This is a genomic window from Desulfosarcina sp., from assembly GCF_055467485.1.
Map to the genome: position 1 here is coordinate 1 of NZ_JBUOIV010000028.1, position 56,920 is coordinate 56,920.

Below are 56,920 nucleotides of genomic sequence, written 5' to 3' on the forward strand. Positions count from 1 at the left end.
TTTTCTGATAGGCGGTTATTTCCAGATACAATCCTGGCCCGTTTTTCGCTGTGAAATCAACTTATGGAAAGTGATTTGATTTAACAATAGCCAGATCGTACCACACGATTCCCGGCATGACAGGTAGCTGCTATGAAGCTTGAGGCGGGTTAGTACCCGATGAATTTGTATTTCAGGCTATCAGGAAGCAAATTCCAACAAGTCTGAGAAATTTTGACCTATCAGGAGAGGACTTTAACTAATTTCAAGATTTTGGAAAATGGATTGACCTCCGGTTCAACTATTAATCATGCAGGCCCGCCTGCCTCATCAACGGCAGCAGGTGGGCCAGGCTTTCCTTGCCGGCCGCCTCCGGCCGATCGGTGTAGGGGTAAAGCTCCAGGCTCATGTCATACTCGTAACCTGACCGCTTCATGGCGGTGAATACCGACGCAAAGTCGATGGCCCCCAGGCCGGCGATGAGATGATTGTGCTCGCGGGTGGGGGCGATGTCCTCGACGTGAATGTGGCCGACCCAGGGGAAAAGCTCTTCGAAGGCGGCGGCCGGGTCTTCACCGGCGCAGTAGAAGTGGCCGATGTCGAAGTTGATGCCGACGGCCGGTGCCTGGATCTCGGACACGAAGGGCTTGATCTCCGCGGTGCGCTCCATGAGCAGGTTCGGTTCGGGTTCGATGAGCAGCTGCACTCCCAGTTCCTGTGCTTTGGGGATGACCTGGTCCATTCCCTGGTGGAACAGCTGCAGGGCTTTTTTACGGGTCATGCCGTTGGGCAACGGTCCTCCCGGCGGCACCGAGATATTGCGGCATCCGATGCATGCGGCAATTTCCAGGCAGGCCAGGGTGTGGTCCACGCGGATCCGCCGGCGTTCGGCCTCCGGCTCGATCCAGGAGGGCAGGTAGGTGTCGCCCACCGCAAACAGCGTGAAGCTGTTCAGGTTGGTGGGCTTCAGTTTGTTCTGCTCCAGCGAGGTTTTCACCTTCGCCAGCGCGGCTTCGTCATATTCGGGCGGGTAAAGGTGGGGCTGGTCACACATGATCTCCACGCCGGCAAAGCCCAGTCCGGCGATCATGTCAAAGGAATCCAGCAGGGAATAGTTGACGAAGGCGTTGGTGCTGTAACCGAAAACCATGGGGGCGATCCTTTCTACCTGTTGATGGGGCTACCGGAGGGGCGCATACCCGCATAAAAATGATCCCCATGGCGGGCATGGCCCGCTTGGGATCGATCACGTTTCGCCCCATTCCAATTTCTTTCTATTGCGGCAACGTCGTCATCCGTCTCCGTGAGATTGTTCGGCGATGCGGGAGTCGATCCGGGATTCCAGGCTTGCCAGGGCGGCAAGCTGGTCTTCGAAGGTCAACGGCGCGCGCTCACCCACGGGCTTTTTGAAATAAAACCCAAGTTCGGGAACGGGGCCGGCGAATCCGGCGGCGTGGAGGGCGGCTGCCCAGCGGGCCAGGTCCAGGGCCATGGGGGCGGCCAGGATGGAGTCCCGGCCCTGCAAGTTAAGGCGCAGGCTCATGGGCATGCCGAAGATCCCCGTTATGTCGATGACGTCCCAGGCTTCCTTGGCATCACCACGGGGGGGATAGTAGTCGATGTGTACTTTGTGTGCTGACCGGCCGTAGCGTTCACCCACCGAATAGCCGAGGATATCGTCCAATAGACTGGTTTTATTGTTCAGCTTGCCGCAGGCATGGTCCGGGTCCATCAGATTCAGCCCGTCGGCGTTGCCCAGGATGTTGAGGCTGTACCAGCCGTCCACATACAGACCGCGCGCTTTCAGGGCCGAGGCCAGGACCACCTTGAAGTAGGTCTGGCCGGTCTTGCCGTCGCGCCCGGCGATGGGAACGCCCTTGGCCTCGGCAAGGCTGCAAATGGCGGGCAGTTCAACCGTGTTGGGGGTGAAGTTGACCACCGGGATGCCGGCGTCGATGGCCGCGATCATGTAGGCCAGGTCCGGCAGGATACCCGCAGCGGGTTGGCTGAGGAGTTGGTCGACAGCCGTGAATCGGGCCGGATCGGCGATGTCGCAGGTCGCCGGCAGCAGGTTGATCATTACGGGACGGGCATCCGGACAGCGCTCGCGACATTGCCGGATATCCGCCTGCAACTGCTTGACCTGGTCTGCAATAGAGAGCGACGCGTCGGGGGTATTGAAAACAGATAGATGCCCCAGACGGGATTCATAGGGTCGCCACATGCCCTCGGGCAGCACACCGTGACGGGCGATGGCACCGGTGATGTCATCTGCGGACAGGTCCCAACCGGCCATGGCGACGGAGGTACAGTCGCCTAAAAAGGGAAATTTGCCGGCGGTGGTGAGTCCGGGCAGTACCAGTTGGGGATTCTCCTGCATGGCGGCAACGGCCGCCGCCAGGGTGGTGCCGATGGCTCCTTTGGCCCCGGCCACCAGCAGTAACAGTTGAGGGCTTCGATCTGACGGTTTGTCCATGGATAGCGGTATCCCTTATTGACTGGCCTGCGGGCCGGAATTTTTAAACCGTCGTACCATAAAGGGAAGGTCTTCCAAAGTCAAGGCAGCGGGGCCATTTGGCGGATTCCGGAATAATGAGGCTCCACCGGGAAACAAGACGCGGATTGGCGGGCCATTCGTGCGGAGGAAAAGGGATGCCGGCATGCGTGGATGGCTCAGCCCCCTGCCAACATTTCCCGGAACGTTGCCATGTGTTTCTTTTCTTCTGAAATGATCTGTTCCAGTTGATCGGCGATGCCCGTGTCGTCGATGAAAGTTTTCAGAATGTCGTAAAAGGCGATGGTGTCGTCTTCAAATCCAATAAAAGTGCGGATCATTTTATCAGGAGTGTCGATGGTTTCGAAATCGACTTCCTGCAGGGAAAAGGCCTGACCCTTGACCACATCCTCCACCAGGGCCCGGCTCAAATCCGCTATCAGATGGTGATCCTCCCCTCGCGTCAATCGGTTCTTCAACTCGGTAAACCAGCGGGCGTGATCGTGCTCTTCCTGGGCGATCCATGTCAGCAGGGTTTTTAATTCATCATCCGATATATGCCGCCGGGCATCCAGGTAGGTTTTCTCACCGTTTTTTTCCAACCGTATGGCAATATCGAGAATATCCTGGGCGGTAAACATGGGAACACCTCACGTTCGCGTGGGTTTATATCGAGTCGAATGTAATCGATTCTTCGGAAACTATCAAGATGCAACGTCGGCAGGCGAGCGTTTCAGCACCCTGCCGTCTGTGCCCGGGTTGAACCGCTGTTAAAGGTCGGAGGATTTTTCGATATCGATGATTTGGCGGTCAAGATAGGGTTTGGTCTCATAGCGGGTGACATGCATCAGCTTTTTGGTAATCCGCCCCACTTTGGCGACCTGCTCGACGATTTTTTTTAGCTTTTGAACATGGGGGCCATTCTCGGGGCAGTCCATCATTACCAACTCCGCATAGCCGGTGATCGCCATGAGCGGCTGGTTCAAATCATGGCAGACGGCGCCGGCGAGTTCCAGCGCCCCCTGGAGGCGTTCGCTATTACGGGTGGTCTCCCGGAGGGCCGATTCGGCTTGCTTCCGATCGGTCAGATCGTCGAGAATAATCACACAACCGCTGAACTTTTCACTGACATCGAGCATTCGTTTGATCTTGATGGAGAGGTGTCGGCTGCCCATGGCCGTCTCCACCAACCTTTCCATCGTTTTTTCAGCCTTCCCGCTGGCGACGAACCGGTCAATTTCTTTGGAAAGCCATGCCACCGGCGGGTTGATTCGCGTGCTATCGTAATAATCGGCGCCCGGTACCGCGGCACCTCCGAAAAGGGTTGCCCAGGCGTGATTGGTGGTGTCGATGCGGCTGTTTCGATCGAGCACCGCCACCGGTGACTGAAAGCTTTCGAAGATGGTCAGGTATTTGTTTTTTTCGTTGGTGATCGTTCGGTTGGCCCGCTGGAGATCCGCCAGTTGATCATTTTGTTCCGGTGTGCTCCACGCGGAGACCAGACCGATTTCGATGCGGTCGAAAAACCGTTTCAAGGTGAGAGAAAAGCGACTTCCACTTGCCGGATCCGGTGCGTGCTGATCGATCAGGTCCATGTAGCTCTGGCGGTAGTATTTCATCAGCCCAAGGAACATGCCCAGACTGACCCCCCGTTCAAGGTGGCGTTTGGCCGCCAAAATACCGAAGCGGGCCAGGGGGTCGGCGGTGTATTCGCCATCCGGTTCCAGTTCCACATCGGGCATGCCTTTTTCCAGGGCGGCAAGTAAGGGGGCCGAGAGCCCGGCGATGGATTGCCGCCAGGCTTCCCGCAAGGTGGATGTATATTTGGTGTACCCCTGGCGTTTGGCGTAAAAAAGGATTCGGTCAATCAGCCAGTCTTCATTGTCGGCAATCATGGCATGAAGCGTCGCGGCATCTTTGTGGGAATGATTCGCCATGTCTCTGTTTCTCTATTTAAAGGCCCGGTGGCACGCCGTCATGGCTGATCGAATGTCTCGTACCTCGTGCTGAAAATCGGCCAGCCGGGCATCGTCCACAGCCCGCTTCATATTCTGCACGTGGTCCCGATAAACCGCCATCTCTTCGGGCCACTGCTCATGGGACAGGCTTTCGAAATCGGCGGAGTCGCTCAGATACTGCCCGACGATCAGGTTGTCCGGCAGGGTATCCTGGCCGGCGGCTCGGGTCAGGGCCTTGAATGATCGGCCCAACCGTTTTTTGACCGCCTTGAACCGGTCTTCCCAGTCTTTCACGGCCGCTTTTTGCGGTGGCGCATAATCCTCCACCGTCGACCACTTGAACTTGAGGCGGGTCTGCAGGCGTCCCTTCTTTTCGACGATCTTGATCTTGGCCGACACCGCTTCCGGGACCGGCCAGGAGCCGCTTGCGGTTTTAAACTTCCCGTTGCGCAGCTGGCGGGCCATGGCCTCCAGCTGGTCGGCCAGTTCCGCCGGGCTCATTTGCTTTTCCGTTTTATGTTCCATGGGCGTACGCTCCTTCGGCCGGATGGCCGGTCGACGCGTAATGGATGCCCGGAATCGGGCTGCTGACGATCAGAATAGATCAAATCCGGTCTGGTGTAAAGGCAGCGGCGACCGCTGCGGCAGCAACCGGTCAGGTCTTGATGGTGGTGGAAAACGGCCCCCCCCAGTCGGGTTTTCAGCCGGCCGGCGTGCTTTCAGCACCGGCTTTGAGCGCCCGGAGAGACGACTGCCGCCGATGGTTTTTCCCCTTCAGGCGATTTTCCAGAATGGCTTCGACATCGTGTGCGGAACAATATAGCCCATCGCGGCCGCATGTACCGAGACGGGCCTTGGAAAGGGCGAACCCGAGCATGATCAGATTCACGGATCGGGGGTCGTCGATTTCCCGGGCAACTCGGTCTGCATCCAGATAACATCGCGCCGCGGTCGCTTCGGTCACCATTGGCGCAGGTCCGTTGATCACCGCCCATCCCCCCGGCTTGAGATAGCCGCCGTGTTGGTCCAGGCTCTCTGCCTTGAGGGCGATCATGCCGTCGGCGTTTCCCGGGCTGATCAGCGGGCTGGCGAAGTCACCGATCTTGAGATGGGAGATCACCGTGCCGCCCCGTTGGGCCATGCCGTGGGTTTCGGAGGTGAAAACGGGCAGGCCTTTTTGGATGGCCGCTTCGGCCAGCAGCCGGGTGATGAACAACACGCCCTGTCCGCCGACGCCGCTGATTACGATCTGGTATGTTGGTGCTGCTTTCATGACTTTTCTCTTCATTCGGTTTTGGCGCGAAGACTGATGGTTTAAGCAGTCCTGTCCTTTTTTTGCCTGATCCCCAAACCCTAAACCGACCGACAGGGACCCGATACTCAGGCCCTTTGGATCGCCCCCTTGGGGCAGATGTCCAGACACACGCCGCACCCGTTGCATGCCAGGGCGTCCACGGCGGAGCGCTGGCCATCGTCCACGGCCACCAGTGCCGGGCATTCGAAATGCTGATGGCAGAAGCCGCAACCGTCGCAGTCCCCGGTTACCGTGACCTCGATCGGGTCGGCCGCCTTTCCCTGGCGTGCCAGGTCGATGATGCAGGGGTGGCGGGCGATGACCACCGCCGGCCCGTCGCTGCGGCTGAAGGCCACCGCCGCTTTGACCATGGCAATGAACCCGTTGGTATCATAGGGATCGCCGACTTCAAGAAATTTTACCCCACAGCCGTTGACCAGGGTTTCCATATCCACTTTGACCAGGGCTTCCCCTGTGGCGCTCTTGCCCGTTGCGGGGGTGGGTTGGCTGCCGGTCATGGCCGTGGTGCGGTTGTCCAGGATCACCAGCACCATGCCGACATTCTGGTTCACCGCGTCGACGAGGGCGGGCACACCGGCATGGAAAAAGGTGGAATCGCCGATGGTGGCCACGATATCGGGCCGCTTCTCCTGGTATTTGTAGGCATGGTAGAATCCGGCGGCCTGGCTGATGGCTGCGCCCATGCACAGCACCGTATCCACCGCCTTGAGATTGAGCCCCAGAGTATAGCAGCCGATGTCGCTGGTGTAGATGCCGCGCGGCGCCGCTTTCTTGATGGCAAAGAAGCTGGCCCGGTGGGGGCAGCCGGCACACAGGGTCGGTCGCCGGCCGGGCGCCTGGACCAGTGAGGGAATATTGGTTTTTACGCCGGCGAACGCGGCCAGCAGGGCGGTGATCGTTTCGGGCAGGAGTTCGCCCACCCGTGGAACCGCCCCGTTCAATTTGCCTTTGATGCGGCTGCGGTCGGCCAGCTGCATCTCGATGATTGCCGTGGTCTCCTCTAAAATCAGCACTTCGTCATAGGCCTCCTGCAGATGCCGGATGAAGGCCGTGTGCAGCGGAAATGGCTGGCGCACCTGATAAAACGGCAGGTCACCCCACAATTGAAGCGATTTGATGGCCTCTGCCGTGTAAGCGGCGGCCACGCCACAGGCGACCACGGCCCGCTGACCGCTGGCCGCCGGGTTGTGCCGAACGGGCTCGGTGGCCTCGTGGCCGGCGATCCGGGCCAGCTTCTCTTCCAACTCCAGGTGGAGCCGATAGCGGAATTTGGGTGTCGCCGCCCAACGCGTGGGATCTTTCTTGAAATCCGGTTTCACCTGCAATTGGCGGATGGTGCCGGGACGCACATCCTGGCGCGAGTGGCACACACGGGTGGTGGGCCGCAGCATCACCGGGGTGTTAAAGGTTTCGGAGAGGCCATAGGCCATGGTGACCATCTCCTTGGCCTGGCGTGGTGAATCCGGGTCCAGCACGGGAATTTTGGCCATCATGGCCATCATGCGGCTGTCCTGTTCGGTCTGGGACGAATGCGGGCCGGGGTCGTCGGCACTGATGATCACGAAACCGCCGGCCGTTCCCATGTAGGCCGCACTCATCAACGGATCCGACGCCACGTTCAGCCCGACCTGTTTCATGCTGACGGCCGTTCGCAGTCCGGCCTGGCAGCCGGCGTAGGCGATCTCGAAGGCCACCTTTTCGTTCACCGCCCATTGGATGTGCATGTTCAAGTCCAGCGATTTGCTGATCTCGGCCACCGAGGAGAGGATCTCCGAGGAGGGGGTACCCGGATAAGCGGTCGCCATGCCGCACCCGTTTTCAATCAGTCCGCGGGCAATGGCTTCATTACCCATCATGAGTACTTTTTTAACTGCCTGTTTCATACTTTCCTCACATCGATAATGAATTCCGTTGCCGCATGTCGGGGTGGATCATTTGGAAAGATACCATGCTGCTATTACACGTTAATGGATCAATTGTCGAGGGTGGTTGATGGGTGCCATCAGGTGATATGGCTTCGATTTTGCGGAGATCGTGTTGTCTTGCCGACGGATCGCTGATGTGCAGCCTCTGCCAAACCACATTGAGCCGCATTTCCCTACTTGACCTGTGCCCGCGGGTGACGTAGTCTGGGTCACTTTTAACTCAAGATCGTTTCTATGCGGAGGAACAGTGTCCGGTTTTCAGGACCTGCTGCAATTTGTATTTGCCGGTGTGACGAACGGTGCCATTTACGCGCTGATCGCCCTGGGGTTTTGCGTGGTCCACAACACCATCGGCATCGTCAATTTTGCCCAGGTGGATTTTGTCTCTTTGGGCGGCATGTTCCTGTTCACCGGCCTGTTCTGGAGCGGTCTGCCCATGGCGGTTGCCCTGCCCGGTGCCGTGGCCGGCGTCACCCTGGTGGGCATCCTTGTCGAACGCCTGGGCGTCCGGCCATCGCGTTCCAAGAATCACCTGGTACTGATTTTTCTCACCATCGGCATCTCGATCATCCTGCGCGGCGTCATGAAGCTGGTATGGGGAAAAAACCGCATGGCCGTCCCGCCGCTGGCCGGCGAGGAACCCCTGCGCATTGCCGGCGCCGCCATTTTGCCGCAGGCTGTGGCTATTTTGATCATTACCGCCCTGGCCATCGGCCTGCTGGTGTTTTTCTTTCGCGGTACCCGGCTGGGCCTGTGCATGCGCGCCGTGGCCTCCAACCAGACGGCGGCAATGGTGGTGGGCATTCCCGTGGGGCGGGTCAAGGCGGCCAGCTTTGCCTTGGCCGGCGGATTGGGCGGACTGGCCGGTGTGCTGGTGACTCCCATCACTACCCTGAGCTATGACGTGGGCGTTCTGCTGGGGCTCAAGGGCTTTGCCGCCGCCATTTTGGGCGGTTTCGGCTCATTTCCCGGCGCCGTGCTGGGGGGGGTGCTGCTGGGGCTGCTGGAATCCCTGTCGGCCGGATACTGGAGCAGCGCATACAAGGATGTAGCGGCATTCGTGGTGTTGCTGTTGGTTCTTTTTGTGCGACCAAAAGGACTCTTGGGGAGATGATGGGAAAGTGAAAAGAAAGAATTCAGCTTACAGAAACCGGAAGGAAGAGGATGTCGCTGCGCTTCGCTCTTTTGGATTCTGACTCCTGGCTTCTGCCTTCTCTAAGTGATTGTATGCTGATATTGATCAACGCTCTGTTGAACCGCCATGCTAACGATTAGAGACAACATTTTATACTTTATCTATCTGCACCGTACCGGCCTGACCGTTCTGGCCCTGTCCGTGCTGCTGCTGGTCTGGCCGATGATCGAAAGCAATCCTTACCACCTCGGCCTGTCCAACCTGATCGGCATCTACACCATGGTCGTGCTGGGGCTGAACCTGTTCATCGGCTATGCTGGTCAGATCAGCCTGGGCCATGCGGCCTTTTTCGCCATCGGTGCTTACGGGTCGGCCATTGGCACCACCACGTTGGGCGGCCCGGCCTGGCCGGTGATGATCGCCGTGTCCCTGATCGCCGCCGTCATCGCCCTGGCCGTGGGCGTGCCGGCGCTCAAGCTCAGCGGGCATTATCTGGCCATGGCCACCCTGGGATTCAATATCGTGGTCTACACCATCCTGGTCCAGTGGGATGCGGTCACCGGCGGGCCCAGCGGTTTCGCCGGAGTACCGTCCCTGGCCATCGGAACCGTGGTGTTCGACAACGAAATCCACTTTCATTACCTGGTGTGGACCTTTACCATACTGGCTCTGCTGCTGTGCCTCAACCTGGTACGCAGCGGCGTGGGCCGCGGCCTGGCCGCCCTGGCCGAGGATGAAATCGCAGCGTCGGCTTTAGGGGTGGACATCCGCAGCTCAAAAGTTAAGGTGTTCGTTCTCTCGGCGGTGCTGGCTTCCGTGGCCGGCAGCCTGTTCGCCCATTGCTACGCCTTCGTCAGCCCGGACTCGTTCGACATCTTCGTTTCAGTGGATTTCGTGATCATGGTGGTTGTGGGGGGGATGGGCTCCATCTGGGGAACCTTGTTCGGAACGGCGTTTATTACCCTGCTGCCCGAATGGATCGAGGCCTTGGAGACATACAAGGACATCCTCCACGGCCTGATTTTGGTAACCATTCTACTTTTTCTGCCTCAAGGGCTGGTCACGGGGATTGTGGATACGGTGAGAACGCACATTGCATTGAGAAGAGATGTTAGCGCTTAAAAAGGTGAGTAAATGGTTCGGCGGCCTGCCGGCCCTGCAAGATGTCTCCTTCGATATCCCCAGGGGGCGGATCACGGCGCTGATCGGCCCCAATGGCGCCGGGAAGTCCACCCTGATCAACTGTGTCAGTGGGGTGGACCGGGCCGGGGCCGGCGAAATCCTGCTGGAAGATCAGGCCATCCAAACACGGCCGGCCCACAACATCGCCGCCCTGGGCGTGGCGCGTACCTTCCAGAACCTCAAACTGTTTGCCCGGTTGAGCGTGCTGGACAATGTCCTGACAGGGCTGACGGTGAGGGCCGAGCGATCCTTCGCCCTTTCCATGCTGCGGCTGCCGGCTTTGCGCAACCAGGAGCGGCAGCTGCGCCTCAAGGCCCTGGAGGCCCTGGACGACTTCGGCCTGGCGGAAAGGGCTCATTGGCCGGCCGCAGCCCTCTCCTACGGGGAGAGGAAGCGGGTGGAGATGGCCCGGGCGTTCGTGGGCGATCCCCGGCTGGTGCTGTTGGACGAACCGGTGGCCGGGCTGAACACGGACGAAACGGCACAGATTGCGCGCCACATTCGACGGCAGCGCAACGCCGGCTACACGATGCTGCTGGTGGAGCACGACATGGAACTGGTAATGGACGTGGCCGACCAGGTGGTGGTCCTGGACAGCGGTCGCTGCATTGCTTGTGGAAAGCCGGAGGAGGTCCGCAGCAACCCCTTGGTTCTGGAGGCCTACCTGGGTCGCATGGAGGCCACGGCCTGATATGAGCGGATCCCCTTTGCTGGCCATCGAGCAGTTGACCGCCCATTACGGGGCCGCCCAGGCCCTGTTCGGTGTGGATTTGAGCATCGATCCGGGGGAGACCGTTGCCCTCGTGGGTGCCAACGGCGCCGGTAAATCGACCCTGTTGAAGTGCATCATGGGCCTCATCAAACCCTCGGCAGGGGAGGTGTGCCTGGCGGGTCGCCCTGTTACCGGCAACTCGCCGGTGCAGATGGTTCGCCAGGGCCTGGCGCTGACGCCTGAGGGGCGTGAGGTTTTCCCGCAGCTGACCGTGGCGGAAAACCTGCAGCTGGGTGCGGTTGCATTGAAGACCGGACGAAAGGAAGTCGCCCGGCGCATGCGGGCGGTATACGATCGCTTCGGCCGTTTGGCCGAGCGGCGCGACCAGGCGGCAGGGACCCTGTCCGGCGGCGAGCAGCAGATGCTGGCCATGGGCCGTGCGTTGATGGCCCGGCCCCGCCTGCTGCTGCTTGATGAACCCAGCCTGGGGCTGGCGCCCTTGATCACCGATGAGATATTTGCCATTGTTCACCAATTGGCCCGCTCCGGTGTGACCATCCTGCTGGTGGAACAAAACGCGGCCCGCGCGCTCTCGGCCTCCCACAAGGCCTTTTTGATGGCCGGCGGCCGCATCGTCCAGCAGGGAAGCAGTCAGGATCTGCTCGTCGACCCACGGCTGCGCGCCGCTTTTCTGGGTGCCGCCAGCCAAGAGAAACCCGCGGCCAGCCGGCTGGGTGCCGCCGGTCTGACCAACATCCGTTTGGAGAAACCCGACATGCATCACCACACATTCATGCCCGATTTTAGCGATGAACAGGACTTGGCCGCCCACCAGCTCAAGGGGTTGCAGTGGACCGTGCGCCATGCCTATGAAGGTTCCAGCTTTTACCGCCAGCGTCTGGAATCGGCCGGCGTCGATCCCGCGTCCATCCGGAGCCTGGACGATCTCAGGCGGATGCCCTTCACCACCGCCGACGATTTGCGCGAGTTCTATCCGTTTCCCCTGCGTGCGGTTCCCTTTGAGCAGATCGTGCGCATCCACGCCAGTTCAGGCACCACAGGCAAGCGTAAAATCATCGGCTACACCCAGAAAGACCTGGACGACTGGATTCACTTCTTTGCACGCTGCTACGAAATGGCCGGCGTCACCCCCCTGGACCGTGTCCAGATCGCCGTGGGCTATGGTATCTGGACGGCCGGTATGGGCTTCCAGCTGGGGTGCGAGAAGGTCGGCGCCATGGCCGTCCCGGTGGGGCCCGGCAACGTCGACATGCACCTGCAGTTCATGCAGGATGTCCGCTCGACGGTTTTCTGCAGCACCGCCTCCATGGCCCTGCTCATGGCTGAAGAGATCCATCGCCGCGGCATCGCCGATCGAATAAATATCCGCAAGATCATCTACGGCTCCGAGCGCAGCTCACGGTCCATGCGCCGCAAAATCTCCGAACTTTTCGGCGGTGCCGAGCTCTTCGACATCACCGGCCTCACCGAGCTTTACGGCCCCGGCACCGGCATCGAGTGCGCCGATCATGACTGCATCCACTACTGGGGCGACTATTACATCTTGGAAATCATCGACCCGGAAACCCTTCAGCCCCTGCCGGACGGTGAGTGGGGCGAAATGGTGGTCACCACCTTGAGCAAGGAAGCGGCGCCGCTGATCCGCTACCGCACCCGGGACATCACGCGCATCATTTCCGGCAGATGCACCTGCGGGTCGGTTATGCCCCGTCACTCGCGCATCAAGGGCCGCAGCGACGACACCATCAAATTCCGGGGCGTCAACATCTACCCCTCGACCATCGATACCATTCTCTCGGCGATTCCCGGGCTGGGCTCCGAATACCAGATCGTCCTGACCCGCGACGGGGCAACCGGCAAGGACTACATGAAGCTGGTCATCGAAAGGGGGCAGGCCGTGGATGCCGGCAGGACGGCGGAATTGGTTCACGAAACCGTCTACCAGATCAAAAGGCAGCTGATGGTATCCGTCGACGTCGAGCTGGCGGACTATTGCCAGCTGCCCCGCACCGAGCGCAAGAGCCAGCGGGTGTTTGATACAAGAATCACGGACGAAATCGTCTGATGTATGTTCCTAAATGGCATCTTGTGGTCCAGATCGGCGTTCTCACATGTTTCAGATCCTCGACGTAGCGCTGCTACGCCTCCGGTCTGAAACATGCTGCGGCCTTGATCTGAACCGCAACCTACCCTTTATGAACACACATCGGTTCAGCTTGAATCAAAACTATCAATATAGAGGAACGGACCTATTTCAAGGAAGAGGATTGTCGGCAAACAACGCCACAAAAACTGAATCACAGAGAAGGAGGAGAAGATGAAACGGATAAATCGATTGGCGGCCGTGGTCGTCGCGACCATGCTGGTGGTTGCCGGTAGCAGCGCTGCAGCCCAAGAACCTATCAAAATCGGGGCATTTTTCGACCTGTCCGGTCCGGCGGCTTTCATCGGTACGCCCACCAAGCTGGTGGCCGACATGGTGGTGGACAAGATCAACAAGGAGGGCGGCGTCAACGGCCAGCCCATCGAGCTGATCGTCGGCGACACCGAGGGGGATCCGGCCAAGGCCGTCAACATTGCCAAGAAGTTCATCTACAAGGACAAGGTGGCCGCCATTATCGGGCCCACACGAACCGGTACCGGCATGGCGGTCAAGAAGATCATCCATGAGGGCAAGATTCCGGCTTTCATGACCGTAGGCGGCGACCCGGTGATCATGGGGGGAGAGAAGCTGGGCCCCTTCGACTGGGTGTTCAAGTCGCCCCAGCGGTCCTCGGTGGCCGTCAAGCGACTCTACATGTACCTCAAAGAAAAGGGGCTTACCAAGATCGCCCTGCTGACCGCCTCCGACGGGTTCGGCAAGGACGGCGTGCGCTGGCTGACCAAGCTGGCCCCCGATTTCGGCATCGAGGTGGTGGCCCAAGAGGCCTTCGGCCCCAAAGACACCGACATGACCGCCCAGTTGACCAATGCCAAGAACGCCGGGCCCCAGGCCCTGGTGGTCTGGACCATCGGCCCGGCCGGATCCATCGTTTCGAAGAACAAATCCCAGCTGGGCATCGACCTGCCCCTGTTCCAGTGCCACGGCCTGCCCGATCCCAAGTACATCGAACTGGCCGGCAAGGCCTCAGAGGGTGACCGCATGCCGGCCACGAAATTGATGGTGGTGGATGCGCTGCCCGACAGCGATCCCCAGAAGCCGGTCATCAATGAATTCATCCGGCTCTACACGGATGGTTACGGTTACGACAAGCAGTTTCCGATCAATACGCATTCCGGTTATGCCTGGGATGCCATCATGATTGTCGCCAACGCCATGAAAAAGGCCGGCACCCAGGCCGGCGACCTGCGCGCAGCCATCGAACAGACCAACGGCTATGTGGGCGTCTCCGGCGTCTACAACCTCACCCCGGAGGATCACAATGGCCTGGATGTGGACTCCATGGTGATCGTGCAGGTCAAGGGCGGCAAATTCGTCATGGCGGATTAGTGCCCGGCCGGAACCGGTTTTTTCGCACCCTGCCAATAGTCGGTGCCGAGTTTCAACGCCCATAGCTGATAGCGGATGCCTGGGGGTTGACGCTCGGCACCATCAAGGCCTTGAACCGCGATCCCGTTATCGTAACACCGTCCATATGACGTTTTAACGACCGTTCACCCAATTTTGGTTAAAGTGAGTTTTCATGTCTGAAGAAAAAAGACGCTCCGATCGCATATTCTCCGATATGCCTGCGGAAATTACCGTGGCCGATACCCGCTATACCGTTCAGCAGATCCTCAATCTCAGCGTGGGCGGCTGCCTGTTGGAGGTCGAGGACAGTTTGCCGGTAGGGGCTGAATGCACAGTAACCATCCTGATTGACGGAACCCCGCAGGGCTTGCACGTTGATGCGGATGGCGAGATCGTTCGCAGCGATGCAGAAACCGTCGGCATCAAGTTTACACAAATGGGTCCGGACAGCCGCTTTCATCTGCAGAACATCGTCAGGTACAGCCTGCCGATTCTGAAATGTAATCCTGCTGGCCGGTCCCGCCCCTGAAGGCTTTTTCCCGTTTGGATCTCTCCGGGCGGGACGCCTGCCCAACCGGTCAGGCTGCCCCGCCAATGGGATCCGCCTCCCTTCTCCGCGGCTCGTAGAATCAACCGACGCGGTTGCGATCCGTCAGGCGGGTCGAGTCTCTTTTTTCAGGTGCAGCTCAAACCGTTCCACCAGCAGGGAGCAGGCCAGGCAGATGACGAAGTAGATCGCCAGGATCGTAATCCATACCTCGAAGGTGAGAAAGGTGGCGGCCATGAGTTCCATGCCCTGGAAGGTCAGTTCCTGGATGGAGATCACCGAGACGATGGCCGAATCCTTGATCGTGGAGATGAACTGGCCGGCCAGGGGCGGCATCACCCGGCGCAGGGCCTGGGGGAAAATGATATGGCGCAACTGCTGGGTGCGGGTGAAGCCCAGTCCGGACGATGCCTCCCACTGGCCCTTGTCGATGGATTGGATGCCGGCCCGGATGATTTCGGTGATGTATGCCCCTTCGTAAACCGCCAGGGCCACGGTGCCGGAGATGAAAATGGGCACCCGGGCGGGCTCGGCAACGAGCAGCCGTAAGATGCCGGACAGCGGGCCGGTGTCCAGGAATGTCGCCCGGCTGATGCCGATGGCGGGCAGGAGGCGGTCCCCGATAAAATAGTAGAAGATAAAGATCCACACCAGCACCGGGATGTTGCGGATCAGCTCCACGTACCCGCTTCCGATCATGCGGCGGTAGCGGCTGCAACTGGTCCTGAACAGCCCCATGACGGTGCCGATGATCAGGGCCAGTATCGTGGCCCAGACGCTCAGGCGCAGGGTAACCAGCACCCCCTGGAGGATCAGGCCGGGCACCCAGCGGCCGCTGGGTGCATCCAGGCGCAGCAGGTATTGGGGAACGGCCTGCCAATTCCATCTGTACTGGACCTGCACGGTGGCCTGGTAGAGCAGCCACACCCCTGCGGCCCCGACCCCGGCCAGCAGGATCAGGTCCGTGGCGGTGATTCTGATTTTCTTAACGATCACTGAATCTGAGATTCCCAGTCTTTGGTTTCAAACCAGTAGGTTTTGCGTTCTTTCAGCCAGCCCTCGGCATTTACGTAGCCTATCCAGTTATTGAAATAGTTCAAGGTGTCCACATCACCCTTCCGCACGGCAAACCCGATGGGTTCCCGGGTAAACGTGCCGTCAATGGGCAGAAAGAGCTTGTCCGGGTACTTGATGGCCTGGAAGGCGGGTGTGGGGGCCGAACCGACCACGGCATGTACGCGTCCGTTGATCACTTCCTGGTAAGCCTGGGCCTCGTCGTCGAACATGCGGATTTCCGCGTTGGGCAGGTATTTTTTGGTGGCGGTGACCGCGGTGGAGCCCAGGCGGGCCGCAATAACGATACCGGGTTTGTTGAATGCCTCGATGCCCGTCATGCCGGCGGCCATCTTCTTGCTGGCAACCATGGACATGCCCGTAAAATCATAGGGGTCGGTGAAATTGACTTTCAGGTTGCGGCTGGGCAGAATGCCCATGCCGCCGATAATGACGTCGAATTTACCGGTGAGCAGCGCCGGGATGATACCGGACCATTTGGTGGGAACGAATTCGACCTTGACGCCCATGTCTTCGGCGAGGCGGGTGGCCACGTCGATTTCGAAACCGATCAGTTTGCCGGTTTTGTCTTTCATGGCCCAGGGCACGAAAGTGGACATGCCCACCCGCAGCGCCCCGCGCTGGATGACCTGCTCCACGACACTGTCCTGGCTGTCGGCGGCCATCGCGCCAGGTATGCCGGTCAGGGCGACAACCAGGATGGCCAGTATGATCATACGGGTCATACGTGTCACGATTCTCATGAATAGTCTCCTTTCTTTGATTAAAATGATATTCAGGGTCACACCGAACCCTCTCAACCTGCCAGGGCCAGCCGTTTTTCCATGGCCTGGGTGGCCAGCGACAAGGACAGGGTCAACATCAAGTAGATGGCCGCGATGGTAAACCACAGCTCAAAGACCAGGTACGTCTCGGCAATGATCTCCTGGCCCTTCATGGTCAGGTCGTAAATGGCGATGGTGCTCACCAGGGCCGAGTCTTTGATCAAGGAGACGGCCTGGCTCACCAGCGGCGGGGTCATGTGCCGAAGGGCCTGGGGCAGTACCACATGCCGGTAAGTGCGGTACCGGCCCAGTCCAATGCTTTTGGACGCTTCCCATTGGCCTTGGGGAACGGCCAGGATGCCGGCGCGGATAATTTCCGAGGCATATGCGCCTTCGAACAGGCTCAATGCCAGGACCGCCGATGCAAAACGGCTCAGATCCACCATGGGTGAAAAAACGAAGTAGATGAAAAACAGCTGCACCAGCAAGGGGGTATTGCGGATCAGCTCCAGGTAGCCCCTGGCGATGGCTCGTGCGGCAAAAGACCCGGATAGACGGCAGACCGCCGTAATCAGGCCCAGCAGGCTGGAGAGCACCAGCGAGACGGCCGACACCCTGAGCGTCACCACTAACCCCTCGAGCAGGGGGCCGGCCAGAAAATGGCCTTCCGCGAAGCTATACAGATACCGGGGTACCCGGTACCACTGCCAGTTGTACCCCAGCCCCGCACCACCTGCATAGACGAACCAGAGCAGCAGGCCGGCGGTGGCCAGCACCCGAAACCAGTCGAAGGCGAGTCTCTTCCAACTCGGTCGGGAACTGCCGTCCGGAATAAGGTAATTACAAGCGTCCATGGAAGAATGAAAAACTCAATGCATCGAACGGGTGATGTCTGGTGGCAGTCAACGACTGCCTTTCGGCTTTTGTCTCTTCTCACCAGCCCATACCTGGCAGTGTGAGCTGGTTTGAAATAATTTGCCCAATAACATGTGCCATTTTGCGCAAAATGCAAGTTTTTGTGGCTGACGGGTTATGATTAAATGCCAATAACGTAATACCTGTCAGTGTCTTGAAGAATCTGTTTCATGTATTATTTTTTATTGGGACAATAGTGTATCGTTTTAAGGCGTGCGAACATCAAAGCTGTCAATGACGCCAGGCGTTTTCCAACGATGCCACGTTCAGCACAGTGCTGGATGGTCATTAACTATGCGATAATCTAAAATATTTTTATTTAGCTACGATCAATTCAGCCTGTGGGCGGTTTTGGCATGTTTTTGGCTCTATTCTAGCCGAACAGATTCAGAATAACAACCGTTAATCCAACCGGCCGGACGCCGGAGCAATAAACCTTCAGGAGTGCCGACATGATGAATCTTGAGGAAATCAAACGTAACCCGGAATTGGTTAATTCCATCGACTGGGAAATGACCCCGGAGGAGGCCGTTCGCCTTTATCTGGAATGGGGCAACAACTGGGCCCGTGGAAATTACGTGATCCGTTCGAAGGATGATGTATCCCACTATTTCGTGGTCAATACCTGGAAAGATGAACCGGTGATCTACTTTATCCGCAGGAATAGTGACGAAGCGGTGGAACTGGCAAAGATAAAGATGCCCGGAGACCTTAAAAAACGTTACCTGCATTCCCAGGGCAGGCATAAAGGCGTATGGGCGATTGAGGGTGAGGTCAAGTCCTGGCTCAAGCAAAAGCTCGATGTGCATTGACAAGGGGTGTTGAAGACGTAAGGAGTTCAGGAAGGACGACTCATCATTGACCGTAGGCGGGATTTCTGTGGGATCTAAACGACCCCATTGCGCCGAACTTAGTTCTGGCTAGCCAAACGCAAGCGTTTCCCATCATTCTGCTTGGCCGTTGGCAACCGGTGCAGGCTTCTGAGACCGGTGTTCTTTTATGGGCACCGGTCTTTTTGCATGGTTGCATCTGCATATACTGCCCGCTGGCCCGGAAAACATCGACCATGAATCCAGAGGCCTCGATTGGGCGGACGATCTTTTTCAGGTCGCTTTGGATGTCAATCGAAGGCGCTGCCCGGTTTGAGTCCCAACGGTTTGAGAATTTTCGCCAGCGGACAGAATCCGGTGAAGCTGGACTGCAGCAGGTTGGCACCGACAAAAGCGGTGAACCACAGCCAGTAGATGCTGTGAACCTGAGACAGAAGCAGGGAAATCAGGATCATGGATCCGGCAAAGGCGAGAATCATTCGGTCAATGTTCATTTAACACCTCCTGAAGCGGGTTTGATAATTGGTCGTTATGGGCTATAGAGTGCTGTTGGCACTGAATTGTTACAATTTATTTAAAGACCACTGTTCAGCGGAGTCAGTCGGATCCGGTACCAAAAAAACCAATGGCATGTTAGTTGCTTTTTTAGTATGTTCGTGCGCATCCACAGATTTAATTGCGAACCGGCTTTTCCGCAAGCAAAAGATAGTAACCGTATATTTAGTTCCGTTCCATCGATTATCATTTTCTGAATCAGGGGGGGTAACATGAATTTCAATTCCTTCGAAGAGATCCTCGATTTCGCCATTGAAAGGGAAATACAGGCGGTCAGTTTTTACCAGAAACTGGTCGACAGGGAAACCTTTCCGGCATCCAAACAGACCCTGGCCGAGTTCGTCGAGGAGGAGAGAAAGCACCAAATCCTTTTAGAGGAGTTCAAGAAGGGCAATCGGTCCGTGGTGGAGTATGACTACGTGTGGATTCCGGATATCAAACGTAGCGATTACATCGTGGACATGAAGTACGAGCCGGGAATGGATTTTGCCGAAATTCTCCGGCTGGCCATGAAGCGCGAGGAAAAAGCCCTGCGACTATACAACGCACTGGCCACCAAAACCGACGATGCGGACTGCATCAAGCTTTTCAAAATGCTGGCCCAGGAAGAGGCCAAGCATAAACAGACGTTCGAAACCCTTTACGACGATCACATGGCCCAGTTGGGAGATTGATGGCAAGGCGCCTTATCGTAGACTGCTGCCGTGTGCCTTCGGCCATACTGAAATGGATGCCTTCCGGACGGACGGCCCGCGTTTCGGAGGGGTGAGATGCGTGATTATATTTCTCCGTTCAACCCCATGACCCAGGCCCTGCTGGCCACCTTGTTTACCTGGGGAGTAACGTCTTTAGGCGCCGCTATCGTCGTGTTCACCAAACGGGTCAGTCCGCTGCTGATGGACACCTCCCTGGGGTTTGCCGGCGGTGTGATGATTGCCGCCAGCTATTGGTCCCTGCTGGCCCCGGCCATCGAGATGGCCGGGGAGGCCGGCATGATCCCGTGGCTGCCGGCAGCCGTCGGTTTTCTGGGCGGCGCCCTGTTCATGCGACTGGTGGACATGCTGCTGCCTCACCTGCATCTGGGGCTTCCCACCAGCGAAGCCGAGGGGCCGAAGACCTCCTGGCAGCGGTCGACGCTGCTGGTAACGGCTATCACGCTGCACAACATTCCGGAGGGGCTGGCGGTCGGCGTTGCTTTCGGTGCTGCGGCGTCCGGCTTGGGATCGGCTACCGTGGGGGCCGCCGTGGCCCTGGCCATCGGCATCGGCCTGCAGAATTTTCCCGAGGGCATGGCGGTGTCGCTTCCACTGAGACGGGAAGGCATGTCCCGGGGCAAAGCCCTTTGGTATGGGCAGTTATCCGGTATGGTGGAACCGGTGGCCGGCGTGTTGGGGGCGGCGGCGGTCATGTTCTTCTACCCGATCCTTCCCTATGCCCTCTCCTTTGCCGCCGGGGCCATGATTTTCGTGGTGATCGAAGAGGTGATCCCCGAATCCCAGCGGGGCAACAATGGAGACATCGCCAGCATTGGCACCGTGCTGGGCTTCACCACCATGATGATTCTGGATGTGGCCCTGGGGTGAATGACGCATCCATGCCGTATGATTTGTAACCCGCCGGTGGATCGGCGATGACACCTATACAGGAGTGATTATGCTGCCTCAAATCAAAAATATTCTCTATGCCACCGACCTGTCTGAAAATGCACGCTACGCTTACAATTACGCCGCCAGCCTGGGTCAGCAGTACGGGGCGCGAATCACCATTCTGCATGTCATCGAAAGGCTTACCGCGGAAACCTTTCTGCAGATCCATGGATATGTGGGTGAGGAGAAATGGAAAAAGCTTCAGGAGGAAAAGCAGGCCGACTTCATATCGACCATAAAGGGCCGACTGAGCAATTTCTGCGATGAAATCAGTAACGAGGTGGATGCCTGTACCTTTCAGGTGGACAAGATCATCGTCAAGGAGGGCATCGCCGCCGACGAGATCCTTCATCAGGCCGATCTGAATGATGCGGACCTCATCATCATGGGCACCCGGGGCTTCGGCATGTTCAAGGAAGCGCTCATGGGCGGCACGGCCCGTCGGGTCGTGAGAAGAAGCGCCATCCCGGTGATGGTGGTCAGGCTGCCCGAAAAAACATAGCTTCCAGATCCTTGCGGTGTTCCAACAAGAGCGCCATATAGTCGGCTTCCAGGCGGATCATCGGCCGGTCATTCTTGCGCATCCATTCGCTGAGCCAGGCAAAGCGTATGGCCAGCATCAGGTTTGGCAGGGCGTCCCAGCTTTCGTCGGAAAAGATGGTCGATCGTCTCAGCCGGCTGACCAGCCGGTGCACGAAAGGACCGCCCAGGCTCTGCGGATCCTCCATCCCCAGGCATCCCAGCAGGTTGGCCAGATCGTAAATTTCAGGTTTCACGCCACAAAACTCCCAGTCGATGACTGCACGAATGGACCGGGCCCCCCATATGATGTTGATGGGATGCACGTCTCCGTGGCAAAAACCCATGGGAAGCCGTTCGACAACGGGAAACAGGCGTTTTTCCAGGTGCGCCATAAATGGCCGATAGCGGTCGGCAATTTCCGGGGCCCGGCCGGACAGCGTGGTAAACAGATCCAGGGTGTAGGCGGTGATGGAAAACGACGACGGATCCAAAGCCAGTGGGGCTTGCCTGCTGGCGCGGATCAACCGGATAAGAAAATCGGCGGCCGCATCGCCCCGCCAGCCGTCCATGGCATAGGCGGGCCGGTCCAGAACGACGCCGCTCACATAAGGGCTCAACTGCCACAACCCGTGGTTGATCAGATGGACGAATTCGCCGCTGGCATCCGGCAGGTAAGCGGCAACCTGCTGCATGCCCCGGTCGGACAACTGCTGAAGGATTTCGGCTATCCGACGTTTGACACCGTAAACCTTCGAGGGGATCCGCTCCAATACAAACAGCCGTCCATCGCCGCTCTCCACCACGCTTCGCCATGCGGTGCGCTCCGGACTGCCGGCAAGGGAGAGGTCCGCACGCAGGCGCACGAAGGCGATGTCCCATTTTCGGGATATCGCCGATAGCAGGTCTGGTTGGCTGAGCTGAGTTTTCACGACGGTTCGATCGGTCGGACTGGCTGGGGTCGAGGATCAGTCAGGGGGTGTCTGACAGGCTTCGGGGTCTGTCCGGCAGGAGGTCTCACGGCTTTTTTCAGCCAGGCGAACCCGGCGCCGGGCCTGGGCCTGGCGGTTGCGCCGCCGATCTTCATCGGTTTCCAGGATCAGCGGGGGAACCGGCCGGGGGCGGAACCGGTCGTCCAGAGCCACAAAGGTCAGGTATGCCGATGCCGTATGCCGGATTTCGCCGGTTTTCAGGTCTTCGGTCTCCACCCGTACGCCGATTTCCATTGACGTGCTGCCCACCAGGTTCAAGCTGGCCTTGAGGCTGAGCAGGTTGCCGATGAAGGCCGGGTTGTGAAAGTCCAGGCGGTCGATCGAAGCGGTGACCACATTGCAGCGGGTATGCCGCAGGGCCACCACCCCGGCGGCGTCATCGATGTGCTTCATGACCACGCCGCCGTGGACGATGCCTGCCGGGTTGGTGTCCTGAGGAAGCATCATGTGGCACATGGTCACCCGGCTGTATGCCGCTGTTTTGGCTGGGAGCGGAGCCCCGGTCTTCGAACACCCGGTCATTATTTTTTCCAGTAGGGATCGATGATATCTTCGAATACGGCCAAGGCCGCCTCGGAACCGTAGCCCGCGGCGGTGACGATTTGTTTGAAGCCCCCGGTCACGTCTCCGGCAGCGTAGATGCCCGGGATATTCGTGCGGAAGTGGTCTTGCTTGATGAAACCGTCTTGGGTGAGTTCCAGGCCCACCTTTTTGGCCAGATCAACGGCCGGATCGTAGCCGATGGCCATGAATACCCCGTCGGCGGATTGGGGCCCCGTCTGTCCGGTAGCGTTGTTGAACAGGACCACTTCCGAAACCCGATTCTCGCCGCGGATCTCCTTGACCTCGGTGTTGAACAGGATCGGGATCTGGTTGTCGATCAACTGTTTGACCAGAACATCCTGGGCCTTGAGGCGGTCTCGCCGGTGGACCAATGTTACGTCCACCCCCACGTTTTTGAGGTACAGGGCCTCGGTTGCCGCGCTGTTGCCGCCGCCGACCAAGAAGACCCGTTTGCCCTTGAACAATTGCCCGTCACAGGTGGCGCAGTAGCTGACCCCACGGCCGGAGAAACGTTGCTCTCCCGGAACGCCCAGGTGCCGATGGGAGGCGCCGGTGGAAAAAAGCACGGCCTGGGTCTTGAACTTCCTGCGCGATGTCTGGACAAGGTGCGGTTCGCCGGGAATGATGTCCACGACCTCTTCTCCGGGAAAGATCTGCACGTATTCCAGGGCATGGGTGACCATGATGTCCACCAGGGTCTTGCCGCCCACCTCCTTCATGCCGGGATAGTTTTCCACCACCGGGGTCAGGGCCACCTGTCCGCCCAGGACGCCCTTTTCCACCACCACGGATTTCAGGCCGCTGCGGGCCGCGTAGATACCGGCAGTGAGGCCGGCCGGACCGCCGCCGATGATCACCAATTGGCATTCCACCTCTTCAGCATCGCTTTCGGGGATGAAAATGGTCTGCTGCGCCATCTTGTCCAGGGAGGCCATGAACAGCTCTTCGGTCTGGGCGCCCAGGGCGGTGAGTACGTCGTTGGCAAAGGTCTGGGGAACCGAGTGGGCGCCATAACGGTCGGCCAGCTCGGCGTTGGCCTGAATGTCGATGATTTCCAGGGAAACCACTTCCGGCCTCGCCACGGCCGCCTTGAGGGCGTTCAATGCCTGCTGGGGGCAGTAGGGGCACGACGCGCTGACGAAGACCTTTACCTGGCGAGGCTGTTCGATCTTTTTAAGTACGGCCATGGCCGCCTCGCTCAGGTCGGTTTTACCGGTGCCGATGCGCAGCAGGACTTCCAGGAAGATGCGGCCTTCCTCGCCCAATGGTGCACCCAGCCAGCGGACGTTGTAACGTTCCGGGTCGAAGACCAGGGTGGGCGAATGGTCGATGCCCATCTTTCTGGCCTTCTCATGGGTCAGGTCGAATTCCCGCAGTACGATCTTGTCGGTCAATTGTCTGAAAAAACGCAGGGCCTGCCGGGCCGCATCGTTGAAGACGTCGTTTTTCCCCACCTGGGTAAACAGGAAGACCGGTATTTCATGCTTGAGGCCGCTGAGGATTCTGGACAGCTCCATCTGGACCTGGCGCATTTGCGCTTCGTCAATATCGTGTGCCTGATTCATTGCATTATTCTCCTTATCATCCCAATTCGCTTTCAATCGCTAGTCGTGTCGGTTGCCATGCCGGACAGCTATTGTTTTGAAGGCAAGATGGAATCAGTCCTTGAAGACCAGCTTGCCGCCATACCATCCGGCCGTGCTCGCCGCTCCCAGCATAATAAGGTTGATCATGAAAAAGGCAACCCGGGAGGGGTGGGGGGTGGTGACCACTGACGGGTTGACCAGCAGCCAGATGAAAAGAAACCAGGCGGCGACCGTGACGATGATGCCGCAGGCGATCTTGACGATAAAAATGTCGGTGATGGCGCCGTTGAATCGGTTCTGCCAGTCGACCCATCCCAAAAACAGGACCAGCGGCATGGAGAGGGCGACCACACCCAGGTTGTAAGTGGCCGCGGTGGCCATCCCTTTGACGCTGAACAGGGCCGAGAGGACAAGGAAAAGGATGGTGACGGGCAGCAGGCCATTGGGAATATGGACCGAAATGGGGTGCCCGTGGTATTCGGTCAGCAGGTCGAAAATCCGGCGATAGCGTGAATCCCTGAACGGCGACACCGGCTCGGGTCTTGCCGCTGTGGCAGCTGCAGCCGGTGCGGCGCGTCCCGGAGCATCCGCCGCCGGCTGGGTGTCGGGAGCTGCGGGCGGGGCCGGCTTCGGTGCCGGTGCCGACGGTTCGGTGACTTCGATGAACTGGCTTTTTGGGGCTCCGCAGACCGGGCATTTCTCAGGGGGTTCATCGCCGGTGTGAATGTAGCCGCAGATCAAGCATTTCCATTTTTTCATCTTCTTTGTCGAGCCTCGTGAAAGGGTTGCGTAGCTATAGGGGAAATTATCGCTCATCCATGGGTACGAAGGCGCATTCGTCGGGTCCGCAGTAGTCGCCGATATAGTCGGACTCCGGCCGGTACAGGGTGGGTTTGGCCGCGGCTCCGCCGAACTGCTCCTCGATTACATGCGCCGTCCATCCGGCAATGCGTGAGACGGCAAAAATGGGAGAAAACAGATCCACGGCGATGCCCATATAGTAGTACAGTGACGCACTGTAGAAATCGACGTTGACGAAAATATCCCTACCTTTTTTCTTTTTGAAGGCGGCCTTGCCCTTGACCTCCAGGGCCTTGGACAGGTCGTACCAGCGGGTGTCGCCGGCCCGCTTTCCGAGGGTCAGGGACATGGGTTCGAGGATTCGCGCCCGGGGGTCGTCCACCTGATAGACGGCATGGCCAAGTCCCATGATCACGCCGCCGGTGTCGAGGATGTTGGTGACATAATCGTCGACCTTGTCCACCTCGCCGATCTCCAGCAGCATCTGCATCACCCGCGTGTTGGCTCCGCCGTGAAGGGGGCCGGAGAGCGAGCCGACGGCGGCGGCCACCGCCGCGTAAATATGGGCTTTGGTTGAGGCCACTTCCCGAGCGGCAAAGGTGGAGGCATTGAAGGAGTGTTCGGCGTGCAGCACCAGCGCGGTGTCCATGAAGCCGGCCAGTTCGTCATCGGGCACCTCGCCGTTCAGCATGTACATGAAGTTGGCTGCCTGGCTCAGGCGGGGGTCAGGGGCGACGGGGTCCTTGCCGTTACGAATCCGGTCCCAGGCCGCCACGATGGTGGCGAACCTGGCGATCAGGCGAACGGCCATGCGGGTGCTGCTGTCGATGTCTGTATTACGGATGTCCGGGTCATAGGTGGCCATCATGGGGACGGTGGCCTGGAGCACATCCATGGGCAGCGCGTCTTTGGGCATGGCTTTCATGGCGGTGAGAATTGCATCCGGCACGGCGCGCTGCTCGGCGATCTGTTGCCTGAAGCCCGCCAGGGCCTCCTTGTCGGGGAGCCGCTCGAACAGCAGCAGGTAGACCACTTCCTCGAATGAAATTTTCCCGGCCAGGTCCTTGACCCGGTATCCGCGGTAGACCAGTTTTCCTTCGGCACCCTTGACATCGCTGATTTTCGTACTGGCGATGGTTACACCCCTTAATCCTGTATTGAGAACTGGTTTGCACGCTTCCATAGGCCACCTCTTTTATGGTCTGGAGTAAAAGATCAATTGTTGCGTTATGTCAGGCCGGATATCCGACCCAGAAGATTCAAATTGCATGCCAGGCGGCGATGCCGGTCGTTATCTGCGGATCTCGCCCGCGCGCGTTTCCTTTCCCGGTGGGGGCGGCGGGTGCTGAAGGCGTTTCCGCTGGCTGTGGGCATCCGCTCTATATACCGGTATTGTCTCATGATTCGTGTGACACAGGTCTGTATCATAATACAACCGTCTGGAATAAAGAGGATATCGCGTGTTCCGGATCCGGACTAACTGGCCGCTTGCTGCAGACTTTGCTGCCTGGAGCAGTGGGGGCACAGTCCGGTAAATTCCAGATTGTGGCCAATGATCTCATAAACGGTGGTGCCGTAGAGATCATCTTCCAGTTCGTTGAGCGGTGCAATGGGCGCATCGTCAACGCGGCCACAGCCTACGCAGCGGATATGGTAGTGTTTTTTGGGTATGCCGTCGTACCGTTTCATGGCGCCGGAGAGCTCGAGACGTTGGATTTCGCCTAATTCGCAAAGCACATCGAGGTTTCGATATACGGTTCCTAAACTGATCCGGGGCAGTCGTTTGCGGACCCGCTCGTAAATTTCATCGGCGGCGGGATGGTTGTTATTTCTGCGGATCTCTTCCAGGATGACCCGCCGCTGTTGCGTCATCCTCGTTTTTTTATCGATTTCCACGCCCATGATCTCCGGAAAAAGGTCTGATCTTTTCCTAAGATGAAATCGAGCATATGTCAAGGGGAGCCGTCGCCCGTTGCAGCCCGATCACCGCTGGCCACTGGACTTTCCGATTCAGGTCCGGGAAGGATTCACGGCTTGCAGATCCGTGCAATACATGTCAGAATAAGCGTTCAATGCCCAGTCAGACCCGGCCGACGATCGAAAGGTGCCAACGTGCACCGGAATCATGTTTCCATGGTATGAATGTTGCTGACGGTTATGGGCGAACGAATGGGACCGATCGGCGGTCCGGGTGGGTTAAAGACGGATCCGTTTCCTGATCCTGAAACGATGACATCCCGTTTGCCGGCGTGGCCGGACGATTTTTTCGGTTCAACTTGCACCCCGCGTGCCACAACCAAGGTCAACCGATGAATGCCATACACCTGAAAAAGGGGTTTTCGATCCGGATTGCCGGAGCCCCGGAACGGCACCTGCACCGGCTGGACACGCCACAGCATGTGGGCATGGTTCCCGAACAGATCCCTTTTATCAAACCCCGGCTGCTGGTGGAGGAGGGCGATTCGGTCTCTATCGGTACTCCCCTGTTCGAAGACAAGCGCAATCCACGTATTCGTTTTCTTTCGCCCGGCGGTGGCCGGGTGAAGCGCATCACTTTCGGGCCGCGGCGGATCATTCGGCAGATTATGATTGCGCTGGAAAAGGACGAACCGTGTGAAGCCTTTGATGTGCCGACGGTCGAGCAACTGGACGTAATCGAGCGGCAGGCCTTGGTGGACACCCTGCTCGCCGGCGGGATGTGGCCCTTTTTCAAGTCACTGCCATTCATGGATCTGGCTGACCCCGACACCGTTCCACCGTCCATTATCGTGCGGCTGGGAAACGACGAGCCCTTTGGACCGGACCCGGTGGTCTACCTTAAAAACAGGGAAGATCGTTTTGGTCTCGGCATGGCGGTGCTCAACAAGCTTTGCGACCGGGTGGTGGTCAACCTGACCGGTGACGAATCGGTTTTGTCGGCCCTGCCCGACCAGGCCGTGATTCAGCGGTATACCGGGTGCTATCCGGCGGGCAACCCCGGCGTTCAGCTTTACTGCATCCGCACCGGCCCGGAGCAGAACCGGGCGTGGTTCATCGATGGTCAGGATGTGATTCTGATGGGCGACTTTTTGCGCACCGGCCGCTATCCCGTGCAACGCGTCATGACGGTGGGCGGGAGTCTTGCACCCGCCGCCAGACATGTTTCGACGCGGGCCGGTGTACCGTTGCGGCTGCTGTGCAATGGCGGCCCTGCCGGCCAGCCGGCTGCCCGAACCATCGTGGGGGGCGTGTTCACCGGGTTCACCGCCAGCCCCGACGGGTTCATGGGCTTTTACCAGAACGCACTGAATCTTATCGATGACGGCGAGCGCGAAGAGCCCTTCGGTTTCATTCGCCCGGGCGCCAACAAGCCCAGCTACTCCACGGCCTTTCTGTCCGCATTCCGCCGCCGGCCTTTTCCGATGGATTGCGGGCAGCACGGGGAGGTGCGGGCCTGCGTCAACTGCGGCACCTGTGCCACGATCTGCCCGGTGGACATCCTGCCCCAGTTCACCATGAAGTGCCTGGTGGCCGACGAGGTGGAAGAGGCCCTCGCCCACGGCCTGCTCGATTGTGCCGAATGCGGGCTGTGCACCTATGCCTGCCCTTCCAAGATTCAATTGCGCGAGGTGTTTCAAGCCGCCAAGGCCAGGTATTACAAGGAGATTTCCTGACCCCCGGGAGCCTTCGGCGAAGATGACACGTTGCCAGAGAATGGAAAATGATGAAAGCGCTCAAACGTTTATTCAACGCCACCCGGCCTCATTTTGAATCCGGCGGCCGCCTGGAGAAACTACACCCCCTGTTCGATGCCATTGAAACGGTGGCCTTCACCCCTTCCCTGACCACGCGCTCCGACACCCATGTGCGCGACAGCCTGGACCTGAAGCGGTTCATGACCTTCGTTATCATCGCTCTCATGCCGCCCTTCTTCTACGGCATCTATAACACCGGTTCCCAGAGCCTCCTTGCGTCCGGGTCGAATCCGGGTTTCGTTCCAGCGATGGTGCAAGGTGCCTGGGTGGTCCTGCCCATGCTGCTGGTCTCCTATGCCGTGGGGCTGTTTTGGGAAGTCCTGTTTGCTTCGATCCGCAAGCACAATATCAGCGAGGGCTTTCTGGTGACCGGTCTGCTGTTTCCCATGACCCTGCCGCCGACCACACCCCTGTGGCAGGTGGCCGTGGGCATCTCCTTTGGCGTGGTGATCGGCAAGGAGATTTTCGGCGGCACGGGCAGGAACATTCTCAACCCGGCCTTGACGGCCCGGGCGTTCATCTTTTTCGCCTACCCGGCCAACATGTCCGGCGACCGGGTCTGGACCCTGGTTCGGCAAAGCGGCCAGCAGGCAGTGGATGCGGTAACGGCGGCCACCCCGCTGGCCCTTCTGCCCCTGGCGACCGCCGGTGAGTCGGCTTCCCGCATTCTGGGTGAGGCCGGCTATACCTTCCAGCGGCTCCTTATCGGCAACATTCCCGGCAGCATAGGCGAGACGTCGGCCCTCATGTGCCTGCTCGGCGCCGTTTTCCTGGTGCTGACCGGGGTCGGCAATTACCGGATCATGCTCGGCGGCGCGCTCGGCGTGCTGGCCGTGGCTTATCCCGGCTACCTGATCTACCTCTCGTCCGGCGGGCAGGCGGCCACCATGTTCTCCGTGCATCCGACCTGGCATCTGGTCATGGGCAGTTTTGCCTTCGGCATCGTCTACATGGCAACCGATCCGGTATCCGGACCGGGCATGAACCTCTCCCGGTGGATATACGGATTTGCCATCGGTGCACTGACCGTGATGATCCGGGTCTTCAACCCGGCCTACCCGGAAGGGGTGATGCTGGCCATCTTGTTCATGAATCTCTTTGCCCCGCTGATGGACCATTTCGTGATCAAGGCGCGGCTGAGAAAAAGGGTGCCCAATGTCTGATCAACTCAAATCCGTTGCCTTTACCGTTGCGATCGCCCTGGTGTGCAGCCTGCTGCTCACCGGTGCCGCCACCGGCCTCAAGGAACGGAAAATGCGCAATGTGGCCGTCGACCGGCAGAAAAACATTTTGAAGTCCGTGGGGCTCCTCGGTGCCGACCAGCAGGCCAGTGTCGCCCAGATCGAGCGGCTCTATGCAGACACGATCCGCTGCTATGCCATGGACGGCGCCGGCCGCATCGTCGGGGGCGGCCCGGAGGCCCTGCCGGTCTGCTTTTACGTTAAGGAAGACCATCCGGCCGCTTACATCCTCCCGGTGGACTCCCGCGGCCTGTGGGGCAGAATCCGTGGTTACATGGCCATCGAAAAAGACGGCAAGACCGTGGCCGGCTTTTCCGTTTACAGCCACAACGAAACTCCCGGACTGGGCGGTGAGATCGAAAAACCCTGGTTCCAGGAAAACTTCGTGGGCAAGCGGATCGTGGACGAGGCGGGAGAACTTGCCGGCGTGGGTATCGCCAAGGGCAAGGTGACCGACAGCATCACTGCAGACCGGCAGGCCAACTATGTGGACGGGATTTCCGGTGCCACACTTACCGGCAAGTTCCTCACTGGTGGCCTTAAACAGGTTCTTTTGGATTACGAGCCCCTGTCCGAACGGTTCCGTTCCGGTCCGGTCTCTCTGCCGGCGGGCAGCTGACCGGATAACCGGCAAGCCGATAAGCTGTTGAGCCAAAATGGTTTTTCGTCCTTTTTTGCTCAACAGCTCAACAGATCAAATCACAACAGATGAGACCAATAACCGCCAACAAGTGACGCCATTGCCATGAAAATAACCCAGTCACCGACCTTCAGGGCCTTTTCCGAACCGCTGGCCAAGAACAACCCGGTTTTCATCCAGAGTCTGGGTATCTGCTCGGCCCTGGCCGTTACCGTTCAGCTGAACACCGCCATCGTCATGGCCCTGGCCATGACCTTCGTCACGGCTTTCTCCAGCCTGACCATCTCGGCCATGCGCAACGTGATCCCCCGGAATGTGCGCATGATCGTGGAGCTGTCCGTGATCGCGTCGCTGGTGATCTTGGCAGACGAGGTGCTGCGGGCCTATTTTTACGACATCAGCAAACAGCTTTCCGTGTTTGTCGGGCTGATCATCACCAACTGCATCGTCATGGGCAGGGCGGAGACCTACGCCCTTGGCAACCCGCCGGTTCAGTCGTTTATGGACGGGCTGGGCAACGGCGCCGGCTATGGATTGGTACTGGTGACCGTGGCCTTCATCCGGGAGTTGCTGGGCGCCGGCAAACTCTTCGGCTTTTCCGTGGTTCCCCGGGTTTTTTACGAACACGGATACATGAATATGGGGTTCATGCAGTTGGCGCCGGCAGCCTTCATTATCATCGGGTTGCTGGTGTGGCTGCAAAAGAGTCTGATGAAGAAATAATTTGAACGGCCGCATACGGCCGGGGAACGACGAAAATGGAAAACCTGATCGGATTGTTTCTCAATTCGGTATTCGTGGGCAACATCCTGCTCTCTTATTTTTTGGGGATGTGCTCTTTTGTGGCGGTATCCAAGAACATGGACACGGCGATCGGCCTGGGTTTTGCCGTGGTGTTCGTGCTCTCCATCACCGCGCCGGTGAACTGGCTGGTCTTCCAGTACCTGCTGTCACCCGGGGCGCTGCGCTGGGCCGGCCTGGCATCCGTCGATCTGAGTTTCTTGAAATTCATCACCTTCATTGCCGTGATCGCCGCCATCGTGCAGATGGTGGAGATGGTGATCGACCGCTTTTCGCCGACGCTGTACATGGCGCTGGGGGTTTTCCTGCCGCTGATCGCGGTCAACTGCGCGATTTTAGGGGCGTCGCTGTTTATGGTGGAGCGCGAGTACACATTCATCGAAACGGTGGTTTTCGGGTTCGGTTCCGGGGTGGGCTGGCTCATGGCCATCGTCTCCATGGCCGCCATCCGAATCAAGATGCGCTACGCCAACGTACCCGAAGGCCTGGACGGGTTCGGCATCACCATGATCATGACCGGGCTGATGGCCATGGGGTTTATGCTGTTTTCGGGAATCACCCTATGAGGGGTGCGACTTGATCCAAGATTTTCCAACCGGCTCTTAAAGAAGGAGAGACCGTTGATATACCTTGTAGGAAGCACTGTTTTCGTCTCGGTGATTTTAGTGCTTGTGGCACTTCTGCTCTTGGTCGAGGGAAAGGTCGTCCAGAAGGGCAGCAACCGGGTTGTCATCAACGACGACGAGAAAAAAGGCATCGATGCGCCGTCAGGCAGGACACTGCTGTCCGCCCTGTCGGCCAACGGCATTTTTATCCCTTCCGGCTGCGGAGGGGGCGGGGCCTGCGGCATGTGCAAGTGCAAGGTGGAGGAGGGTTCGCGTGGTCCGCTTCCCACCGAACTGGCTCATCTGTCCCGCAAGGAGAGAAAGGACGACATTCGCCTGGCCTGCCAGTTGAAGGTCAAAGAGGATCTGAAGATCCGTATTCCCGATGAAATCCTGTCTGTAAAAAAATATACCGCCACGGTAGTTTCCAACGAGAACGTGGCCACCTTCATCAAGGATCTGATATTGGAAATGGACGATGATGAACAGCTGAAATTCACGGCCGGCGCCTACATACAGATCGATATCCCGGAATACGAGATCCCGTTTGAGCACTTCCGCATCCGGGTGGCCGAGCGGTTCCGGCCCGACTGGGACCGATTCAACCTGTGGGGACTGCGGGGCAGGAATCTGGCACCGGTCTTCAGGGCCTATTCGCTGGCCAATCCGCCCACAGAAGCCACCCGGCTGCGTTTCACCATCCGCATCGCCACGCCACCGCCGGGAGCCAAGAACCTCCCGCCGGGGACCGGCTCCACATTCATCTTCAACCTTCAACCCGGGGACAAGGTGACCCTGAGCGGACCGTTCGGCGAGTTTGCCGTCAAGGAGACCGACAGGGAGATGTGCTTTGTGGGCGGCGGCGCCGGCATGGCACCCCTGCGCAGCCAGATCCTGGACCAGCTGCTGCGGGTGAAAACCGACCGCAGACTGTCATTCTGGTATGGCGCCCGCTCCAAGCTGGAATTGTTCTTCGATGAGGAGTTCAAGGGACTGGCCGACACTCACCCCAATTTTTCCTATCACGTGGCCCTGTCAAACCCCATGCCCGAAGACAAGTGGGAGGGAATGACCGGATTTATCCACCAACGCCTGCATGACACCTATCTGGCCACGCACAAGGATCCCACGGAAATCGAGTATTACATGTGCGGGCCGCCCATGATGGTCCAGGCCGTGGAGGAGATGCTGGACAGCCTGGGGGTGGAGCCGGAGATGATCGCCTACGACAAGTTCTCCTGATTAAAAGACCATTTTTTCGGGAGGCCGGCGTTCGGGCACGTATTCCTGCTCGATCTTTCCCTCATTCCATTCTTTCGACACGTAAAGGTTGCAGTAACAGGAGCCAAATTCGGACACATCAGGCTGCCGGTAGTCGCAGGGGCAGATGATGTCCCGGTCGCTGTCCCGGTTGCCGGAGGCCAGCCTGCACGGACAGACCATGTAGCCGTAGCGCGCCTTGTTCACGAGCAGGGCCTCCACCAGTTCCATGACCCGCTCGTGATCGTTGCTGAAGTAGTAGCCTTTGGGCTCGTGGATCTTCTTCAGTTTTTCGTAAAGTTCACTGGCATCCATCACAGTCCCAGCGCCTCCTTGATTTTGTCTTCCTTGTAGCCGACGATGACATTGTCACCGATGATTACCGTGGGAAATGAACACCTGGGGTTGAATTTCTTCACATCCGCAAGAATGGCCTTGCGTTCATCCCCGTCCAATAGATCGACGTCCACGAATTCGTATTTAACGGTGCATTCATCCAAAAACCGTTTGGTGGATTTGCAGTGGCTGCATGTGCTCAGTGAAAACACCTTCACAGGTTTGTCGGGCATGATCTTATCCTTTCCATGAAAAAAAAGGGGCGCGGGTATGCGTTCTTTCCCGGCCCTGTCAACCGGGGGCACGTCCGAAACGACGGGCAGCGATCTTAAGCCGTTGTATCCCGGACGATCCCCACAAGCGGGGGTGAGCGTCCTTACATTAAAGGTCCGCCGTAAGTCGGTCAAGGAAAATCAATCAGAGCGGGATACAATCCGGTCATCGGTCCAGGCAATAGGCATCGTGAGATGGAATGCCGCTGGCCAGATTCGATCCATGTGGAGGGACAAATAACCGGGGCTCAACTCGGCGCCTTTGCACACGATGGTCAGATCCCTCAATAGGATGAGCGCCAGATCCGGGGCAAATTCACGGCATCAAAGATACGACTACGATTCAGCTGGTTGAATGGCTTTTTTAGGGATTACAGGGATCATTGGCAAAATACCGATAAAACGCGAAACAGTTCTTGACAGGGGGCTCATTTTTATTTAATTGAATTAGTAATCATTCCTAATAAGGATATAACCATGCGAATTGTGCTTCCACGTCCGCTCACGACAACTTGAATTCAACTTCTGAAACATTTCCGGACAACCCATGCCAACAAGGGCGTTTGAAATAACTCCAATCATATAACCCACACGAAATCTTTCCACGAAGGAGGGAACATGGTCGAAAAGAAAATTGGTAAGACAGAAAAAGAATTTGAAATCAAGGACGTTACCACCTGCGAGGCCACTCAACAGATGCTGTTGAAGGCCCGGATTGACGGTGTCGAGACCCACTTTGACCGGGCGGTCAACATGAAGGCCTGCCCCATCGGTGCCGATTCGGCCTGCTGCAAGCACTGCTTCATGGGCCCTTGCCGAATGAACGCCAAGGATCCCTACGGCAAGGTGGGGGTATGCGGAGCTACCATCGACACCATCCAGGCGCGCAACTTCGGTCGCATGGTCGCCACGGGCACCGCGTGCCACAACGACCACGGCATGGCCATGCTGAACATCTTCCGCGATGTGGTCCAGGGCAAGATCAAGGACTACCGCATCAAGGATGTCGGCAAACTCGAATCGATTTCCAAAGAGATCGGCATCGAGACCGAAGGCCGCAGCATCGAGGATATTGCCATGGACCTGTACCATGAGCTGGAAAAAACCTACACCCAGGTGGAGGGAGAAATCCCCTTTGCCAAGCGCGTCCCGCCCAAAACCCTGGAAATGTGGCGCAAGCACGGCATCGTCCCGCGCGGCGCCATGCGCGAGATCATGGAGATGCTCAGCCGCACCCACATCGGTATGGATCAGGATCCCGAGAACCTCATCAAGCAGATCAGCCGAACGGCCCTGGTCGATGGTTGGGGGGGATCCATGGTCGCCACCGAGATCAGCGACATCCTCTTCGGAACCCCGTCGCCGGTCAGCGTTGAAGTCAACATGGGCGTGCTCAAAGAAGACCAGGTCAACATCATCGTACACGGCCATGAACCCAACCTGTTCGAATCCATGCTGGGCTCGGTCAACGCGCCTTCGCTGATTGAGTCCGCCAAGGAAGCCGGTGCAAAGGGCATCAATCTGGTGGGTATGTGCTGCTCCGGTGCGGAAGTGCTTTCGCGACACGGCATTCCCCATGCCGGCAACTTCTCCTCCACCGAGCCGGTTATCGTGACAGGCGCCGTGGATGCCATGGCCGTCGACGTCCAGTGCATCCAGCAGGGCCTGGTCAAGGTGGCCGAGTGCTACGAAACCGAGTTGTTCACCACCAACCCGCGCTGCCACCTGGAGGGCGCCGCCCACATCGAGTTGGATGAGCATAATCCCCAGGCCTGTACGGATGAGATCGTCATCAGGGCCATCAGCCGATTTAAAAACCGCAAGTTTCCCGTCGAAATTCCCAAAAAAGTGGGTGTCGGTGTGCACGGCTTCTCCCACGAGTATATCAACTACATGCTGGGCGGATCCTTCCGGGCATCCTATACGCCGCTCAACGAGAACATCATCAACGGCCGTATCCGCGGCGTGGCCGGTGTGGTGGGCTGCACCAACCCCCGTGTAAAGCAGGATTATGTGCATGTGGAGCTGGTCAAGGAACTGATCAAGAACGACGTGCTGGTGGTACAGACGGGCTGCTCTCAGATCGCGCTGGCCAAAGCCGGTTTGACCTCTCCCGAGGCCGCGGTCCTTGCCGGTGATGGTCTTCGCGAGGTCTGCGAAACCGTGGGCATGCCGCCGGTATTGGGTTTGGGCTCCTGCGTGGACAACACCCGCATTCTCATCGCCTGTTCCGAAATGGTAAAAACCGGAGGGCTCGGCGACAGCATCGCCGATCTGCCGGTGGCCGGCGCCGCTCCTGAGTACATGAGCGAGAAGGCCATTGCCATCGGCCAGTACTTTGTGGCCTCCGGTGTGTATACCGTGTTCGGCGTCACTTTCCCGGTCACCAAGGGCACCAAGTTCGAGAAGCTGCTCTTCGAAGGGCTGGAGGAGATGGGCATGGGCAAGTGGGGCTTTAATCCCGACCCCCATGAGATGGCCAAAATGATGATTGCCCACATCGACAAGAAGCGCAAAGCCCTGGGGATCGACAAGGCCAGGGATCGCGTACTCATGGATATGTCCGATCGCAGAAGCATCGATGCCGCCTGACGGTCACTCTGATCTGAGATAAAAAGAAGGGGCTCGTTGTCGAGCCCCTTCTTTCATTATGAATCAGGGGTGCTTGCAGATTCAACCCAAGACGGCGACTACTCGTCAGTCAACACCTGGGGATGGTCACCCAGAAACCGGTATAAGGTGGCCCGTCCGACGCCCAGGACTTTAGCGGCCCGGGCCTTGTTCCCGCCGGTCTTCGTCAGCGCCGCCTTCACCATGACCGCGTCCAGCTTCCGCAGCGGTCCCCGTTTGGGCTTTTCGAAAATGATGTCCCTCAACTCCAGGGGCAGGTCTTCCGGCCGGATCACTTTGCCCTTACAGCGGACAATGGCGAACTGGACGGCGTTTTGAAGCTCCCGCACATTGCCTGGCCAGGCATAATCCATGAGCATGTTCATGGCTTCCTGAGCGATGCGCACCGGCCGCTGTCCATGAATGATCGGCGCTTTGGACAGGAAGTGTTCCACCAGCAAAGGGATGTCGGCTTTGCGTTCGCGGATGGGAGGGATGTGGATGGGGATGACGTTGAGGCGGTAGAACAGGTCTTCCCGGAAACCACCTTTTTTTACCTCTTTCTTAAGATCCTTGTTGGTGGCGCTGATTACACGAACATCCACCGATACGGTTTTTTCCCCGCCGACTTTCTCAATGGTTCCTTCCTGGAGGAAGCGCAGCAGTTTCACCTGAAGCAACTTGGGCAGTTCGGCAATTTCATCGAGCAGGATGGTGCCTTTGTGGGCCAGTTCGAAACGACCTTTCTTTTCGCGGATGGCGCCGGAAAAGGCTCCTTTGACGTGGCCGAACAGCTCGCTTTCGATCAGGCCCTCGGGCAGGGCGCCGCAGTTGATCGGCACAAACGGGTTGCCGACGCGCAGGCTTTCATCGTGAATGGCGTTGGCCACGAGTTCTTTGCCGGTACCGGTTTCGCCGAAGATGTGGACAGGGTAGTCGTAGCTGGAGACATCCTTGATTTGCCGAAACACGTCGACCATTTTATTATCGCAGCCGATGATGTTGCAAAATCCGTTCATTTCTCTGGCTTTAACTCTAAGTTCAAAAAGATCGGTGACATCCCGGAAGGTGGCCAGCACGCCGACTTCCCGATCATTTTTGTCGCGCATCATGGTGGCCGTCATTTCCAGCCGACGCGGTTCTCCTGCCCGGGTGAGGATGTTAACCGGATACTCGGCCGTGTCGGCAAAGACGGGCTGGTCTCCACAAAAGGAACATCGGCTGCCGCAAAAGGGCCCGCCGAGGGCTTCGTGGCAATCCCTGCCGAGGACATCTTCCCGAAGATATCCGGTAATTTCTTCGGCCTTTCTGTTGAAGTAGAAAATGCGCCGTTCCAGATCATGGGCGATGATGCCATCTTTCATATTGTCCAGGATCCGTTCCAGGTTCTTCCGGTTGGACAATATGTTGTCGATGGTCAGCGCGCTCATTTTCACTCTATATTCAGTTTAAGAATTGGGATGCTGGAAATCGAGGTGGTGCCCGCCCACGATCGGGCTGCCTGCATTAAGCGAGCGTAAGATAGCATCAATGGTCGAAATGTTCAATCGAAATGGAATCGTCCAACATGCCCCATCCGGTGGGGTAAGGCCGCTCAATTATGAAGGAATCAACATGCAGCATGCGATCTCCTATGGTCTGCAATGCCGTTGAACCCCAAATGAAGAACTGTGTCCAGGTTAGAATCTAATGAGGCAAGGGTTATCCAAGGGGCAGGCATTCCATATCCAGTTCCGAACGGATGCCTAAACGGGTCAGGGAGAAGTCGAACCGAACGGGATCCTCGGCACAGAAGGTTTTGAATCCGTCGGTGACCTCGAGAGCGGTGCGCCTGTCGGCCTGATGTCGATGGGTGAAACCGAGGCGGCGTCCGATACGGTGCATGTGGGTATCCAGAGGAACCACCAGCTCGGAAGGGGCCACACAACGCCAACCGCCGGGGTCCACCCGATCCTCGCGGACCATCCATCGCAGATAGAGGTGCAGGCGTTTGCAGGCGCTGGTCTTGCCGGGATCCGGCAGCAGGTGACCGGGGCTGCGGCGGCCGCGGGTCAACTGGTCGAATAGATGGTTCAGGGCCGGAAACAGATTTTCCCGGTTCGGTGTCAGGCCGGCGGCAAAGCCGTTCTCCAGGCTGCCGAACTGGCGGACCACCCGGCCTGCGCCATACAGCAGGGCCGCCAGCCGGTCGCCGTCGGCAAAGCGGTGCCGGAAACCGGAGAAGGTCTGTGACATGGTTTTAAATGGGCTGCGGGTAGCGAACCGGCGGGGGGACGGCCCCATCTTTTCTAATACCGCCGCCACGCTTTTCAGGATCTGAACCACCCGGCCATAGGCCAGGCAGGCTGCCACCAAGCCAACCATCTCCCGTTCCTGCACATCCTCCCATGCGTAGAGAAATTCCAGGGGGTCGGGGTGGACATAGGCCCGTTGATGATATTGCCGATAGATCCGATCCAGCGTGTCCGCCACGGCCTGTCGGTTTACGTGGGTTGTCAGTCGGTCCATTTTTCGGCGAATGCGTCGATATCCGCATCGCCCAGCAGCTGGGCAAAGCGCTGACCGCGCGTGCTGCGAGATTTGTAGAATGCCAGGAAGTCTTCGATCATGCGAACCACCGTTTGTGCATCGTGAATTCCCGGCAGTTCCCTGGCCAGCCGGGGATGGCGGCCCAGCTTGCCGCCGATCAGCACGCGGTAGCCCTTTTTACCCCATTCCAGTGTGCCGGTGGGGCAGGCGGCCACGCAGCTGCCGCAGTGGACACAGCGCGAAAAGTCGATGGCACGGGCTTCCCCGTTTTCCGCCAGCACCACCGCATCTTCCTTGCAGGCCTCGGTGCAGGCACCGCAGGCGCTGCAGGGGATCTTCGTGAAGCCGGGTGTGGCGGCGCCCAGGATACCCACATCCTTGATCTGGGGCTGGGAACAGGCATTGGGGCAGTCGGCGATGCTGATGCGAAATTCGTGGTGGAATTTCAGGTCGCCCGGCACCCGTGACTTCAAAAACCCCAACAGGTCGGCATCCACCAGAACCCGTTCGATCTTCTCCACCAGCACCTCGCTGGCCATGGCCCGGTGGGGGCATCCGCCGCTGCCAAAACAGGCATCCAACTGGTAGCCTTTGACTTCGTTGCTCATTTTATTGAGAAACCGGGCCTGGGTGGTTTTGACATCGGCAAGGCTCACGCTGGTTTTACCGGCATCGGCAGCCTCTTTCTCCACCCGGGCGCGAACCTTCTTGCGAACGAAAAAAGGCACTTTTTTCAGCGCCGCTTCGGCGTCGTCAGTCCATTGCATGGCTGATGCTTTCCTTCCTGCGGTCCATCGTGTCCAACATGTCGGTTTACATTCATCGCCTCGCTCCATCTCCCATTGCCATACCCCTTTTCAAGGATGGATACGCTGACTGAAATCAAAAGATAACCCCTGATACGCGAGATGAAAGGGCAAACCGAAAAATGCGCTCCGGGTCCCCCGCGGCAGGCGGCCTACGCGGCCAGCCAGTAGACTTTGCACATGAAGGGTTTCAGCGCGCGGGTGCCGCCGCCGTGGCGAATGATTTTGAGCGCTTGCCGTGGCTCGGTGACGGCGGAGCCGGCCAGCATGTCAATCGGCAGACCGGCAAACGCTTTCGGCACCATGGGGGTCGATGGGCCCAGCAGCACGGTTTTCAGCGCCGGTCCGGCATGACAGAGGATGGTTTCCGCGGAGTTGTCGATGATGCTGGTGGCCGTGATCAGCAGGACATCGGCCCAGCCGCCGAGCTGGCCGTAAAAGGCATTTTTGTTCCCCATTCCTTTGGCATCGTCGATGACCGACAAGTGAACGCCCATCTCCTCGAACAGGCGGACCAGCGGTGGAAAATAGCCAACCATGGCGACATGGGCACCGGAACGGATGCCGAAGCGATCCAGAAGGACTGCATTACCGGGATCTTCGGGCATTGACAATGCCTGGCCGTGGTTCAGGGCGTTGATCGGCGCCAGGGCCATGGTACGGGCCATGGGAAACGCCTCCATGATCAACTGCAACAGGTCGCTGGCCGCGCACCCTTCGAAGTCGACAATATCGACATTTCCGTTGCACGAGCCGTTCAGGGCCATCCCGGTGGCGGCGATGCCGATCCCATCGTCCGAGGTGGTCACCGCCGTTTATCCGATGCCGATATAGACATGGTCGACCGTAATCCTGCCTGCGGCAGCTGAAAGCGACTCAAGCAGTTTCCGGTTTAGGTTCATTGCTTCCCTTTTACCGGCTGTCGTCCATGTCGCCCCGCCCGCTTTTCGATTGCGCGTGCGGCGACATGTCCGGAGACCATTGAATAACCCGGGTGTCAGCGTTACCTATAATTGCCAACGTTGATCCAAGTCAATGCTCGGGTGTCACCAACCGGGTTAACCTTTTCTTCGCCGGGTGCCGGCTGTCCCCGGGTCATTACAAGGTGCTCGCAGATATGTCCAGTATTTCATTTTACGCTTTTTAAACCGTCGTTTTTCTGTCAAAATAGCCGCTCGGCGCAAAGGGCCACTTTACATTGCCCGTTGCGGTAGTTAAATTTATTACCTTTTAAAGCCGGTTGTTGTGCAAAATCATCGTTGCCCATCATGAGGAGTGTTTTTTGAAGAACGCGAACCCACTCTGGAAATTTTTCTGTTCGGTCAAGCTGACCATTGTCCTGCTGCTCTCTCTGGCGATTACATCGATCATCGGCACCGTTATTCCCCAGAATGAAAATCCGGATGCCTATCTGCATGCCTACGGGGCCTTTCGCTACCAACTCCTCAGCACCCTGGGCATATTCGATATGTACCACTCGTGGTGGTTCCAGGGCCTGCTTTTGCTTTTGACCGTTAACATCATGGTCTGTTCCATCGACCGGCTCAGCGGCAGCTGGAAGCTTATTTTTACCCGGAATCCCAAGGTCCGCCCCGAACGGTTCACCAACCGATCGGACGCCCGGACGCTGACCGACAAGCGGGGTGCCGAGGAACTGGTTCGCGCCTACGAGCCGATCGTTGCGCGCCGATACGCCCATTGCAGGGTTATCCGCTCGAGTGATGGGGCGGTGATTTACGGTGAAAAGGGCCGACTGTCCCGCCTTGGCGTTTATATCGTTCACCTGAGCGTGATCTTATTGATCATCGGCGGCCTGACGGGCTCTTTTTTCGGCTTCGAGGGGTATGTCAATATTGCCGAGGGCGAAGCCACGGATACCATCCGCATCCGCAACACGGGCCAGATTCACCGCCTGGACTTTCAGATCCGTTGCGATGACTTCAGCCTGACGCTTTACGAAACCGGAGCACCCAAGGAATACCGGTCCGCCTTGACTATTCTGGAGGGCGGCCAGCCGGTGAAACAAAAGGACATCATCGTCAACGATCCCTTGCGTTATCGGGGCATCAATATATTCCAGTCCAGCTATGGCAAGCTTCAACCCGAGAAGATGCCCCGGCCGGAGCCGCCGGTTGCCGGGCCGGCGGAGGCCTATACCCTCAATTTCACCAGCCGCGCCTCGGGGATGAGCTATGCCGTGTCGGCCAAGGTGGGCGCCCCCGTCGATATCCCCGAAGGGTTGGGCAAGTTCGTCGTCCTATCTTACGAGGCCGCAGCCGCCTTTCGCGGGATGGACGTCGGGGCGGCCCTGAAAGGCATCCTGACCCCACCGGAGGGGGAACCGGTGGCGGTGCTGCTTCCCCTGAAATTTGCCAACTTCGACAAGATGCGCGGTGGCGATGTGATGATCGCCGTGGCCAATCAGCCGCAGGAGGCATTCACCCCCCAGCAGCCCACCGAAGAGAGGTATTTCACAGGCCTTCAGGTGACTAACGATCCCGGCGTGTGGATGGTCTATACCGGGTTCATCCTGATGCTCGCCGGCTGCTTCGTGGCCTTTTATCTGTCTCACCAGCAGGTGTGCATTGTGATCGAACCGCTTCGCAAAAACAGCCGGGTGACCGTGGCCGGCACGGCCAACCGGAACAAGCTGGCCATGAAGAAGACTATCGATAAGCTTTTTACGGCCATGACCGGGAGTTGACCCCATTGGCCGCCCATGGCCTTTTGATTGAAAAAGGAGTTCAAGATTGCCCATGAGCAGTTCATCGCTACTCTCCATTTCGACCTTTGTTTTCGCCCTGGCCGCGATTTTGTACATGGCGGCGCTGATTTTCAAGCAACCCCGGTTGACGCTGCCGGCGCGCTGGACCGTGGTGGCCGCGGTGGTGACGACCACGGCGGGAATCCTGCTTCGCTGGGTGGAGTCCTACCAGATGGGCATCGGGCATGCGCCGTTGTCCAACCTATACGAATCCCTGGTATTCTTTGCCTGGACCGCAGGGCTGATTTATCTTTTCGTGGAGTTTAAATACAAAAATGCGCTGATCGGTGCCTTTGTGACCCCTATCGCTTTTCTGGCCATGGCCTACGCGTCCATGTCGCCCAATATCAGCGACCGCATCCAGCCGCTGGTGCCAGCGCTGAAAAGCAACTGGCTCATTGCCCACGTGGCCACCTGCTTTTTCGGCTACGCCGCATTTGCCATCGCCTTCGGGATCAGCATCATGTACCTGATCAAGGCGAGGAATCCTGAAAAAATCGAAGGCATTATCGGGCATCTACCCAAATTGGACGTCCTGGATGAACTGACCCATCGGATGGTGCTGTTCGGCTTTCTCTTTCTCACCGGCGGGATTATCACCGGTGCCGTATGGGCCAATTCGGCCTGGGGCAGTTACTGGTCCTGGGACCCCAAGGAAACCTGGTCCCTGATCACCTGGTTTGTCTACGCGACCCTGCTGCACGCGCGCCTTATGCGCGGCTGGGAGGGCAGGCAGATCGCCTATTTGTCGATTCTGGGATTTGCGGCAGTGCTGTTCACCTATTTCGGCGTCAATCTGCTGCCGGGGCTGCACAGCTATGGAAAAGTATAGTGCGTTTCTACTTAGAGATGGCAACTGGCGGCCCAAGCCGGCGTTTCCGAAAACGCTGCGGCCTTGGCCTGAACCCCAATCTCCCAACTCTGAATAGAAACGATTGGTGAAGGGAAGGCGTTGGTATGGCCATAGAGATGGACGAGTTGGACAAAACGATTCTCAATCGCATTCAGACACGATTCCCACTGACCCCACGGCCCTTCGAATCGATAGCCCGGGAACTGGGCACGACGGAGGCCGATGTGTTGGCGAGGGTGTCCCGGCTCAAGGAAACGGGCATTATACGGCGGATCGGCGGGAATTTCGTGCCGGGCAAGGTGGGATTTGTGAGCACCTTGTGTACGGCCCAGGTGCCCGAAGAGAAGGTGGAGTTGTTCGCCCGGACAGTCAATACCTTTTCCGGGGTAACCCACAATTATCTCCGGGAAAATTCATTCAACGTATGGTTTACGTTCATCGCGCCTTCCATGGATGTGATCCGGGACAATCTGGCCCGGATCGCCGAAAAAACAGGTGTCAAGCGGATTCTCAACCTTCCTGCCACCCATGTCTTCAAGATCAAAGCGAAATTTGATCTTTAGCGGTTTTCACCATGCCGCCCTGAACCCGCTCAACCTGACTGATCCGTTGAAGGATCGAAACCATGGACCGCCGTCGGGTGCGCGGCAAGCAATCGTCGCGCAGGATTATTCCTGATATTGGTTTGCCTGCCTGCCACCTCCAGCGATGCCCGTTCCGGTGCGGTGCCGGTGGATGGAATGCGGCCGTCGGATCAACGGACAAGCGGGATCAACGATTATTTCTTGTCGAGGCCTTTTAGAATGCCTCGAATCTTGGAGGAGAGGTCGGCGATCTGGTAGGGCTTCTGGATGATTGAACTGGGCTGCATGTCGCCGAATTGGCCGGTCACCTGGTCGACGGCCAGGCCGCTGGCAATTATTATCGGCAAGTCGGGGCTCATCTCCCGCAACCGCTTGAACGTCGTCTGGCCGTCCATCCCGGGCATGGTCAGGTCCAGCACGACACAGCCGATGGATTTCCGATGCTGGTCGAATCGAGCCAGGGCCTCCTCACCGCTTTCCGCGGTAATGACCTCATTGCCCAGTCGCATTAAAATGGCCTTTCCGACTTCGAGCACCATCTTTTCGTCATCGACCAGAAGCACCTTGTGGCCGGTCATTGAATTGCCGCAGGCATCCGTATTCATGGTTGCGCCCTCATTCGAATTTCCAATCGCCGCATCGTCTGTGTCGACGGATGAAGAGACATTTGCTTGTCGAGTTGCATGGGAATCTTTTAAAAGGTTGAATTATACTTATTATAATAGAGTAAAAAGTAAAGGATATCAAACCTAATTTTCATCCTGCCGGCATCGGTGCGTTGGGGTTGTTCTTATCTTCGTGCCTATTTTTCGCTCCATTTAGGAGCGTATTTGAACCACCGCAATGAAAAAATGCAGCCGGCCCTTTTCAGTAGAACTGCGACAGCGAGGCCATTTTGCGTCGCTTGCGGCGGCGGGTTGGCGAGCGAACCATAAATCGATATTCATCCTTATGGTCAAAGGAGAAAAAGATGGGCGACAGTGAAGCATACGATGTGGTGATTGTGGGTGCCGGACCGGCCGGACTTCAGGCGGCCATCCATGCTTCCCGAAAAAAAGTGTCGGTGTTGGTGCTGGGCAAGGAAAACAAGAGCAGCCTGTTCAGGGCCCATGTGGAAAATATGTGCTGCCTGTTCAACGCCACCGGCCAGACCATGCTGGAGACCGGGCGACGGCAGGCGGAAAATTTCGGCAGCCGGTTTCTCGATGCGGATATTCTTAGAATTACACCGGCGGGAGACCGGTTTGCACTCGATACCGAAAGCGGGACCCAACTGACATGCAAGGCCCTGGTCCTGGCCACCGGAACCGCCCGGAATAAGCTGCGGGTCAAGGGGGAGAAGGAACTGGTCGGCAAGGGGGTCAGCTATTGCGTGGATTGTGATGGGAATTTTTACCGGGGCGAGGAGGTGGCCGTAGTGGGTGGTGAGAGCGCTGCCGCCGATGGCGCGTTGACCCTGGCTGAGATTGCCGGCACCGTTCACCTGATTTGCGATGACCTGAAAGTTTCCGATGCCCTGCTCGACAAACTGGAAAACAGCCGCGTGGTGGTCCACCGGGGTGCCAGGATCCGTGAGATCGCCGGTGAGGAGCAGGTCAACGCCCTGGTCCTCGATGACGGCACCACCTTGTCCGCCACCGGTGTTTTTATCGAACTGGGAGCCAAGGGGCTCATGGAACTGGCCACCTCCTTAGGCGTGGCGCTGGATGACGACATGCGCTTCATCCGGACCGACAAGGGGCAGCGCACCAGCGTACCGGGCATCTTTGCCGCCGGTGATATCTGTGGGCCGCCCTGGCAGGTGGCCAAGGCCGTGGGCGAGGGTTGCGTGGCCGGCCTCAATGCCGCCGATTATGCCAAGAAGCTCAAGGGCTGAGGTGAAGCTCAGACGTTCTAAGGCTTATTCTTTATGCAATTCCAGCGCATAGGGTACCCGGTGATTCAGCCGGATGGTGCTGAGATCGATGGAGACGTCATACACGATGATCTCGACGCCATGCCGGGCTGCCTGGCGCAGCTTTCTGCCGTATTCGGGATCGATGTGGTCGGCAGGGGCAAACCGATGGGCATCCATGCGCTGGATCAGAAAAAACATGGCACACCGGCAACCCGAGGCCACCAGTTGCTGCAGTTCCATCAAATGCTTCTGGCCCCGCAGGGTCACGGCATCGGGAAAAGTGGCCACCCCGTCGGTCACCAGGGTGCAGTTCTTGACCTCCACGTAACAGGGGCGGCGGTCCGGTGAGTCCAGCCGGATGTCTATCCGCGAGTGGCTACCCGCCCTGACTTCCCGCCGGACTGTTGCATACCCGCTCAGTTCCGCCACATCGCCCGATGCAATGGCATGGGCGGTCAGGCGATTGGGTACTTGGGTGTTGACGCCCACCAGCGAGCCGGGCATGTGGATCAATTCCCAGGTGTACCTTAGCTTGCGTTTGGGGTTGTCGTGAAAGGAGAGGTAGACCGGGCGGCCGGGCTGGCAGCAGGCTTTCATGCTCCCCGAGTTGGGACAGTGGGCGGTAACGGTTTCACCGTTTTCCAGCCGGACATCCGCCAGAAAACGTTTGTAGCGGCGGATCAGGGTACCGGGAATCAATTCCGGCCAGGGGATGATTCCCTTCTTGGCGGGGTTCCTGGTCTGCGCCATGGATCGCCTTTCGGTTGCTTTGGTTTGCCGGACCACTGAATCGCTTCCATCCAGAAACGGGTTCTCCTTTTCGCAGCCCGGGTCGGCGAAAACGTATTCCAGAAGGATGTGGCTGATATCCGGAGGATTAACCCGTTCGCCCCATGCGGATTCCGGGAAAAAGGTCCGTTGATGGGCAGGCACTACATAGCAGAAGGCCAGCCGATTGACCATCACCCATTGACAGAACCCGTTTATGTGGGTTAGGGGGTTCATGTTAACGTTGCCAACATAGCCGGTTTTCCATGGCCGGGATAACATCCGCACAGAAGGGCAGGTGCGGTAATGACGAGATGTGAGGAGGGCTATCCATGCTGTTCAATCCAAAAAAAGCACGGTTCGACCACTTGGACCCGCGATCCAGGGAAATCATGCAGAAAACCATCGATTTCTTTGAGACCAAGGGAAAGAAAAAACTCAAGCAGGACGATCACGAGCGGGTCTGGTACGACGATTTTCTCGGGTTCATCAAAAAGGAGCGTATCTTCTCCAGCCTGCTGACACCGGCCCCTTACGGCGGGGAGGATTGCCGGTGGGACACCTTTCGCAATATGGATTTCAACGAGATCCTCGGTTTTTACAGCCTGGCCTACTGGTACACCTGGCAGGTCAGCATTCTGGGGCTGGGGCCCATCTGGATGGGTAACAACGAAGCCGTCAAGCAAAAGACGGCCCGGCTGCTGGAAGAGGGCGGGATTTTCGCCTTCGGGCTCTCGGAAAAAGAGCATGGGGCGGACCTGTATGCCAGCGACATGGCCCTGACGCCCTTAGGGGACGGCCAGTACCGGGCCGATGGTAGCAAATACTACATCGGCAACGGCAACGAAGCGGCACTGGTCTCCACGTTCGCCAAGAATTCGGAAACCGACGAATATGTCTTCTTCGCCGTGGATTCCAAACATGAGAATTACGAATGCGTCCAGAATGTGGTCAACTCACAGATGTACGTCTCCGAGTATGCCCTGCACGGCTACCCCCTGACCGACGACGACATCCTCACCACGGGCAGCGAGGCCTGGGACTCCTCCCTGAACACGATCAACGTGGGCAAGTATAACCTGGGCTGGGCCTCCATCGGCATCTGCACCCACGCCTTCTACGAGGCCATCGACCACGCGGCCGGGCGCGTCCTGTTCAAGCACCATGTGACCGATTTCCCCCATATTCGCCAGCTCTTCGTGGACGCCTACACCCGGCTGTGCGCCATGCGCATGTTTGCCGCGCGGGCGTCGGATTACCTGCGCAGCGCCTCGGCCGACGACCGGCGGTATCTGCTTTACAACCCCATGGTGAAGATGAAGGTGACCACCCAGGGGGAAGAGGTGATCAACCTGCTGTGGGATGTAATTGCGGCCAAGGGTTTTGAGAAGGACACCTACTTTGAGATGGCGGCCCGGGACATCCGCGCCCTGCCCAAGTTGGAGGGCACCGTCCATGTGAACATGGCCCTGATCGTGAAGTTCCTGGCCAATTACTTTTTCAACCCGGGACAGTTCCCGGCGATCGGAAAAATCGATGCCGCCGTCAACGACGATTTCCTGTTCAACCAGGGACCCACCCGGGGCCTGGGCAAAATCCAGTTCCACGACTACCGGCTTGCCTACGACAGCCTGGACCTCCCCAACATCGGGATATTCAAGGATCAGATCGGCCTGCTGGTAGAGCTGCTGGCCACCGCCGCCCCGGACAAGGAGCAGATCAAGGACATCGATTTCCTGCTCAACCTGGGAGAGCTGTTCACCCTGGTGGCCTACGGTCAGCTGCTCATCGAAAAGGCCGGGATCGACGCGGTGGAAGACGACCTGATGGACCAGATTTTCGACTACATGATCAGAGATTTCTCCAAGTTCGCCCTTCAGCTTTACAGCAAGACCGGCAGCACGGCCAGGCAGATGGAGATTTGCCTGCGCATGATCAAAAAGCCGACGGTCAACCCGCAGCGCTTCAACCGGATCTGGGAGAATCATGTTTACGCGCTCAAAGGGACCTATCGCATGAACGACTAAGAATATCGAGGATTTCGTTTTTGGTGTAGAGACGGCCCGTGCCGATGCCCGGGCACTGGTTGCGGATATCATGCCAGCGGGCTTCGGCGCGCAGGTTGGCGAACCAGAAGGGAAAGGTTCTGCACTGGTTGGGCCGGACGGGATAGATCCGGCAGCCGTCTTCAAAGAACCGGCAGCGGCCGTCATCGGCTTCCCGGATAAGCTGTTCGTTATTCCAAGAGCAGAGAAAAGCGTCGTCAAATGCCGATGCCGACATACCTAAAAAAGCGGTGATGTCGGCGATTTCCTGTTCGTTGACCCGCACGACGCCGGGATCGCCGGTACAGCAGGCGCCGCAGCGCCGGCAGGCAAATCGAATCCCCGCATCGAAGAAATACGAACGCTGATCCAGACGGTTCATGCGTCGGGCCATCCTTCATTTAAGGTTTCCTTTGGCATATCAGATTCACACCGTGGGAGACAGGATAATCACCGGTGATAAAGGGATCAGTGGTTCGTCGGCTATCCAATGAGCGTCGGTGGGACCTGTTGTCGGGGTAAAAAAAGCGCCGGGCGGATGACACCCGGCGCATGCTTGGTTTAAGACGGATTGCTACTGGTTCGGGCAGTTTCCCGGCCCGTATCCCATTCCCTGACCCATTCCATGGCCCATGCCATGGCGGCCCATACCCCGGCCGTCCATCATCCATCCGCTTCCGGCATCCGGATCGATCTTGCGCATGGCCATGATGTGGTTCAGGTGTTTCTGGTCCAGACTCGCCTGCAGGTCGGAAACCTCCTTCTGCAGGGCCGAGGCCTTGTTCATGTCCGGCTGGCGTTTGGCCATCTCTGCTTTCAGTTCCAGCCGCTTGGCATAAAGATCCTGCCGTTCGATCTTGGTGGCGTCGAAAAAAGCCTGGCGCTCGGTCTCCATCTGCTCACGCTGCTCCGGCGTGAGGTCCGCATTCATCTGCCCATAGGCGCAACCGCCCCGGCGGTTGTGTTTGCCCCAGCCGCCGTGCCCCCGGTCATCGTCCGGGTTTCCCATTCCCTTGCCCGCAAATGCGGTTGCCCCGACGGCGATGACAGAGACGGCTGCCAGGCTGACCAATGCGGTTCGCAGTTTGTTGGTTTTCATGATGAACTCCTTTCACGTTTAATTAAATGTTGGGTTTGCCGAACGGATGCCTGTTTTCCATTTTCGACAACCCATTTGAGCAAGGCTGATGCCAAATCCATTTGATTTTTAGTCTGGAAAATCGTAACCTTCTAAAACTAATAACTAAAAATATATTTTCAATTCTTGGCTGGATCGGCTGCCGGGATCAGCCATTGGCCAAGGGTGGGTCGAAACGATCCAGGTCGTATCGATGATACGGGTAAAAAGGTTCCAGTGTCCTTCGGCACGTTCCAACCCTGTCGGTTGATCAGTGGGGCCGGCCGGGTCTTTAAAAAAATCAGAGAACCTGGCAGCTTTTTTGTATAAAATGGTCGGGATGATGACGGACAGACACCAATTCAGGGTATTCCTCTCGGGTTTTTCGCCGTGGGTCATCCTCGGCGCAGTTCTGGTGATGCTGCCCATTGTGGCCTTGATGACCCTGGAAACCATCAATCGCCAAAAAAAGCAGAGCATTCGCCTGATGATGGAAAAGGGCGCTGCCCTGATCCGGTCCTTTGAAGCCGGTACGCGCATGGGCATGCGCGGGGGCCACGGCAGCGGGTTCCAACTGCAGCGGCTGCTGGTCGAAACCGCTGCCCAACCGGACATCGCCCACCTGCTGGTCGTCGGCCTCGACGGTACGGTGATCGCCCACAGCCGGATGGATCAAGTCGGCGGCCATTATGGCACCGGCCTGGATCTCGAATCGATCCAATCGTCCGCCGTACTTGCCTGGCGACGGACAGTTTCCATGGACGGTGAGGCGGTCTTCGAGATCTTTGGCAAGTTTTCCCCGCTGGCCAAACGACCGAATTGGCCCATGCGCGGCCAGATGATGCACATGATGGACAGGCCGCCCCCCGACAGGCAGGCCCCACCCATGGTGATTTTCGTGGGTTTTCGGACCGATGCCATCGATGCCGCCCATGCCGCCGACCTGCGGCATACCGTGATGATGGCCCTCGTCCTGCTGCTGGTGGGCTGTGCCGGCGTGATGCTGCTTTTTCTGGCCCAGAACTACCGGTCCACCCGCACCTCCCTGGCTCGAGAAAAGGTTTTTTCGGACAACCTCGTGTCGCGCATGCCCATCGGTCTGGTGGCCGTGGACCAGGCCGGCCGGGTGACTGCGGTGAATTCCGTTGCCGAAGGCACACTGGGCATCCGTGCCGCGGATGTGATCGGCCTGGCTGTCAATGATGTCCTCCCTGCGATACTGATAGATACCCTGTCCGGCATGGACAGTCCGGTGGAAAAGGAGCTGCTGTGCGCCATGGCCGACGGGCGCCGCATCCCCATGGACCTGAGCGCCGCCAACCTGACCGATGAAAACGGCGAACGCTTCGGTCAGGTGATCCTGTTCAAGGACCTCACCGAAATCCGCGCCCTGCGCCAGGAGCTGGAAAAGAACCGGCGTCTGGCATCGGTCGGGCGCCTGGCCGCCGGTGTGGCCCACGAGATTCGCAACCCCTTGAGCTCGATCAAGGGCTTTGCCACCTATTTCAAGGAGAAATACAAGGAGAGCGACAAGGATCAGGAGATCGCCGGCATCATGATTCAGGAGGTCAACCGGCTCAACCGGGTGGTGGGCCAACTGCTGGAATTTTCCCGACCGATCCGGCTTCATTTCCAACAGGTGGCGCTGAAGCCGTTCGTCGAGGACGCCTTCAGGCTGGTGGCGCGTCAGAGCGACCAAGCCCATGTCGCCATGGTCCTCGACATGGCCGATGAGCGCCTCAGCGTCGTGATGGATGCCGATAAAATGAGCCAGGTGATGCTCAATCTACTGCTCAACGCCATGGAAGCCATGCCGGACGGGGGGCGTCTGACGGTCCGGGTGTCCGCCAACGGGGACGGCGGCATCGCTATCCAGGTCATGGATACCGGAACGGGGGTCGACCCCAAAGATCACCCCCACATTTTCGAACCTTATTTTTCAACCAAGAAGACCGGGACCGGGTTGGGGCTCGCCATTGTCCATAATATCGTCAGGGCCCACCGGGGTGACATCCTGGTGGACAGCCGGGCCGGTGAGGGCACCGTGGTCGAGATCACCCTGCCCGCTGACAAGGAGGAATAATGCCGGATGCTTACCGGGTATTGGTCGTGGATGACGACACCGCCCACCGTACCATGCTGCGCACCCTGGTGGGCGACTGGGGCTATGCCGTCGTGGATGCGGATGACGGTGAAGCAGCCGTTGCCGCCGTCCGTGCCCGGCCGGTCGACCTGGTGCTGATGGATATCCGCATGGTCCGCGTTTCCGGCATTGAGGCGCTGGAACAGATCAGAGCCATCAATCCGGCCATTCCCATCATCCTGATGACCGCTTACGCATCCGTGGAGATGGCTGTGGATGCGCTCAAAAAGGGTGCCTACGACTACCTGATCAAACCGTTGGATTTCGACAAACTCCGGCTGACCCTGGAACGCGCCTTGGAGCACATCCGTCTCACCGCAGAGAACCGCCAGCTCAAAAGGCAGCTGGAAAACGGGTTTCAGCGTCCGGACATCATCGGCAGCAGTCCGGCCATGGTTCGCCTGATGGAGACCGTGGCCCAGGTGGCCGTCTCCGAGGCCACGGTGATGGTGACCGGCGAGTCGGGCACAGGCAAGGAACTCGTGGCTGCGGCCATCCACCACAACAGCCCGAGGAAGGCCGGTCCCTTCGTCAAGGTCAACTGCGCCGCCATTACCGAAACCCTGCTCGAGTCAGAGCTTTTCGGGCATGAAAAGGGGGCGTTCACCGGTGCGGACCGCCGCAAGGAGGGTCGGTTCGTCCTGGCCGACGGGGGCAGCCTGTTTCTGGACGAAGTGGGCGAGATGCCGGTTTCCATGCAGGTGAAGCTGCTGCGCGTGATCCAGGAGCGTGAACTGACCCGGGTGGGCGGGGAGCAGACCATCCCCGTGGATGTCCGGCTCATCGTGGCCACCAACCAGGATCTGGCACAGATGGTCGGTGCCGGCACCTTCCGCGAGGACCTTTACTACCGGCTCAACGTGGTGGAACTCAAATCCCCGCCACTGCGCGAGCGACGTGAAGACATCCCCCTGCTGGCTGCCCATTTTTTGGCACGCTTTGCCGAAAAAAACCGACGGTCCGTGGAGCGGTTCTCTCCGCGGGCCATGGACCTGCTGATCCGCCACGCCTGGCCGGGAAATGTGCGTGAACTGATGAACACCATCGAGCGGGCCGTCGTGCTGGCCCGGTCGACCTGCCTGGATGAGAGCGATTTTGCCGCGTTGGCTGAACGGTTGCACGAAACTGATACCGACCCGCCCGGCAGCGCTTTTCCCACCGACATCCCCTTAGAGCAGATCGAACGGGAAGCCATCGTCAATACCCTGGCGTCAGCCGACGGCAACAAGAGCGAGGCAGCCAGACGGCTGGGCATCACCCGCAAGACATTGCGCGAAAAATTGAAAAAATACGACCTGCCCCTTTAAGGGCCATACCGGTTTAAAATGACCGATGGCCAAGAACCCTGCCGCCCGCGCCGGTGTTTTTCGGCGCAATACTTCATTTTTCAGGATCCTCTACCGTGACCCGGAAATGCTAAAGTCCCCCCGCTGGCGGCCGATATAGGTTTCACCGGTTGCAACGGGATGCCATTTGATTTCAACCCCATTGTTAAAAAGGGACTGACCGTTGTCCGACCGGTGGACCGATTTTCCGATAGGCAGAACCAATACCCATGGCAAGCAACGCCCAAAGATGGGAACCATCGCGATGTCCAGTGCGGCAACGATTCTTGAACTGGTCAAAAAAAACAAGATTCTCGAAGAAGAGAACAAGGGCTTCAGAAGCGCTCAGGCGGCGAATCGGGAAAGCGAAGAGCGCTTTCGGCTGATTTCGGAAACCATCCACTTCGGTGTCTTCGAGATCGACGACCAGGGCAGCTGCCAATACACCAATACCAGCTATCAGGAGATCTTCGGCCTCAGCCTGGTGGAAAGCCTGACCATGGACTGGCGCGAATTCCTGCATGCCGACGATCGCGAAACGGTTTCCCGACAATGGGAGCGTGCCATCCAGAAGATGGATACCTTCTCCATCGACTGCCGCATCATTCGCCCCGACGGGAAGCGCCGATGGGTGCATGTTCACTCGGAGCCGGTCTTTTCCGATGAAGGCGGCCGCTATACCGGAACCGTCGAGGACATCACCGAACGCAAACTGGCCGAGGAAGAGTTGAAAAAGGCCAAGGAAGCCGCCGAAAGCGCCAACATGGCCAAAAGCCAGTTCCTGGCCAATATGAGCCATGAGATCCGCACGCCCATGAACGGGGTCATCGGGTTTACCGATCTCTTGCTGGATACCGAACTCAGCGTCGTGCAGGCGGACTATACCCAGACCATCAAGCGCAGCGGCGTCGCCCTGCTCTCTTTGATCAACGACATCCTCGACTTTTCCAAAATCGAGTCCGGCGAGCTTGATTTCGAAACGATCGCCTTTGATCCGGAACTGCTGGCCTACGACGTCTGCGACCTGGTCAGGCCGAAAATCGGCAACAGCCCGGTGGAACTGCTCTGCCGGATCGATGACGACATGCCGGCCATGGTCAAGGGGGATCCGTTGCGATTCCGGCAGGTGATTACGAACCTGCTGGGCAACGCTCCCAAATTCACCGAATCCGGTGAAATCGAATTGTCCATCCGGCTGGCGGAGGAGACGCCGGAGGCAGTCAAGCTGCACGTCGCCATCCGCGATACGGGCATCGGCATTCCCGCGGACAAGCTGGCGGTCATTTTCGAACCCTTCCAGCAGGCCGACGGGTCCACCACCCGGAAATACGGCGGCACCGGCCTGGGGCTGTCCATCTGCAAACAGATTTCCAATTTGATGGGCGGGGACGTGTGGGTGGAAAGCCGCCTGGGAGAAGGCAGCACGTTCCATTTCACCGCCTGGCTGGGCAAATGCGAAGAGAAGCTGGACCCGCGGCCGGCGCCGGTCTCGCTCAACGGGTTGAGCGTGCTGGTGGTGGATGATAACGTCGCCAATGCACAGATTCTCAGCCAGCTCTTACAAGCGGCCGGCATGACGGCCGTTGTGGTTCACCGGGGAGGTGACGTGATTCCGGTGCTGAAGGCAGCATTGGAAAAAGGCGCCCCCTTCGACCTGTGCGTCTCGGACATCCGCATGCCGGATACGGATGGATACGCCGTGGCCGCCGGGGTCCGGTCGTTGGATTCCCCCTTGTCGCAAATCCCCTTGGTAGCGCTTTCCAGCACGCTGGAGCGGGACGCCCAGCGCTGTGAAAAAGCCGGCTACAACGGCTTTTTAAGCAAGCCCGTGCGCCGGGAAAAACTGCTGCAGATGATCGGGCGGGTGCTGCGGGACCGTGACGGGGAAACCGGCGACGCGGGTGGCCATATAGAGAAAATTCACACCCAGTATTCGGTCAGGGAGGATCTCAAGCATTCGGTGCGGATCCTTCTCGCAGAGGACAACCTGGTCAACCAGAAACTGGCCACGCTCATGCTTGGCAAAGCCGGCTACCAGGTGGAAGTGGCCGACAATGGCAGGCAGGCCGTGGAAAAGTACACGACCACGCCGGACGCCTTCGACCTGATCTTCATGGATGTACAGATGCCGGAGATGGATGGCAAGGAGGCCACCCGGACGATCCGGCAACTAGGCTTTGAAGGCGTGCCCATTATCGCCATGACGGCCCACGCCATGAAGGGCGATCGCGAGATGTGTTTAGAAGCCGGCATGAACGATTACCTTACCAAACCCATCAAGCGGGAAGCGGTGTTTGCAATCATCGAAAAGAACGTTTTTAACAAGGAGGCTGCATGAATTTTAAGGAATTGGGAGAAAAAATCGGTTTGGAAGAAGATGAATACCGCGAACTGGTCGAACTGTTCATGGAAACCGGCACGGCGGATTATGACCGCCTGAAGGCTGCCTTCGAAGCTGGCGATGCCCAGCAGGTGGCCCGCAGTGCGCACACCATTCAAGGCGCTGCCGGCAACATGGGAATCATGAACGTCCACGAAGCGGCCAAGCGAATCGAGCTGGCGGCCGTTGACAACCGGCTGGATTCCATCAGCGCCGAATTAGACAGCCTCAAAGGGCTGTTCGACGAGGTCGCCCGGTTCGTTCAAGAAACCTCCCTATCCGCATAATTCCGCTGCCATCGGGCCTGCTGACGCGATTCCCATGCCCCGGCGTGGGCGTCCGGCGAAAGCAGATACGACCGCCTGCACGGGGCCGGCTCCCGGCGCCAGCATCGCCGATTGCCGGCCACCGGACTTGACCGGGTGCCGATTCCGTCCACTCGGGCCTGACCCCTGCCTTTCCCGCGAGCCAGGCCTGTATTGATGCGCTGCCGCTGTGTGACCCGTAACCATGGTAACGGATGTCCTCCCGTCACGACTGTTTCTTTGCGCCCAAAACTGATATAGTCGGGATATGACCCAACCATTCAATCGCACGCAGCAAGATGGTATTGCCCGGATCATCCAGGCGCTGGAAAACGGGGGGTGCCTTACCCGCGACATTCTCGATTACATCGAGGCGACCCTTTTCTCTCCTGAACCCGACCGGCTGGCAGCGTACTTGTCCGGGGATGCGGACAGCCAGCGTGACAGCCTGCTGGACCTGATCTTTTATCCGGACCAGGCCGTCCAGACCGATCTGGAACCGCTGCTGGAAGCCGCCCGGTTTTCTGCGCAGGATGAAAAACAACTGCACGACCGGCTCATGACCCGGACGATCCATGCCCGGGTGGGCATGCCTGACGGCACGCAGCTGGTCCGCATCCGGGTGCCCGGTTTTATCAAGTCCCAGTACCTGGCGCGGCTGAATATTTCCTGGCAGGTGGATCCCCGGGTGGCAGCGGCCATCGAGCAGGGGCTGCCGGCGTCCAAAAGGTCCATCGTCAAGGTGCGGCTCAGAAATGCCGGCATCTGCACGGCAACCACCCGGCGGGATTTCCTGTGCCGGTTCTTCCAGCGAATGACCCACAGCGACCCCGATTACCTGGCCTGCCTGGACCTGGTGCTGCCACTCCTGCAGGGAGCC

54 protein-coding genes (1 of these 54 cut by a window edge) are annotated in these 56,920 nt (G+C 58.4%); 27 read left to right on the forward strand and 27 right to left on the reverse strand.

What is annotated here, in order from left to right:
- Positions 1 to 283: 283 nt before the first annotated feature.
- The 7 genes from ACZCED_RS14070 to ACZCED_RS14100 form a co-directional block, all read right to left on the reverse strand.
- Positions 284 to 1,129, reverse strand: a complete 846-nt coding sequence (locus ACZCED_RS14070; RefSeq protein ID WP_462969624.1) for a sugar phosphate isomerase/epimerase family protein — start codon at positions 1,127 to 1,129, stop codon at positions 284 to 286.
- Between the two features lie 141 nt (positions 1,130 to 1,270).
- Entirely contained in the window at positions 1,271 to 2,455 is a 1,185-nt protein-coding gene (locus ACZCED_RS14075) for an inositol-3-phosphate synthase (protein ID WP_462969623.1), read from the reverse strand.
- Positions 2,456 to 2,652: 197 nt separating this feature from the next.
- On the reverse strand, positions 2,653 to 3,114 hold the full coding sequence (locus ACZCED_RS14080; RefSeq protein ID WP_464861053.1) for a ferritin family protein: 462 nt from the start codon (positions 3,112 to 3,114) through the stop codon (positions 2,653 to 2,655).
- 129 nt (positions 3,115 to 3,243) lie between these two features.
- A complete protein-coding gene (locus ACZCED_RS14085; RefSeq protein ID WP_464861054.1) occupies positions 3,244 to 4,410 on the reverse strand; it encodes a histidine kinase dimerization/phospho-acceptor domain-containing protein in 1,167 nt (388 codons plus the stop codon).
- Positions 4,411 to 4,422: 12 nt separating this feature from the next.
- On the reverse strand, positions 4,423 to 4,956 hold the full coding sequence (locus tag ACZCED_RS14090; RefSeq protein ID WP_464861055.1) for a GAK system XXXCH domain-containing protein: 534 nt from the start codon (positions 4,954 to 4,956) through the stop codon (positions 4,423 to 4,425).
- Between the two features lie 175 nt (positions 4,957 to 5,131).
- Positions 5,132 to 5,704, reverse strand: coding sequence for a 2-oxoacid:acceptor oxidoreductase family protein (locus tag ACZCED_RS14095; RefSeq protein WP_462969619.1), 573 nt, complete (start codon positions 5,702 to 5,704; stop codon positions 5,132 to 5,134).
- 107 nt (positions 5,705 to 5,811) lie between these two features.
- Entirely contained in the window at positions 5,812 to 7,629 is a 1,818-nt protein-coding gene (locus ACZCED_RS14100) for a thiamine pyrophosphate-dependent enzyme (RefSeq protein ID WP_464861056.1), read from the reverse strand.
- Between the two features lie 289 nt (positions 7,630 to 7,918).
- On the opposite strand from ACZCED_RS14100, the gene ACZCED_RS14105 reads away from it, so the two are divergent.
- The 6 genes from ACZCED_RS14105 to ACZCED_RS14130 all read left to right on the forward strand — a co-directional run bounded on the left by ACZCED_RS14105 (position 7,919) and on the right by ACZCED_RS14130 (position 14,761).
- Positions 7,919 to 8,785, forward strand: coding sequence for a branched-chain amino acid ABC transporter permease (locus ACZCED_RS14105; protein ID WP_462969617.1), 867 nt, complete (start codon positions 7,919 to 7,921; stop codon positions 8,783 to 8,785).
- A 147-nt stretch (positions 8,786 to 8,932) separates the two neighbouring features.
- Positions 8,933 to 9,928: a branched-chain amino acid ABC transporter permease gene (locus ACZCED_RS14110; RefSeq protein WP_462969616.1), complete on the forward strand. Its 996-nt coding sequence runs from the start codon at positions 8,933 to 8,935 to the stop codon at positions 9,926 to 9,928.
- Positions 9,915 to 10,679 (forward strand): ABC transporter ATP-binding protein, encoded by a 765-nt coding sequence (locus ACZCED_RS14115; protein WP_462969615.1) that lies wholly within the window; start codon positions 9,915 to 9,917, stop codon positions 10,677 to 10,679. The genes ACZCED_RS14110 and ACZCED_RS14115 overlap by 14 nt, the downstream gene beginning before the upstream one ends.
- Before the next feature lies 1 nt (position 10,680).
- Positions 10,681 to 12,786 carry an ATP-binding cassette domain-containing protein gene (locus ACZCED_RS14120; protein WP_462969614.1) on the forward strand — a complete coding sequence of 702 codons (2,106 nt, stop codon included), beginning with the start codon at positions 10,681 to 10,683 and terminating at the stop codon, positions 12,784 to 12,786.
- Positions 12,787 to 13,038: 252 nt separating this feature from the next.
- The gene (locus ACZCED_RS14125) at positions 13,039 to 14,211 is read left to right on the forward strand and encodes an ABC transporter substrate-binding protein (protein ID WP_462969613.1); all 1,173 of its coding nucleotides are present in this window, start codon (positions 13,039 to 13,041) and stop codon (positions 14,209 to 14,211) included.
- Between the two features lie 193 nt (positions 14,212 to 14,404).
- A complete protein-coding gene (locus ACZCED_RS14130) occupies positions 14,405 to 14,761 on the forward strand; it encodes a PilZ domain-containing protein (protein ID WP_462969612.1) in 357 nt (118 codons plus the stop codon).
- A gap of 123 nt (positions 14,762 to 14,884) precedes the next feature.
- On the opposite strand, the gene ACZCED_RS14135 is transcribed toward ACZCED_RS14130, so the two are convergent.
- Genes ACZCED_RS14135 through ACZCED_RS14145 form a run of 3 tightly spaced genes read right to left on the reverse strand, consistent with a single transcriptional unit; the run spans position 14,885 to position 17,471 of the window.
- Entirely contained in the window at positions 14,885 to 15,775 is an 891-nt protein-coding gene (locus ACZCED_RS14135; RefSeq protein WP_462969611.1) for an amino acid ABC transporter permease, read from the reverse strand.
- Positions 15,772 to 16,596 carry a transporter substrate-binding domain-containing protein gene (locus tag ACZCED_RS14140; RefSeq protein ID WP_464861057.1) on the reverse strand — a complete coding sequence of 275 codons (825 nt, stop codon included), beginning with the start codon at positions 16,594 to 16,596 and terminating at the stop codon, positions 15,772 to 15,774. Before ACZCED_RS14140 ends, ACZCED_RS14135 begins: the two co-directional genes overlap by 4 nt.
- Positions 16,597 to 16,649: 53 nt before the next feature.
- On the reverse strand, positions 16,650 to 17,471 hold the full coding sequence (locus ACZCED_RS14145; protein WP_464861058.1) for an amino acid ABC transporter permease: 822 nt from the start codon (positions 17,469 to 17,471) through the stop codon (positions 16,650 to 16,652).
- Positions 17,472 to 17,984: 513 nt separating this feature from the next.
- Here ACZCED_RS14145 and ACZCED_RS14150 point away from each other — a divergent pair.
- On the forward strand, positions 17,985 to 18,344 hold the full coding sequence (locus ACZCED_RS14150) for a DVU0772 family protein (protein ID WP_462969608.1): 360 nt from the start codon (positions 17,985 to 17,987) through the stop codon (positions 18,342 to 18,344).
- Positions 18,345 to 18,652: 308 nt separating this feature from the next.
- Here ACZCED_RS14150 and ACZCED_RS14155 read toward each other — a convergent pair whose 3' ends face one another.
- A complete protein-coding gene (locus ACZCED_RS14155; protein WP_319258779.1) occupies positions 18,653 to 18,856 on the reverse strand; it encodes a YgaP family membrane protein in 204 nt (67 codons plus the stop codon).
- Between the two features lie 273 nt (positions 18,857 to 19,129).
- Here ACZCED_RS14155 and ACZCED_RS14160 point away from each other — a divergent pair, with 273 nt between their 5' ends.
- From ACZCED_RS14160 to ACZCED_RS14170, 3 genes are all read left to right on the forward strand, one after another.
- Complete coding sequence (locus tag ACZCED_RS14160; protein WP_462969607.1) at positions 19,130 to 19,591, forward strand: ferritin-like domain-containing protein; 462 nt, start codon at positions 19,130 to 19,132, stop codon at positions 19,589 to 19,591.
- 96 nt (positions 19,592 to 19,687) lie between these two features.
- The gene (locus tag ACZCED_RS14165; RefSeq protein WP_462969606.1) at positions 19,688 to 20,500 is read left to right on the forward strand and encodes a ZIP family metal transporter; all 813 of its coding nucleotides are present in this window, start codon (positions 19,688 to 19,690) and stop codon (positions 20,498 to 20,500) included.
- 70 nt (positions 20,501 to 20,570) lie between these two features.
- On the forward strand, positions 20,571 to 21,065 hold the full coding sequence (locus tag ACZCED_RS14170; RefSeq protein WP_462969605.1) for a universal stress protein: 495 nt from the start codon (positions 20,571 to 20,573) through the stop codon (positions 21,063 to 21,065).
- Here ACZCED_RS14170 and ACZCED_RS14175 read toward each other — a convergent pair.
- From ACZCED_RS14175 to ACZCED_RS14200, 6 genes are all read right to left on the reverse strand, one after another.
- A complete protein-coding gene (locus ACZCED_RS14175) occupies positions 21,043 to 22,014 on the reverse strand; it encodes a phosphotransferase enzyme family protein (RefSeq protein WP_464861059.1) in 972 nt (323 codons plus the stop codon). The two genes, ACZCED_RS14170 and ACZCED_RS14175, sit on opposite strands and share 23 nt — an antisense overlap.
- A gap of 36 nt (positions 22,015 to 22,050) precedes the next feature.
- Positions 22,051 to 22,596: an acyl-CoA thioesterase gene (locus ACZCED_RS14180; protein ID WP_462969052.1), complete on the reverse strand. Its 546-nt coding sequence runs from the start codon at positions 22,594 to 22,596 to the stop codon at positions 22,051 to 22,053.
- Positions 22,596 to 24,203, reverse strand: a complete 1,608-nt coding sequence (locus tag ACZCED_RS14185) for an FAD-dependent oxidoreductase (RefSeq protein ID WP_462969051.1) — start codon at positions 24,201 to 24,203, stop codon at positions 22,596 to 22,598. The genes ACZCED_RS14180 and ACZCED_RS14185 overlap by 1 nt, the downstream gene beginning before the upstream one ends.
- A 93-nt stretch (positions 24,204 to 24,296) precedes the next feature.
- Positions 24,297 to 24,983, reverse strand: a complete 687-nt coding sequence (locus ACZCED_RS14190) for a rubredoxin-like domain-containing protein (RefSeq protein ID WP_462969050.1) — start codon at positions 24,981 to 24,983, stop codon at positions 24,297 to 24,299.
- 46 nt (positions 24,984 to 25,029) lie between these two features.
- Positions 25,030 to 26,208 (reverse strand): citrate/2-methylcitrate synthase, encoded by a 1,179-nt coding sequence (locus tag ACZCED_RS14195; RefSeq protein WP_462969049.1) that lies wholly within the window; start codon positions 26,206 to 26,208, stop codon positions 25,030 to 25,032.
- Positions 26,209 to 26,501: 293 nt separating this feature from the next.
- A complete protein-coding gene (locus ACZCED_RS14200; RefSeq protein ID WP_464861060.1) occupies positions 26,502 to 26,921 on the reverse strand; it encodes a Fur family transcriptional regulator in 420 nt (139 codons plus the stop codon).
- A gap of 413 nt (positions 26,922 to 27,334) precedes the next feature.
- On the opposite strand from ACZCED_RS14200, the gene ACZCED_RS14205 reads away from it, so the two are divergent.
- The 6 genes from ACZCED_RS14205 to nqrF all read left to right on the forward strand — a co-directional run bounded on the left by ACZCED_RS14205 (position 27,335) and on the right by nqrF (position 33,288).
- The gene (locus ACZCED_RS14205; protein ID WP_462969047.1) at positions 27,335 to 28,678 is read left to right on the forward strand and encodes a 4Fe-4S dicluster domain-containing protein; all 1,344 of its coding nucleotides are present in this window, start codon (positions 27,335 to 27,337) and stop codon (positions 28,676 to 28,678) included.
- Between the two features lie 47 nt (positions 28,679 to 28,725).
- Positions 28,726 to 29,922, forward strand: coding sequence for an NADH:ubiquinone reductase (Na(+)-transporting) subunit B (locus tag ACZCED_RS14210; protein ID WP_464861061.1), 1,197 nt, complete (start codon positions 28,726 to 28,728; stop codon positions 29,920 to 29,922).
- A complete protein-coding gene (locus tag ACZCED_RS14215) occupies positions 29,915 to 30,619 on the forward strand; it encodes an FMN-binding protein (RefSeq protein ID WP_464861062.1) in 705 nt (234 codons plus the stop codon). Before ACZCED_RS14210 ends, ACZCED_RS14215 begins: the two co-directional genes overlap by 8 nt.
- A 126-nt stretch (positions 30,620 to 30,745) precedes the next feature.
- Positions 30,746 to 31,363, forward strand: coding sequence for an NADH:ubiquinone reductase (Na(+)-transporting) subunit D (locus ACZCED_RS14220; RefSeq protein WP_462971129.1), 618 nt, complete (start codon positions 30,746 to 30,748; stop codon positions 31,361 to 31,363).
- 35 nt (positions 31,364 to 31,398) lie between these two features.
- Positions 31,399 to 32,007 (forward strand): NADH:ubiquinone reductase (Na(+)-transporting) subunit E, encoded by a 609-nt coding sequence (gene nqrE, locus ACZCED_RS14225; RefSeq protein ID WP_462971128.1) that lies wholly within the window; start codon positions 31,399 to 31,401, stop codon positions 32,005 to 32,007.
- Positions 32,008 to 32,061: 54 nt separating this feature from the next.
- Positions 32,062 to 33,288 carry an NADH:ubiquinone reductase (Na(+)-transporting) subunit F gene (gene nqrF, locus ACZCED_RS14230; RefSeq protein WP_462971127.1) on the forward strand — a complete coding sequence of 409 codons (1,227 nt, stop codon included), beginning with the start codon at positions 32,062 to 32,064 and terminating at the stop codon, positions 33,286 to 33,288.
- Here nqrF and ACZCED_RS14235 read toward each other — a convergent pair whose 3' ends face one another.
- Positions 33,289 to 33,621 (reverse strand): ferredoxin-thioredoxin reductase catalytic domain-containing protein, encoded by a 333-nt coding sequence (locus tag ACZCED_RS14235; RefSeq protein ID WP_462971126.1) that lies wholly within the window; start codon positions 33,619 to 33,621, stop codon positions 33,289 to 33,291. It lies immediately after the preceding gene.
- Entirely contained in the window at positions 33,621 to 33,875 is a 255-nt protein-coding gene (locus ACZCED_RS14240; RefSeq protein ID WP_462971125.1) for a glutaredoxin family protein, read from the reverse strand. Before ACZCED_RS14240 ends, ACZCED_RS14235 begins: the two co-directional genes overlap by 1 nt.
- Before the next feature lie 657 nt (positions 33,876 to 34,532).
- Between ACZCED_RS14240 and cooS the strand changes: the two genes are divergently transcribed.
- Positions 34,533 to 36,506, forward strand: a complete 1,974-nt coding sequence (gene cooS / locus ACZCED_RS14245) for an anaerobic carbon-monoxide dehydrogenase catalytic subunit (RefSeq protein WP_462971124.1) — start codon at positions 34,533 to 34,535, stop codon at positions 36,504 to 36,506.
- A gap of 98 nt (positions 36,507 to 36,604) precedes the next feature.
- Here cooS and ACZCED_RS14250 read toward each other — a convergent pair whose 3' ends face one another.
- From ACZCED_RS14250 to ACZCED_RS14265, 4 genes are all read right to left on the reverse strand, one after another.
- On the reverse strand, positions 36,605 to 37,954 hold the full coding sequence (locus tag ACZCED_RS14250; RefSeq protein WP_462971123.1) for a sigma-54 interaction domain-containing protein: 1,350 nt from the start codon (positions 37,952 to 37,954) through the stop codon (positions 36,605 to 36,607).
- 271 nt (positions 37,955 to 38,225) lie between these two features.
- Complete coding sequence (locus ACZCED_RS14255) at positions 38,226 to 39,032, reverse strand: TIGR02757 family protein (RefSeq protein ID WP_462971122.1); 807 nt, start codon at positions 39,030 to 39,032, stop codon at positions 38,226 to 38,228.
- Positions 39,020 to 39,820, reverse strand: a complete 801-nt coding sequence (locus ACZCED_RS14260; RefSeq protein WP_464861063.1) for a 4Fe-4S dicluster domain-containing protein — start codon at positions 39,818 to 39,820, stop codon at positions 39,020 to 39,022. The genes ACZCED_RS14255 and ACZCED_RS14260 overlap by 13 nt, the downstream gene beginning before the upstream one ends.
- Positions 39,821 to 40,011: 191 nt before the next feature.
- Positions 40,012 to 40,668: a Rossmann-like domain-containing protein gene (locus ACZCED_RS14265; RefSeq protein WP_464861065.1), complete on the reverse strand. Its 657-nt coding sequence runs from the start codon at positions 40,666 to 40,668 to the stop codon at positions 40,012 to 40,014.
- A gap of 473 nt (positions 40,669 to 41,141) precedes the next feature.
- On the opposite strand from ACZCED_RS14265, the gene resB reads away from it, so the two are divergent.
- The 3 genes from resB (at position 41,142) to ahbA (ending at position 44,039) form a co-directional block, all read left to right on the forward strand.
- Complete coding sequence (gene resB / locus ACZCED_RS14270) at positions 41,142 to 42,563, forward strand: cytochrome c biogenesis protein ResB (protein ID WP_464861066.1); 1,422 nt, start codon at positions 41,142 to 41,144, stop codon at positions 42,561 to 42,563.
- Positions 42,564 to 42,615: 52 nt separating this feature from the next.
- Positions 42,616 to 43,455 carry a c-type cytochrome biogenesis protein CcsB gene (ccsB, locus tag ACZCED_RS14275; RefSeq protein ID WP_462971118.1) on the forward strand — a complete coding sequence of 280 codons (840 nt, stop codon included), beginning with the start codon at positions 42,616 to 42,618 and terminating at the stop codon, positions 43,453 to 43,455.
- Between the two features lie 125 nt (positions 43,456 to 43,580).
- The gene (ahbA, locus tag ACZCED_RS14280) at positions 43,581 to 44,039 is read left to right on the forward strand and encodes a siroheme decarboxylase subunit alpha (protein WP_462971117.1); all 459 of its coding nucleotides are present in this window, start codon (positions 43,581 to 43,583) and stop codon (positions 44,037 to 44,039) included.
- 215 nt (positions 44,040 to 44,254) lie between these two features.
- Here ahbA and ACZCED_RS14285 read toward each other — a convergent pair whose 3' ends face one another.
- Positions 44,255 to 44,665 (reverse strand): response regulator, encoded by a 411-nt coding sequence (locus ACZCED_RS14285; RefSeq protein ID WP_462971116.1) that lies wholly within the window; start codon positions 44,663 to 44,665, stop codon positions 44,255 to 44,257.
- 365 nt (positions 44,666 to 45,030) lie between these two features.
- Between ACZCED_RS14285 and ACZCED_RS14290 the strand changes: the two genes are divergently transcribed.
- Positions 45,031 to 45,936 carry an NAD(P)/FAD-dependent oxidoreductase gene (locus ACZCED_RS14290; protein ID WP_462971115.1) on the forward strand — a complete coding sequence of 302 codons (906 nt, stop codon included), beginning with the start codon at positions 45,031 to 45,033 and terminating at the stop codon, positions 45,934 to 45,936.
- Between the two features lie 24 nt (positions 45,937 to 45,960).
- Here the strand turns inward: ACZCED_RS14290 and sfsA are convergent, their stop codons facing one another.
- Positions 45,961 to 46,962 (reverse strand): DNA/RNA nuclease SfsA, encoded by a 1,002-nt coding sequence (gene sfsA, locus ACZCED_RS14295; RefSeq protein ID WP_464861067.1) that lies wholly within the window; start codon positions 46,960 to 46,962, stop codon positions 45,961 to 45,963.
- A 95-nt stretch (positions 46,963 to 47,057) separates the two neighbouring features.
- Between sfsA and ACZCED_RS14300 the strand changes: the two genes are divergently transcribed.
- Complete coding sequence (locus tag ACZCED_RS14300) at positions 47,058 to 48,752, forward strand: acyl-CoA dehydrogenase (protein ID WP_464861068.1); 1,695 nt, start codon at positions 47,058 to 47,060, stop codon at positions 48,750 to 48,752.
- Here the strand turns inward: ACZCED_RS14300 and ACZCED_RS14305 are convergent.
- Positions 48,724 to 49,152 carry a YkgJ family cysteine cluster protein gene (locus ACZCED_RS14305; RefSeq protein WP_462971112.1) on the reverse strand — a complete coding sequence of 143 codons (429 nt, stop codon included), beginning with the start codon at positions 49,150 to 49,152 and terminating at the stop codon, positions 48,724 to 48,726. The genes ACZCED_RS14300 and ACZCED_RS14305 overlap by 29 nt on opposite strands.
- 192 nt (positions 49,153 to 49,344) lie before the next feature.
- On the reverse strand, positions 49,345 to 49,869 hold the full coding sequence (locus tag ACZCED_RS14310; protein ID WP_462971111.1) for a Spy/CpxP family protein refolding chaperone: 525 nt from the start codon (positions 49,867 to 49,869) through the stop codon (positions 49,345 to 49,347).
- A 358-nt stretch (positions 49,870 to 50,227) separates the two neighbouring features.
- Here ACZCED_RS14310 and ACZCED_RS14315 point away from each other — a divergent pair, with 358 nt between their 5' ends.
- From ACZCED_RS14315 to ACZCED_RS14335, 5 genes are all read left to right on the forward strand, one after another.
- Positions 50,228 to 51,970, forward strand: coding sequence for a two-component system sensor histidine kinase NtrB (locus tag ACZCED_RS14315; RefSeq protein WP_464861069.1), 1,743 nt, complete (start codon positions 50,228 to 50,230; stop codon positions 51,968 to 51,970).
- The gene (locus ACZCED_RS14320) at positions 51,970 to 53,337 is read left to right on the forward strand and encodes a sigma-54-dependent transcriptional regulator (protein WP_462971109.1); all 1,368 of its coding nucleotides are present in this window, start codon (positions 51,970 to 51,972) and stop codon (positions 53,335 to 53,337) included. The genes ACZCED_RS14315 and ACZCED_RS14320 overlap by 1 nt, the downstream gene beginning before the upstream one ends.
- Before the next feature lie 268 nt (positions 53,338 to 53,605).
- Entirely contained in the window at positions 53,606 to 55,693 is a 2,088-nt protein-coding gene (locus tag ACZCED_RS14325; RefSeq protein ID WP_464861070.1) for a PAS domain-containing hybrid sensor histidine kinase/response regulator, read from the forward strand.
- Complete coding sequence (locus tag ACZCED_RS14330; RefSeq protein WP_462971107.1) at positions 55,690 to 56,022, forward strand: Hpt domain-containing protein; 333 nt, start codon at positions 55,690 to 55,692, stop codon at positions 56,020 to 56,022. The genes ACZCED_RS14325 and ACZCED_RS14330 overlap by 4 nt, the downstream gene beginning before the upstream one ends.
- Positions 56,023 to 56,308: 286 nt before the next feature.
- Positions 56,309 to 56,920: the 5' portion of a hypothetical protein gene (locus ACZCED_RS14335; protein WP_464861071.1), read on the forward strand. 306 nt of this gene lie beyond the right edge of the window; only the first 612 of its 918 coding nucleotides appear in the window; its start codon is at positions 56,309 to 56,311; its stop codon lies beyond the right edge, outside the window.

Coding starts and splice junctions, on each gene's coding strand:
- ACZCED_RS14070 (WP_462969624.1), bottom strand. CDS start 1,129: ATGGTTTTCGGTTACAGCACCAACGCCTTCGTCAACTATTCCCTGCTG.
- ACZCED_RS14075 (WP_462969623.1), bottom strand. CDS start 2,455: ATGGACAAACCGTCAGATCGAAGCCCTCAACTGTTACTGCTGGTGGCC.
- ACZCED_RS14080 (WP_464861053.1), bottom strand. CDS start 3,114: ATGTTTACCGCCCAGGATATTCTCGATATTGCCATACGGTTGGAAAAA.
- ACZCED_RS14085 (WP_464861054.1), bottom strand. CDS start 4,410: ATGGCGAATCATTCCCACAAAGATGCCGCGACGCTTCATGCCATGATT.
- ACZCED_RS14090 (WP_464861055.1), bottom strand. CDS start 4,956: ATGGAACATAAAACGGAAAAGCAAATGAGCCCGGCGGAACTGGCCGAC.
- ACZCED_RS14095 (WP_462969619.1), bottom strand. CDS start 5,704: ATGAAAGCAGCACCAACATACCAGATCGTAATCAGCGGCGTCGGCGGA.
- ACZCED_RS14100 (WP_464861056.1), bottom strand. CDS start 7,629: ATGAAACAGGCAGTTAAAAAAGTACTCATGATGGGTAATGAAGCCATT.
- ACZCED_RS14110 (WP_462969616.1), top strand. CDS start 8,933: ATGCTAACGATTAGAGACAACATTTTATACTTTATCTATCTGCACCGT.
- ACZCED_RS14115 (WP_462969615.1), top strand. CDS start 9,915: ATGTTAGCGCTTAAAAAGGTGAGTAAATGGTTCGGCGGCCTGCCGGCC.
- ACZCED_RS14120 (WP_462969614.1), top strand. CDS start 10,681: ATGAGCGGATCCCCTTTGCTGGCCATCGAGCAGTTGACCGCCCATTAC.
- ACZCED_RS14125 (WP_462969613.1), top strand. CDS start 13,039: ATGAAACGGATAAATCGATTGGCGGCCGTGGTCGTCGCGACCATGCTG.
- ACZCED_RS14130 (WP_462969612.1), top strand. CDS start 14,405: ATGTCTGAAGAAAAAAGACGCTCCGATCGCATATTCTCCGATATGCCT.
- ACZCED_RS14140 (WP_464861057.1), bottom strand. CDS start 16,596: ATGAGAATCGTGACACGTATGACCCGTATGATCATACTGGCCATCCTG.
- ACZCED_RS14145 (WP_464861058.1), bottom strand. CDS start 17,471: ATGGACGCTTGTAATTACCTTATTCCGGACGGCAGTTCCCGACCGAGT.
- ACZCED_RS14150 (WP_462969608.1), top strand. CDS start 17,985: ATGATGAATCTTGAGGAAATCAAACGTAACCCGGAATTGGTTAATTCC.
- ACZCED_RS14155 (WP_319258779.1), bottom strand. CDS start 18,856: ATGAACATTGACCGAATGATTCTCGCCTTTGCCGGATCCATGATCCTG.
- ACZCED_RS14160 (WP_462969607.1), top strand. CDS start 19,130: ATGAATTTCAATTCCTTCGAAGAGATCCTCGATTTCGCCATTGAAAGG.
- ACZCED_RS14165 (WP_462969606.1), top strand. CDS start 19,688: ATGCGTGATTATATTTCTCCGTTCAACCCCATGACCCAGGCCCTGCTG.
- ACZCED_RS14170 (WP_462969605.1), top strand. CDS start 20,571: ATGCTGCCTCAAATCAAAAATATTCTCTATGCCACCGACCTGTCTGAA.
- ACZCED_RS14180 (WP_462969052.1), bottom strand. CDS start 22,596: ATGACCGGGTGTTCGAAGACCGGGGCTCCGCTCCCAGCCAAAACAGCG.
- ACZCED_RS14185 (WP_462969051.1), bottom strand. CDS start 24,203: ATGAATCAGGCACACGATATTGACGAAGCGCAAATGCGCCAGGTCCAG.
- ACZCED_RS14190 (WP_462969050.1), bottom strand. CDS start 24,983: ATGAAAAAATGGAAATGCTTGATCTGCGGCTACATTCACACCGGCGAT.
- ACZCED_RS14195 (WP_462969049.1), bottom strand. CDS start 26,208: ATGGAAGCGTGCAAACCAGTTCTCAATACAGGATTAAGGGGTGTAACC.
- ACZCED_RS14205 (WP_462969047.1), top strand. CDS start 27,335: ATGAATGCCATACACCTGAAAAAGGGGTTTTCGATCCGGATTGCCGGA.
- ACZCED_RS14210 (WP_464861061.1), top strand. CDS start 28,726: ATGATGAAAGCGCTCAAACGTTTATTCAACGCCACCCGGCCTCATTTT.
- ACZCED_RS14215 (WP_464861062.1), top strand. CDS start 29,915: ATGTCTGATCAACTCAAATCCGTTGCCTTTACCGTTGCGATCGCCCTG.
- ACZCED_RS14220 (WP_462971129.1), top strand. CDS start 30,746: ATGAAAATAACCCAGTCACCGACCTTCAGGGCCTTTTCCGAACCGCTG.
- nqrE (WP_462971128.1), top strand. CDS start 31,399: ATGGAAAACCTGATCGGATTGTTTCTCAATTCGGTATTCGTGGGCAAC.
- ACZCED_RS14235 (WP_462971126.1), bottom strand. CDS start 33,621: ATGGATGCCAGTGAACTTTACGAAAAACTGAAGAAGATCCACGAGCCC.
- ACZCED_RS14240 (WP_462971125.1), bottom strand. CDS start 33,875: ATGCCCGACAAACCTGTGAAGGTGTTTTCACTGAGCACATGCAGCCAC.
- cooS (WP_462971124.1), top strand. CDS start 34,533: ATGGTCGAAAAGAAAATTGGTAAGACAGAAAAAGAATTTGAAATCAAG.
- ACZCED_RS14250 (WP_462971123.1), bottom strand. CDS start 37,954: ATGAGCGCGCTGACCATCGACAACATATTGTCCAACCGGAAGAACCTG.
- ACZCED_RS14255 (WP_462971122.1), bottom strand. CDS start 39,032: ATGGACCGACTGACAACCCACGTAAACCGACAGGCCGTGGCGGACACG.
- ACZCED_RS14260 (WP_464861063.1), bottom strand. CDS start 39,820: ATGCAATGGACTGACGACGCCGAAGCGGCGCTGAAAAAAGTGCCTTTT.
- ccsB (WP_462971118.1), top strand. CDS start 42,616: ATGAGCAGTTCATCGCTACTCTCCATTTCGACCTTTGTTTTCGCCCTG.
- ahbA (WP_462971117.1), top strand. CDS start 43,581: ATGGCCATAGAGATGGACGAGTTGGACAAAACGATTCTCAATCGCATT.
- ACZCED_RS14285 (WP_462971116.1), bottom strand. CDS start 44,665: ATGAATACGGATGCCTGCGGCAATTCAATGACCGGCCACAAGGTGCTT.
- ACZCED_RS14290 (WP_462971115.1), top strand. CDS start 45,031: ATGGGCGACAGTGAAGCATACGATGTGGTGATTGTGGGTGCCGGACCG.
- sfsA (WP_464861067.1), bottom strand. CDS start 46,962: ATGAACCCCCTAACCCACATAAACGGGTTCTGTCAATGGGTGATGGTC.
- ACZCED_RS14300 (WP_464861068.1), top strand. CDS start 47,058: ATGCTGTTCAATCCAAAAAAAGCACGGTTCGACCACTTGGACCCGCGA.
- ACZCED_RS14305 (WP_462971112.1), bottom strand. CDS start 49,152: ATGAACCGTCTGGATCAGCGTTCGTATTTCTTCGATGCGGGGATTCGA.
- ACZCED_RS14310 (WP_462971111.1), bottom strand. CDS start 49,869: ATGAAAACCAACAAACTGCGAACCGCATTGGTCAGCCTGGCAGCCGTC.
- ACZCED_RS14315 (WP_464861069.1), top strand. CDS start 50,228: ATGATGACGGACAGACACCAATTCAGGGTATTCCTCTCGGGTTTTTCG.
- ACZCED_RS14320 (WP_462971109.1), top strand. CDS start 51,970: ATGCCGGATGCTTACCGGGTATTGGTCGTGGATGACGACACCGCCCAC.
- ACZCED_RS14325 (WP_464861070.1), top strand. CDS start 53,606: ATGGGAACCATCGCGATGTCCAGTGCGGCAACGATTCTTGAACTGGTC.
- ACZCED_RS14330 (WP_462971107.1), top strand. CDS start 55,690: ATGAATTTTAAGGAATTGGGAGAAAAAATCGGTTTGGAAGAAGATGAA.